At 65.5% G+C, this 55,956-nt stretch carries 58 protein-coding genes, 2 tRNA genes and 2 pseudogenes (1 of these 62 only partly in view); 13 read left to right on the top strand and 49 right to left on the bottom strand.

Going from position 1 to position 55,956, the window contains the following annotated elements; translation table 11 throughout:
- Positions 1-342: the final stretch of a helix-turn-helix domain-containing protein gene (locus tag ACFV6V_RS08875; protein ID WP_385561211.1), read on the top strand. The gene continues 513 nt to the left of window position 1, outside the view; the window shows 342 of its 855 coding nt (coding positions 514-855); its start codon lies beyond the left edge, outside the window; it ends in the stop codon at positions 340-342.
- Positions 332-544, top strand: a complete 213-nt coding sequence (locus tag ACFV6V_RS08870; RefSeq protein ID WP_385561208.1) for a DUF397 domain-containing protein — start codon at positions 332-334, stop codon at positions 542-544. The genes ACFV6V_RS08875 and ACFV6V_RS08870 overlap by 11 nt, the downstream gene beginning before the upstream one ends.
- Positions 545-951: 407 nt before the next feature.
- On the opposite strand, the gene ACFV6V_RS08865 is transcribed toward ACFV6V_RS08870, so the two are convergent.
- The 33 genes from ACFV6V_RS08865 to ACFV6V_RS08705 all read right to left on the bottom strand — a co-directional run bounded on the left by ACFV6V_RS08865 (position 952) and on the right by ACFV6V_RS08705 (position 32,237).
- Positions 952-1,134 carry a hypothetical protein gene (locus ACFV6V_RS08865; RefSeq protein WP_385561205.1) on the bottom strand — a complete coding sequence of 61 codons (183 nt, stop codon included), beginning with the start codon at positions 1,132-1,134 and terminating at the stop codon, positions 952-954.
- A 470-nt stretch (positions 1,135-1,604) separates the two neighbouring features.
- Positions 1,605-1,859, bottom strand: coding sequence for a hypothetical protein (locus tag ACFV6V_RS08860; protein WP_385561202.1), 255 nt, complete (start codon positions 1,857-1,859; stop codon positions 1,605-1,607).
- Positions 1,860-1,875: 16 nt separating this feature from the next.
- On the bottom strand, positions 1,876-2,040 hold the full coding sequence (locus tag ACFV6V_RS08855) for a hypothetical protein (RefSeq protein ID WP_385561199.1): 165 nt from the start codon (positions 2,038-2,040) through the stop codon (positions 1,876-1,878).
- The gene (locus ACFV6V_RS08850; protein ID WP_385561197.1) at positions 2,037-2,840 is read right to left on the bottom strand and encodes a sigma factor; all 804 of its coding nucleotides are present in this window, start codon (positions 2,838-2,840) and stop codon (positions 2,037-2,039) included. The genes ACFV6V_RS08855 and ACFV6V_RS08850 overlap by 4 nt, the downstream gene beginning before the upstream one ends.
- A 396-nt stretch (positions 2,841-3,236) precedes the next feature.
- On the bottom strand, positions 3,237-5,093 hold the full coding sequence (locus tag ACFV6V_RS08845) for a DNA polymerase (protein WP_385561194.1): 1,857 nt from the start codon (positions 5,091-5,093) through the stop codon (positions 3,237-3,239).
- A 65-nt stretch (positions 5,094-5,158) separates the two neighbouring features.
- Complete coding sequence (locus ACFV6V_RS08840) at positions 5,159-7,306, bottom strand: phage/plasmid primase, P4 family (protein ID WP_385561191.1); 2,148 nt, start codon at positions 7,304-7,306, stop codon at positions 5,159-5,161.
- Positions 7,307-7,726: 420 nt separating this feature from the next.
- Complete coding sequence (locus tag ACFV6V_RS08835; protein WP_385561189.1) at positions 7,727-8,239, bottom strand: hypothetical protein; 513 nt, start codon at positions 8,237-8,239, stop codon at positions 7,727-7,729.
- 99 nt (positions 8,240-8,338) lie between these two features.
- Positions 8,339-8,602: a hypothetical protein gene (locus tag ACFV6V_RS08830; RefSeq protein ID WP_385561187.1), complete on the bottom strand. Its 264-nt coding sequence runs from the start codon at positions 8,600-8,602 to the stop codon at positions 8,339-8,341.
- Positions 8,603-8,790: 188 nt separating this feature from the next.
- A complete protein-coding gene (locus ACFV6V_RS08825; RefSeq protein WP_385561184.1) occupies positions 8,791-9,504 on the bottom strand; it encodes a hypothetical protein in 714 nt (237 codons plus the stop codon).
- 135 nt (positions 9,505-9,639) lie between these two features.
- Positions 9,640-10,485: a hypothetical protein gene (locus tag ACFV6V_RS08820; protein ID WP_385561182.1), complete on the bottom strand. Its 846-nt coding sequence runs from the start codon at positions 10,483-10,485 to the stop codon at positions 9,640-9,642.
- A 249-nt stretch (positions 10,486-10,734) separates the two neighbouring features.
- Positions 10,735-12,414 carry a hypothetical protein gene (locus tag ACFV6V_RS08815; RefSeq protein ID WP_385561179.1) on the bottom strand — a complete coding sequence of 560 codons (1,680 nt, stop codon included), beginning with the start codon at positions 12,412-12,414 and terminating at the stop codon, positions 10,735-10,737.
- A 169-nt stretch (positions 12,415-12,583) separates the two neighbouring features.
- On the bottom strand, positions 12,584-13,147 hold the full coding sequence (locus ACFV6V_RS08810) for a hypothetical protein (protein WP_385561176.1): 564 nt from the start codon (positions 13,145-13,147) through the stop codon (positions 12,584-12,586).
- A 64-nt stretch (positions 13,148-13,211) separates the two neighbouring features.
- Positions 13,212-13,430: a hypothetical protein gene (locus ACFV6V_RS08805; RefSeq protein WP_385561173.1), complete on the bottom strand. Its 219-nt coding sequence runs from the start codon at positions 13,428-13,430 to the stop codon at positions 13,212-13,214.
- 105 nt (positions 13,431-13,535) lie between these two features.
- Positions 13,536-14,303: a peptidoglycan-binding protein gene (locus ACFV6V_RS08800; protein WP_385561170.1), complete on the bottom strand. Its 768-nt coding sequence runs from the start codon at positions 14,301-14,303 to the stop codon at positions 13,536-13,538.
- A gap of 78 nt (positions 14,304-14,381) precedes the next feature.
- Positions 14,382-16,130, bottom strand: a complete 1,749-nt coding sequence (locus tag ACFV6V_RS08795; protein ID WP_385561168.1) for a collagen-like protein — start codon at positions 16,128-16,130, stop codon at positions 14,382-14,384.
- 84 nt (positions 16,131-16,214) lie between these two features.
- A complete protein-coding gene (locus tag ACFV6V_RS08790) occupies positions 16,215-16,457 on the bottom strand; it encodes a hypothetical protein (RefSeq protein ID WP_385561165.1) in 243 nt (80 codons plus the stop codon).
- A 4-nt stretch (positions 16,458-16,461) separates the two neighbouring features.
- The gene (locus ACFV6V_RS08785) at positions 16,462-17,070 is read right to left on the bottom strand and encodes a hypothetical protein (protein ID WP_385561162.1); all 609 of its coding nucleotides are present in this window, start codon (positions 17,068-17,070) and stop codon (positions 16,462-16,464) included.
- Positions 17,054-18,070, bottom strand: a complete 1,017-nt coding sequence (locus ACFV6V_RS08780; protein ID WP_385561160.1) for a hypothetical protein — start codon at positions 18,068-18,070, stop codon at positions 17,054-17,056. Before ACFV6V_RS08780 ends, ACFV6V_RS08785 begins: the two co-directional genes overlap by 17 nt.
- Positions 18,071-18,126: 56 nt before the next feature.
- On the bottom strand, positions 18,127-18,930 hold the full coding sequence (locus ACFV6V_RS08775) for a hypothetical protein (RefSeq protein ID WP_385561157.1): 804 nt from the start codon (positions 18,928-18,930) through the stop codon (positions 18,127-18,129).
- Positions 18,931-18,975: 45 nt separating this feature from the next.
- Positions 18,976-21,303 carry a phage tail tape measure protein gene (locus ACFV6V_RS08770; protein WP_385561154.1) on the bottom strand — a complete coding sequence of 776 codons (2,328 nt, stop codon included), beginning with the start codon at positions 21,301-21,303 and terminating at the stop codon, positions 18,976-18,978.
- Positions 21,304-21,579: 276 nt separating this feature from the next.
- The gene (locus ACFV6V_RS08765) at positions 21,580-21,840 is read right to left on the bottom strand and encodes a hypothetical protein (protein ID WP_385561151.1); all 261 of its coding nucleotides are present in this window, start codon (positions 21,838-21,840) and stop codon (positions 21,580-21,582) included.
- Positions 21,841-21,842: 2 nt separating this feature from the next.
- Positions 21,843-22,271, bottom strand: coding sequence for an HK97-gp10 family putative phage morphogenesis protein (locus ACFV6V_RS08760; RefSeq protein ID WP_385561148.1), 429 nt, complete (start codon positions 22,269-22,271; stop codon positions 21,843-21,845).
- 36 nt (positions 22,272-22,307) lie between these two features.
- Positions 22,308-23,312, bottom strand: coding sequence for a phage tail tube protein (locus tag ACFV6V_RS08755; RefSeq protein WP_385561145.1), 1,005 nt, complete (start codon positions 23,310-23,312; stop codon positions 22,308-22,310).
- A 9-nt stretch (positions 23,313-23,321) separates the two neighbouring features.
- Positions 23,322-23,753, bottom strand: a complete 432-nt coding sequence (locus ACFV6V_RS08750; protein ID WP_385561142.1) for a hypothetical protein — start codon at positions 23,751-23,753, stop codon at positions 23,322-23,324.
- Positions 23,754-23,763: 10 nt separating this feature from the next.
- On the bottom strand, positions 23,764-24,129 hold the full coding sequence (locus tag ACFV6V_RS08745) for a hypothetical protein (RefSeq protein WP_385561139.1): 366 nt from the start codon (positions 24,127-24,129) through the stop codon (positions 23,764-23,766).
- A gap of 74 nt (positions 24,130-24,203) precedes the next feature.
- Positions 24,204-25,379 (bottom strand): phage major capsid protein, encoded by a 1,176-nt coding sequence (locus tag ACFV6V_RS08740; protein ID WP_385561136.1) that lies wholly within the window; start codon positions 25,377-25,379, stop codon positions 24,204-24,206.
- On the bottom strand, positions 25,379-25,996 hold the full coding sequence (locus ACFV6V_RS08735; RefSeq protein WP_385561133.1) for an HK97 family phage prohead protease: 618 nt from the start codon (positions 25,994-25,996) through the stop codon (positions 25,379-25,381). The genes ACFV6V_RS08740 and ACFV6V_RS08735 overlap by 1 nt, the downstream gene beginning before the upstream one ends.
- Complete coding sequence (locus ACFV6V_RS08730) at positions 25,959-27,212, bottom strand: phage portal protein (RefSeq protein ID WP_385561131.1); 1,254 nt, start codon at positions 27,210-27,212, stop codon at positions 25,959-25,961. The genes ACFV6V_RS08735 and ACFV6V_RS08730 overlap by 38 nt, the downstream gene beginning before the upstream one ends.
- Positions 27,213-27,359: 147 nt before the next feature.
- Positions 27,360-28,922, bottom strand: coding sequence for a terminase large subunit domain-containing protein (locus tag ACFV6V_RS08725; protein WP_385561128.1), 1,563 nt, complete (start codon positions 28,920-28,922; stop codon positions 27,360-27,362).
- 41 nt (positions 28,923-28,963) lie between these two features.
- Entirely contained in the window at positions 28,964-29,308 is a 345-nt protein-coding gene (locus ACFV6V_RS08720; protein ID WP_385561436.1) for a phage terminase small subunit P27 family, read from the bottom strand.
- A 296-nt stretch (positions 29,309-29,604) separates the two neighbouring features.
- On the bottom strand, positions 29,605-29,952 hold the full coding sequence (locus tag ACFV6V_RS08715; protein ID WP_385561125.1) for an HNH endonuclease: 348 nt from the start codon (positions 29,950-29,952) through the stop codon (positions 29,605-29,607).
- A gap of 44 nt (positions 29,953-29,996) precedes the next feature.
- Positions 29,997-30,072, bottom strand: a tRNA-Leu gene (locus ACFV6V_RS08710).
- A gap of 449 nt (positions 30,073-30,521) precedes the next feature.
- On the bottom strand, positions 30,522-32,237 hold the full coding sequence (locus tag ACFV6V_RS08705) for a recombinase family protein (RefSeq protein WP_385561122.1): 1,716 nt from the start codon (positions 32,235-32,237) through the stop codon (positions 30,522-30,524).
- 110 nt (positions 32,238-32,347) lie between these two features.
- Here ACFV6V_RS08705 and ACFV6V_RS08700 point away from each other — a divergent pair.
- From ACFV6V_RS08700 to ACFV6V_RS08690, 3 genes and pseudogenes are all read left to right on the top strand, one after another.
- Positions 32,348-33,352 (top strand): annotated as a pseudogene (locus tag ACFV6V_RS08700) (low temperature requirement protein A); the annotation flags it as partial.
- Positions 33,353-33,468: 116 nt separating this feature from the next.
- The gene (locus ACFV6V_RS08695; RefSeq protein ID WP_385561119.1) at positions 33,469-34,497 is read left to right on the top strand and encodes a P1 family peptidase; all 1,029 of its coding nucleotides are present in this window, start codon (positions 33,469-33,471) and stop codon (positions 34,495-34,497) included.
- A 157-nt stretch (positions 34,498-34,654) separates the two neighbouring features.
- Entirely contained in the window at positions 34,655-35,539 is an 885-nt protein-coding gene (locus tag ACFV6V_RS08690; RefSeq protein WP_385561116.1) for a DUF6227 family protein, read from the top strand.
- 114 nt (positions 35,540-35,653) lie between these two features.
- Here the strand turns inward: ACFV6V_RS08690 and ACFV6V_RS08685 are convergent, their stop codons facing one another.
- Positions 35,654-37,243: an MFS transporter gene (locus ACFV6V_RS08685; RefSeq protein ID WP_385561113.1), complete on the bottom strand. Its 1,590-nt coding sequence runs from the start codon at positions 37,241-37,243 to the stop codon at positions 35,654-35,656.
- 63 nt (positions 37,244-37,306) lie between these two features.
- On the opposite strand from ACFV6V_RS08685, the gene ACFV6V_RS08680 reads away from it, so the two are divergent.
- A complete protein-coding gene (locus ACFV6V_RS08680) occupies positions 37,307-38,293 on the top strand; it encodes a helix-turn-helix transcriptional regulator (protein ID WP_385561110.1) in 987 nt (328 codons plus the stop codon).
- A 164-nt stretch (positions 38,294-38,457) separates the two neighbouring features.
- Here ACFV6V_RS08680 and ACFV6V_RS08675 read toward each other — a convergent pair whose 3' ends face one another.
- A complete protein-coding gene (locus ACFV6V_RS08675; protein WP_385561107.1) occupies positions 38,458-39,462 on the bottom strand; it encodes an RNA polymerase sigma factor RpoD/SigA in 1,005 nt (334 codons plus the stop codon).
- Positions 39,463-39,650: 188 nt separating this feature from the next.
- On the opposite strand from ACFV6V_RS08675, the gene ACFV6V_RS08670 reads away from it, so the two are divergent.
- Both ACFV6V_RS08670 and ACFV6V_RS08665 read left to right on the top strand, forming a co-directional pair.
- Positions 39,651-40,166: a GNAT family N-acetyltransferase gene (locus tag ACFV6V_RS08670; RefSeq protein WP_385561104.1), complete on the top strand. Its 516-nt coding sequence runs from the start codon at positions 39,651-39,653 to the stop codon at positions 40,164-40,166.
- 69 nt (positions 40,167-40,235) lie between these two features.
- Positions 40,236-40,742, top strand: coding sequence for a MarR family winged helix-turn-helix transcriptional regulator (locus ACFV6V_RS08665; RefSeq protein WP_385561101.1), 507 nt, complete (start codon positions 40,236-40,238; stop codon positions 40,740-40,742).
- 192 nt (positions 40,743-40,934) lie between these two features.
- Here the strand turns inward: ACFV6V_RS08665 and ACFV6V_RS08660 are convergent.
- A pseudogene (locus ACFV6V_RS08660) lies at positions 40,935-42,307 on the bottom strand (MFS transporter).
- Here ACFV6V_RS08660 and ACFV6V_RS08655 point away from each other — a divergent pair.
- Positions 42,274-42,351 (top strand): hypothetical protein, encoded by a 78-nt coding sequence (locus tag ACFV6V_RS08655; RefSeq protein WP_385561433.1) that lies wholly within the window; start codon positions 42,274-42,276, stop codon positions 42,349-42,351. The pseudogene ACFV6V_RS08660 and the gene ACFV6V_RS08655 overlap by 34 nt on opposite strands.
- A gap of 218 nt (positions 42,352-42,569) precedes the next feature.
- Here the strand turns inward: ACFV6V_RS08655 and ACFV6V_RS08650 are convergent, their stop codons facing one another.
- Positions 42,570-43,214, bottom strand: a complete 645-nt coding sequence (locus ACFV6V_RS08650) for a TetR/AcrR family transcriptional regulator (protein ID WP_385561099.1) — start codon at positions 43,212-43,214, stop codon at positions 42,570-42,572.
- Between the two features lie 313 nt (positions 43,215-43,527).
- Between ACFV6V_RS08650 and ACFV6V_RS08645 the strand changes: the two genes are divergently transcribed.
- Positions 43,528-44,799, top strand: coding sequence for a M6 family metalloprotease domain-containing protein (locus ACFV6V_RS08645; protein WP_385561096.1), 1,272 nt, complete (start codon positions 43,528-43,530; stop codon positions 44,797-44,799).
- Here the strand turns inward: ACFV6V_RS08645 and ACFV6V_RS08640 are convergent.
- Together ACFV6V_RS08640 and ACFV6V_RS08635 are read right to left on the bottom strand one after the other, a co-directional pair.
- Entirely contained in the window at positions 44,788-46,470 is a 1,683-nt protein-coding gene (locus ACFV6V_RS08640; RefSeq protein WP_385561093.1) for a class I adenylate-forming enzyme family protein, read from the bottom strand. The two genes, ACFV6V_RS08645 and ACFV6V_RS08640, sit on opposite strands and share 12 nt — an antisense overlap.
- Positions 46,471-46,567: 97 nt before the next feature.
- Positions 46,568-47,041: a redoxin domain-containing protein gene (locus ACFV6V_RS08635; RefSeq protein ID WP_385561090.1), complete on the bottom strand. Its 474-nt coding sequence runs from the start codon at positions 47,039-47,041 to the stop codon at positions 46,568-46,570.
- 470 nt (positions 47,042-47,511) lie between these two features.
- Here ACFV6V_RS08635 and ACFV6V_RS08630 point away from each other — a divergent pair.
- Positions 47,512-47,584: transfer RNA gene (locus ACFV6V_RS08630), tRNA-Arg, on the top strand.
- Positions 47,585-47,673: 89 nt separating this feature from the next.
- Here ACFV6V_RS08630 and ACFV6V_RS08625 read toward each other — a convergent pair.
- From ACFV6V_RS08625 to ACFV6V_RS08580, 10 genes are all read right to left on the bottom strand, one after another.
- On the bottom strand, positions 47,674-48,801 hold the full coding sequence (locus ACFV6V_RS08625; RefSeq protein ID WP_385561087.1) for a tyrosine-type recombinase/integrase: 1,128 nt from the start codon (positions 48,799-48,801) through the stop codon (positions 47,674-47,676).
- Positions 48,801-49,013: a helix-turn-helix domain-containing protein gene (locus ACFV6V_RS08620; RefSeq protein ID WP_385561084.1), complete on the bottom strand. Its 213-nt coding sequence runs from the start codon at positions 49,011-49,013 to the stop codon at positions 48,801-48,803. Before ACFV6V_RS08620 ends, ACFV6V_RS08625 begins: the two co-directional genes overlap by 1 nt.
- Complete coding sequence (locus tag ACFV6V_RS08615) at positions 49,010-50,311, bottom strand: replication initiator (protein ID WP_385561430.1); 1,302 nt, start codon at positions 50,309-50,311, stop codon at positions 49,010-49,012. The genes ACFV6V_RS08620 and ACFV6V_RS08615 overlap by 4 nt, the downstream gene beginning before the upstream one ends.
- Before the next feature lie 142 nt (positions 50,312-50,453).
- Positions 50,454-50,660, bottom strand: a complete 207-nt coding sequence (locus ACFV6V_RS08610; RefSeq protein ID WP_385561081.1) for a hypothetical protein — start codon at positions 50,658-50,660, stop codon at positions 50,454-50,456.
- A 93-nt stretch (positions 50,661-50,753) separates the two neighbouring features.
- The gene (locus tag ACFV6V_RS08605) at positions 50,754-51,104 is read right to left on the bottom strand and encodes a SpdD-like protein (protein ID WP_385561078.1); all 351 of its coding nucleotides are present in this window, start codon (positions 51,102-51,104) and stop codon (positions 50,754-50,756) included.
- Between the two features lie 23 nt (positions 51,105-51,127).
- Entirely contained in the window at positions 51,128-51,283 is a 156-nt protein-coding gene (locus ACFV6V_RS08600) for a hypothetical protein (protein WP_385561075.1), read from the bottom strand.
- Positions 51,284-51,302: 19 nt separating this feature from the next.
- Positions 51,303-51,980, bottom strand: a complete 678-nt coding sequence (locus ACFV6V_RS08595; protein ID WP_385561072.1) for a DUF2637 domain-containing protein — start codon at positions 51,978-51,980, stop codon at positions 51,303-51,305.
- Between the two features lie 73 nt (positions 51,981-52,053).
- Entirely contained in the window at positions 52,054-52,233 is a 180-nt protein-coding gene (locus tag ACFV6V_RS08590; protein WP_385561070.1) for a hypothetical protein, read from the bottom strand.
- A gap of 86 nt (positions 52,234-52,319) precedes the next feature.
- On the bottom strand, positions 52,320-53,624 hold the full coding sequence (locus ACFV6V_RS08585; protein WP_385561428.1) for an FtsK/SpoIIIE domain-containing protein: 1,305 nt from the start codon (positions 53,622-53,624) through the stop codon (positions 52,320-52,322).
- A gap of 56 nt (positions 53,625-53,680) precedes the next feature.
- Entirely contained in the window at positions 53,681-54,019 is a 339-nt protein-coding gene (locus ACFV6V_RS08580; RefSeq protein WP_385561068.1) for a hypothetical protein, read from the bottom strand.
- A gap of 167 nt (positions 54,020-54,186) precedes the next feature.
- Between ACFV6V_RS08580 and ACFV6V_RS08575 the strand changes: the two genes are divergently transcribed.
- Positions 54,187-55,023, top strand: a complete 837-nt coding sequence (locus ACFV6V_RS08575) for a sigma-70 family RNA polymerase sigma factor (RefSeq protein WP_385561065.1) — start codon at positions 54,187-54,189, stop codon at positions 55,021-55,023.
- Position 55,024: 1 nt separating this feature from the next.
- Positions 55,025-55,834, top strand: coding sequence for a protein phosphatase 2C domain-containing protein (locus ACFV6V_RS08570; RefSeq protein ID WP_385561062.1), 810 nt, complete (start codon positions 55,025-55,027; stop codon positions 55,832-55,834).
- The last annotated feature ends 122 nt before the right edge of the window (positions 55,835-55,956 follow it).

Raw genomic sequence — 55,956 nt, 5'->3', positions numbered from 1 at the left:
GCGGCCTTGCGGCGGCCGGTGGGCGGGGCAGCCGTGATGGCCGACCAGATCCGGCACATACTCAAGATGACCGAGACGAAGAGCAACGTGCAGGTTCAGGTGCTCCCGTTCTCCCGTGGAGTGCACCCACTCTTGGGCGGTAGCTTGAGCCTGCTCACCCTCCGGGATGGCGCGACCTTCGCGTATGTCGAATCGTTCGCATCCGGTGTGTCCGTCGAGTCCCCGGCCGATGTCTTGGAGTTGGCGACGCTCCTGGACATCGCCCGATCCAAGGCCCTTGACAGCGGGGAGAGCGTGTCCCTGTTCCGCGAGTACCTGAAAGAGTACGAAGATGCCGAATAACGATGAGACGCCCCGCCCGGACTGGACTAGCAGCAGCTACAGCAACGGGCAGGGAGGAGAGTGCGTCCAGTGGGCACCGCAGCACGCCCGCGCAACGGGTGACTTCCTGGTCCGTGACTCCAAGGACCCGAACGGCCCTCACCTGACCCTGTCCGCCGAAGGCTTCGCCGGGCTGGTGGCGTTCGCCAAGGCACACGGCTGACGCTTGCTTGCACCTCCGGCCCCGCCACTTCATCCTCATCGAAGCGGCGGGGCCATTCGCTACCCTGAGTGAAATTTCATGCCGAGCCGGCGATTTCCAGAGCGCTCAAATTGGACATCACACCCGTCCGGGCAACACGCGCCGTAGCTATCTCCCAGAGTCGAGAGCGATCCTTTCGAGCACACCGACCACGCCGACGGCTGGCGACCGACCCGTTTGCATACTCGGTTCCCTGGGCCCCTTGGACGTGCCATGTCCGGCGACGACAACCGTCAGCAGCAGTAACCAGAGAGTGCCCAGCACGAGCGCTGTAACGGCTCTGAGAGCGGGCTGAGTTAGGCGACAGGTCATCGGTGGTTCCCCCTTGGTGGTGCTGCCCGGGACCCGGGCGGTAGTGCGTTGTGCGATCAAGCGTGGGTCGTCTCCTGGTGGTGGTGGCTGCCGTAGTCACAGGCTGACCACACGCCGCCCGGGTAGGGCAGGTACGCCCCGGTCTCCGGGCTGACGTACCACTCGGTAGAACCGACCAGGGCGCGACTGCCGACGGTCCGCAGGAGCAGCCGGAAGCCGTCGAATTGGCATCTCAGCACTCGCGCGACAAGCGTGCCTTGCGCACGCAAGATGGCCGTCACGTCGTTGCACGTCGTGATGTGTTCCTCCCCCAGTGGTGATGGCAGATCAGGGCACGGATGCCAGCTCAGCCGGTTGTCCCCCAGCGTAGGCACCCACACTGACACCAGCACGTCACCAGCACTGTGCGTAGTCATTAGGTAACTGTAGAACACTTGTCCGATTTTCGGTAGCGATCTCTTACCGAGTTCTTGACGGTCCGTCACCCCGCGTCCGCGTGATCGCCAAGGATGACATACGTCACCTCTGGGCGCACTCGTCTAAATCTGTGAATTCTGGGCATATTCACAGGTTCTTCCGTACAACCTTTTGCCCCTTTCGTGCGTCCGCAGTCCGCGCGCGAGGAGCCCTTGAACGCAAAAATGCCCCCGCCATTTCTGACGGGGGCTCAACTGGAATCAAGTAGCCACCGAGTCACGTGACTCGGTGGTCACCAGCGCGACACTCGGTCTTCGCTGCGGGCTACGGTCGGGCGGATCGGGGGAGAGTTCGGCTCTTCGACCGCCTTTGCGGCCTCCATGAGCCATGCGGCAAGGTTGCGCGCCTCCACGGGTGACAGCTTCACCCGGTCGCCCGGCACGGCGACACTGACCGCCTCACGTTCTTTGTCGGTGTACCACGCCAGCACGCGTCCACCGTTTCGAGTGGTGAGGGTGGCTTTCGTTTCCTGAGTCACGTTCAGCATTCGGGCCTTCTTTCGCTCAGGGATTGAGGGTTTCAAGTTCCTGTATGAGCCAATAGGCGTCATCGGAGTTCATGCGCACGGTGGCCACGGTCCGCCCTGCGGCATCTCGCATGTGGAAATCGAATTCGAGACCAACGCGAATCACTTCTACGGTTCCGCCGTCGACAGTTGAGAACTTCATGCCGCTGCCGTCCAGACTTCCGCGAACCGGTCCTTGGCCTTGCTGCGGACGACCCTGACTTGATGAAGCGGTATTCCGTAATCGCGTGAGAGTTCGTCATCCCGCTCGGTGCCGTAGTAGTCGACGGGCACAATGCCGGTGAGTGCCATGAGTACGGTTCGCTGCTGCTCACCCAATCGGGAAAGGGTCCTGCGCACTTTGATGCCGGTCTGCTTGCTGCGCTCTCGCGCGTAGTCGTTTGGTTCAAGCAGATCTGCGGGAACTTCGGCCTCAACGGCAAGGCGGTCAGCAAGGGTGATGCTCTCCCCCGTGTCCGTCTCGCCGATGGGTGCATCAAGGTAGTGAACGCCCTGGTAGCTCAGGCGCGCGGCGTAGGCGGTATCCGCGCTGAGTCGCCGGTCCCCCATGGCTTCCTGAGTAGTGGCCAGCCATTCGGCCTGATACGGGTCACCATCGGCCATCGAGAGCGCCCGTTCAAAGGCGGCAGCCACAGAGCGGGAAACCCCTTGTCGGGTCTCCTCCTTGCGGCTGTCGCTCATGGCCCCCTTGAGAGTCCGGTCGATGAACGAGAAGAACTCAGCAACTGTGCGGCCGTTGAAGCGCTTGAGTCCTTCCCATACGGCTATACGGCCAACCTGGGCGAGGTCTTCCGCAAGGGTGTGATCCGTGCGCCCACCGCCCGTGGCATAGCGCCAGGCGAGTTGTGTAACGCGTTCTTCGGTGGCGTTGACGATTGCCGTGATGGCCTCAAGGTCGTTGTCCTTGGCAGCGGCAATCTGAGCTTCGGTGAGATTGATCAAGGGGAGTGCTCCGCGTGTTCCGTGGCGTGCTTGCACTCCGCTGGGGAGCGCAAGGGTTGCCCGGAACGGGGCAGAGCAAGCGCAAGACCGATGGCCCCAATTCGGGGCTGTGCGTCAGGACATGCGGGGGCATGGCAAAGCCCCGTCCGGGACGCTTCGGACGGGGCTTGCGCATTGCCGTCGTCGTGGCGTGACGGCTACTCAATGCGGGAAAGCGGACAGCTCCAATGGAGTTTGTGGAGGGTAAGACCGCTTGTCTTTTGTGAGGTTGTTTTTCGATGCGGAGGCGTTTTGGCACACCCTCCGGAGGGAGGACAGAGGCACCCCTGATCTCCTCCGATGGGACGATCCGGGTAACGGAGCGATAACGGAGCACCGAGTCACGTGACTCGGTGCCTAGTAGTCAGCCCCATACAGCGAGCCCCATGACCGTCCGCCTACGTCGGCCGTAGCCACGATGGGCACCCCGAACAGGTCGAAGGTCATAGCCTTTTCGAATTCCCGCGCATAGTCGGCCGCTTCGCCTGCCGGGACCGACGCGAGAATTTCGTCATGGATAGGCAGGCGCATGACGTCGAGAAGACCGGCACTCTCAGCATTCAGGAGCGCTTGTCCGAGCAAGTCCCTTGCTGCGCTTTGACACTGGTAATTCACGACGGCATACGCACGGTCCCGGTCGAGAGGCATCCTCCTTCCGGTGGCCGACACGGTGACCATGCCGGTTGCCCGCGCCTCACGCTGCCAGCGAGCAGACGCGCGGCGGATCTCCGGGAACGCGCGGTCATAGGCGGTGACTGCTCGCTTGATCTCGTCCTCGGATGCGCCGGTCTGTCTGGCCAGCGTCGCAATGCCTCCGCCGTAGACTTTGCCGAATCCCGCGCCCTTGAATAGCTTCCGGTCCTTGTCTGTGGCTTCCGCCCCCTTGATGAGCTGAGCCGTGAACATGTGGATATCGAACTCAGCGCCACCGGACTGGAATCCTTCTTTCATCCGACGTACGTCGGCCAGCGCTGCCAGTACCCGCATTTCTACGGCCTGAAAGTCGGTGCTCACCATGACGTGACCTTCGTCGGCAAGAAGGCAACGCCGGATCATCTGATCCGATGACGGCAGCGTTTGAAGCGCCGGACGAGTGACACTCATACGGCCCGTGCGCGCGGCAAGCGAGTTCACGAACGGGTGCACCCTGCCGGACGCGTCCACGGTCTCTAGGAACGTCGCCGCATACGCTGAACGCCACTTGCCCGCGCGCTTGCTCCTCAAGACGGCCTCGGCCAGCGGATTGGGTTTGCGGACGCCTAGCCGCTTCCACTGCAAGTCCATGTCGGCAAGCGCGAGCAATACGGCCTTGTCGACCTTGACGGCCCCGCTTGCCGTTCGTTCCGTCAGCGACTCACCCATACCGGCGAGAGCTTCCGCAATCTGCTTTGTCGAGTTGACCGACTCAACGCCGTACCGGGCAGCCACATCGGCGTTCTTTTGCGCGTCTTCGCTGAGCGTGGCATCAAGTTCGTGCGTGAACTCCTCATCGAGGATGAGCCCCTTACGCTGCATGTGCGCGCATATTCGGGCTATCTCATGCTCGTACTCAACCAGCCGTTCACGCACACCCAAGCGGAATAGCTCAGCCGCAAGGAGCGGTTCGAGCCGAGCCGTGAGAATCACGTCCAGCCCGGCGTACAAGTTGTACGTGGGGTGCTCTAGCGGAATGCGGGCAAAGCCGTTGGCCTTCGTGAGCCCAAGCCCCCGGAAGACCGCCGTAAGATCTCCTTGGGTGTCCGGGGCCGTCCGGTCGACGTAGTACGCCGACAAGGGCTTGAGACCGGATCCAATACCCCCCTCTTGGGGTTGGCGCGGGTCAACAAGGGCGGCCATCACGCGCGTGTCCCGTGTACGGGGCGCGAGGTCTTCTAGCGGGATGCCCGCGTGCCGGTCCAGCACAAGCCAGTCAAAGGCGGCGTTGTGAATGAGAAACCGCCGAGTCTTCGTCAGCGCCTCAACTGCCGCACGGCGGAAGGGGCCACCCCTTTCCCAGTGGATTACCCACGCGTCGCGCGCGTCCCCGAACTGGACCGTACGAAGTCGGTAGCCGTCCGAGAAGACATCAAGCCCGCTGGTTTCGGTGTCCAGCGCAACGGGTCCCCGCTCGTTGGCCAGACGCGCCCACTCAAGGAACGCGTCAAGCTCTTCCAGGGTGGCCGGTACGTGGACGTTCACCACGTCATCGGCCACGGTGTGCCGGTAGGTCAGCACTCTTCCCCTCCTTAGACGCAGACAGGCCACCGAGTCACGTGACTCGGTGGCCTGTACGGGTTGGGCTACTTGGCGAATATTCCGGGGCCGTCGGGGGTCGGCTCAGCCAACCGGATGCCAGCAAGGGCGACACCCGCGCGCTTCATGATTCGGGTGACGCCCCGCTCCTCAAGCGCGCCGTAGAAGGTGCGTCGGGTCCATCGCTCCTTCTCGGGCAGGTTCTCCGCTTCGCACCAATCCAAGTAGTGATTGAAGGTGTCGTTGCCGTTCATGACGTGGGAGTCGTCGCACTGCTCAAGAACGCCGGGGAAGAATCCGGCGAGCGCATCACTAGTCCGCCGGTATTCATCGCTGGCCTTCGCGATCACCTCGGGGTCCTGGAGTCCGCCCCGGTACCACTCGACTGCACCGCGCACCGCCCATGCGGCAATACCTTCGACTTCCTTCATGAGCTTTGCATCCAGGCTGTAGTCCCGCTCCCCGGGGGCGAACCAGCGTGTGAACGGCAGGAGTTTGACCCGTCGCCACAAACCTTCATCCTGGCCTTTGAATTTCGGCTTGTGATTCGTGGCGAGCAGCAACAGGAACGTCGGCTTGAAGGTGAAGAACTCTTGCCGCAAGAACCGGGCTGCGATCTCGTCCTTTCCGGTCACACGCTTGAGGACGCTTTCCGACATGGGTTTACCGGACTCACCTTCAGACGCCATGACGAGACGCGAACCCCTAAGTGCCGCAAGGTCGTTGGGGATACCTCCGGACGGTTTCTCTTCAAAGGTGGCGAAGGGCGTGGTTCGGCTGATCGAGCGGAAGACTGCCGTAAGGGTGTCGGTCGCCACGCTCTTTCCGTTGGCTCCCTTCCCCCACAGAACACAGAAGCACTGTTCGGAGTTGTCCCCGGTGATCCCGTATCCGATGAGCCGTTGAAAGTAGGCAGGCAGCTCAGGGCCGCCGGGGAAGATCTCGGCAACGAACTGTTCCCAGCGGTCGCACGGCGCTTCCGGGTCATAGTTGAGATCGAGCTGATACGTGAGCATGTCGCGCTTGTCGTGCGGGCGAAGTTGGCCGGTACGGAGATCTACCGTCCCGTTTTTGAAGGAGAGCAAGTCCGGCCGGTTGTCGAACTCTGAAGCGTCGACGTGCACCAGGGGCACACTGCGCAGCTCCGTCATGAGGGCGTCAATGCGTGTGGTCATGGTGAATCCGCGCGCCTTCTGGGTCTCGCCGACGAGAACGAGTGCGGCTCCCATGCGGTGAATCTCTTGGCGCACGCGGACTTCTGAGCGCTCCCACGTTCGGCCGTTCCATACGTAGTAGCCGAGTCCGGGCGCGTAGCGAATGCAGCCGTCCGACCAGGCGACCAGCGCATGAGCGTTCATGGTGTCGCTCTCGCCGTACCGGTTGATGAGTCCGGCGAGAATGCGCGCCGCTTCGCTGCCGTCGTCGCGTGTCACAACGTCCGTGCCGGTCCGGTCGGTCAGCTCGTCCGAGACGGCTTGCGCTTCGTCTTCCGGCGAACTCAGCACCGCACGTGCCGACTTGACCGCGCGATGAAGCGCGAGCGGGAAAGCGTGGGGATCACGTCCCCGCCAATCGGTGAGGTCGTCGCCAGCATGGGGAATGGCAAGGCCGTACACGTCGATGCCATGGGGCTTCAGTCCCTCAGCCAAGGCCCGGTTGAAGCGTCGTCCAGCGTCGTCGTGATCCCCCGCAGCGATCACCTGAGTGCCCTTGAGGCCGTCGGCCAGTTCCGCCAGTAGCTCAGGGCTTCCGGCGAGTGCGGCACCCCGGATGATCACCGCGTCATACCCCACGGCAACGACTGTGAGGCCGTCTCCCGGCCCCTCAGAGACGATGGTGACCCCATAGCCGCCCTGCCCCCTTAGAACGCCGTACGACGCCCACCGCTCCCCCGTCGGGTTGCGTAGGGATACCCACCGCCCCGGACACGCACCGCTGAGATCACGCCCCTGCAAGCCGCGAGCGACCCCGTTGAAGTCAAAGAGGGGCACAGTCAATCGGGGAAAGCGCGTGAAAGCCCTTGACCGGTAAGGGAAATGGGGAACGCCGAAACCATCATCAGCGCCTAGATACAGCTCATGGGCCGTATCTTCGTCCACCCCGAAACGGTCCGCCGCATATGCGAGCGCATCGGCCCCCACTTGAGAAGTGCTGTCATGGAGCCAATCAACGGTGCGGTCAATGTAGGCGGCCAATGCGGCAGTGTGGCCAGGGCCAACGGGCGACGGCCGTTCACTGGGCACGGTGGCTCCCGGCCCTGTGGCGTCAAAGAGGTCACCCCACACCAGTCGAACGGCATTGATCACGTTCTCAGTTGGGCACCCTGCCCGGCAGTTGATGCGAACCTTTCCGTCGTCTCCCCGCCAAATGCGGAGCGACGGGCGGGAGTCATTGTGTGCCGGGCAAAGCGCGAGGTATCCACCATCGTTCTGTTCGGTTACGTCTGCGAACCGGGCGAGTATCTGAGTGAACTGCATTTCCGTGCCCCCTCCTTCGTTCACTCGCTCCTTGAGCGTGAGCGTTGCCCGGTGCAGCGCACTACTCTGTGTGCGCCCCGCGGAGCCTGGCATGTCCGTTTTCACCCGCTAGGCCAGTGCCGGCGCCGGGGCAAAATTTCACTGAGCGTCACGCATGGCGCGCACGTCGGCCAGAAGTCGCGTGAAGGGTTCAAGCTCCGTGGCCATGTACCAACGGGAGGTGTCGAGCCCTCGCAGGGAGGGTGTGAACCCGTAGCGTTCTGCAAACTCTTGCGCGCCCAGCTTCAGCGCCAGGCGCACGCGGGTCCATGTCCGAATGCCCACATAGACCTTGCCGCGCCGGACGCTCATCCGGGGCACCTTGACCACGGCGACCCCGTAAGGAAAGCCCGCATGCCGGGCCTCAATCTCCGCTTGTCGCAGGAAGGTTGGGACACTCGCCCTCTTCACGTTCTTGCACTCAAGGACGAACGGGACCGCATGCACGTCGCCCACGTCGGCGGCACCTTCCTGCGCCGGTCGCCGTACGTTGTATGCATTGAACGGATCCAAGAACTTGCCGTACTCGTCCACTAGCCCTAGTGCGGCGTTCAGGTGGTCACGTACGTCGGACTCCCACTGTGTCCCCTTCACCTTGTTCGGATTGGCCACTTCGTTTCCCCCATTCACCGAGTCACGTGACTCGGTGGTCGCATGCCAAAGGACCGGACAATCCCCCGAGTTGGGAACTGTCCGGCCCTTGTTGTGTGCTTAGTTGCCGCGCCTCACGTCGGGCATGATCAGCCGTGCGTGTTCCGCGCTGATCCATTCAGCGCGCATGGTCCGGCGCTTCGCAAAGCCGCTCTCTGTGCCGGTCGGCTGCACCTTGAGCATGGGCCGAAGCCTGCCATCCACCAGAACGGCCGTGACGCGCTCAATGATTGCGTCGGATGCCCGGACCCGATTGCCCTGCCGGGCGCTGTAGTTGATCAGGTCACCGGGGTACAGCTCTTCCCCCGCGTAGTCCGTGACCACGCCTCTCTTAGCCAATGTCATTCCCCTCGTCGTCATTCACGCCGAACCGTCGTCGTCTCTCACGTATGACCGCCCTGCGCGCCTCCGGGGGGAACTCCCACAGGGGCGACCGGACGGTATCGTCAGCCGCCTCAGCAAGCGCTGACGGCCAGTCGTGGGCGGGGCTCTGATCGAGCGTCGCCACGGGCTTACTGCTCGTCCGCGATGGCGTCGTTGTAGCTCTTGAGAACCTCGATCACGGGCTTGTAGTAACTGACGTTCAGACCCTTGTTCTTGCCCTTCTTGATGGTGAACTCAACAAGCTCAAGGGTGAGTTCAGCGAGCGCCGGTCCATCAATGGCGGATAGGGCGTTCTCGTACTCGTGAAGCACGCTGGCCATTACCCAACTGCCGCTCTGGAACTTGAAGCGGCCAAGTTCCGGATCGTCCGCCAGCCTGAACGTCACCGTGATGGAAGGGGACGGGCCAATGAAGTCCTTCGCCGCCTGCTTGCGCTCAGCGAAAAGCTCCGGGCAGTTGCACGGCTTACCCTTCTTTTCGTCCGGGCTCAGAAAACGCGTGCCGTCGCAGTGATGAACCAACTTGCTCCGGTTCCACAGCTTCAGATCCGCATAGATGGACTTCGGGCCGTCGAGAACGATCGGAACGGAATCCCGGTCGGTGAAGACATCGATGAAGTTCTCACCGCGCGAATCCGTCTCAATGGGCTCTCCGCCGAAAAGCTGAGCAACGGCCTGGGCAACCACGGGATCACCCGTGGAAATACGCCACTCCGAAAGCACCTCGGGAACATCGTCCACCTGGCGGCCGGAATGGAATCGACCCACCGTGTCATCACTGAACGTCTTCTTGGGCTCAGGCTTGGCGTTGGGGTCGGTTTCGAAAATGGTCAGTAGCGACATGCGTTCGCTCCTCATGAATGCAGAGATGGAAGAGGGGCGAACGGGAGGGACCGCCTGTCACCGAGTCACGTGACTCGGTGGGGTCTACCTCTCGTCCACCCCTTCTGGTTGACCTAGAGCGCGGGGGTTTCCCGCCTACTTGGCGCGGCGCTGAGTGCCGGTCACGAGACCACCAGCACTCTTGGCGATAGCGCGCCCAAGGACTGTCTTCGAGACGTCCCGGTCCCACGTGAAGACCCGTCGCAGCGCGAGGAAGAACGAGAAGACCTCTTCGTCAATGCGTACGGGCTTGAACTCCCAGAGTTCCGGCGTGATGTGGAGTACGGCCGCACCGTCAAACTCGGGCATCGGCTCACTCTGGCCGTCCGGGGAAATGATCCGGTCGGCGTTCACGTAGGCGCTCATCTGAAGCGCCACATCCGGGTACGTGCTCTTACTGGTCTTCCAGTCGGCCATGAGCAGATGCGGAGTCCCCGACCGGTCCGGCGTTGGGTTCCCCTTGTCGTCCAGCCACACCGTAAGAACGGCATCGAACGATCCGGCATAGCCGTGCTCATCGCTCCAAGCGACGTCTTCAGCCCGCTCAAGGCGGGGGTTCACAGCCTCAAGGAAGGCCACGAAGTTCCTGCGGTACGGCTCAAGGTCCGGATGGACGCTGCCGACGTACTCACCCCGGATCAGCCGTTCGAAGAGGTCGTGTGCGTCACTGCCCACGTCGGCCCGCAGCTTGGTGTATCTGCGAGCAGCGCCCTTGAGGTAGTCGACAGCGCCTTGCCGGTCGCGTTCGGCCATCTGCGCCACGAACGGTAGTGAGTCAACGGCGAGTTCGGCCGTCATCTTCGCGGCCCAGAACATCAGAAATGGCTTGGGCAGCATTCCCACAACGGACGTGACGCCGGGCACCTTGATTTCCGGGCGCTCCGGATGAATGTAGAAGCGGCTCCCGCCGCGCTGAATTGTGCGTACGCGTCCCACGCGCATCCCCCTTGGGTAGGTGTTCTGTCACCTACGGGAGAGCGCGAGGGTTGCCGAACCCCCGAGAGGCCCCGTGCGGCCATCTGCGGGCACAAGAGAGCCCCACCGGGCTTGGGGGGCCGGGCGGGGCTAGAAGGCGCTCAGGTGGACGCTCAGCCGCTCCTAGGCACCGAGTCACGTGACTCGGTGGCCTGAACGGGAAAGCCCCCGGCCCTTGCTGATGAAGAGTCCGGGGGCTTTTGCGCTCGCTGGGTATTACGCCTTGAGTTCCTTGCGCAGTGCGGACAGCAGCGCGGTCAGTTCGTCCAACGCCTCTTCCTGCTCGTCGGCGTCCTCGATACCCCGGATCTCCTTCACCTGCTTCTTCCAGGAGTTCGCCACGCGCTTGACGTACGCGGCGCGCAGTTCCTTGGGGGTCTTCTCCGTGCCGTCCACGTTCAGCGCTTCGGCTGCCTCTTCTTCGGAGAGTTCGCCAGCCTTGACGGCATCCTCAACCTTCTTCCGCTCAAGCGCCTTGCGCTCTCGGTCCGCCTTCGCAATCTCGGCACGGGTGCGGAGTTCGTAGCTGTGGAACTCCGCCACTGCCTCGGACGGCTTCTTGTCCGGGTGTGCCTCAAGAGCGTAGGCGTACTTCTTGGCCTCTTCCGGCGAGTTGTCGAGCGACTTGAGGTAGCGGACCCGAGCGTCCCGGATGGAGTTCTTGTAACTCTTCTTGATGCTGTCGACTTCGGCGCGAATGGCGTCCGCCGCTTCGTCCTCGCCCTCTTCGGGAAGTCCCTCAAGGAGTCCGTCAAAGACCTGGTTTGCGCTCTTCTTCGCCGCATCACTGTCGGCGTTCAGGTCGGGGTGACCGTTCTTGTTCAGAATGCGGGTACGAATGTCGAGAATGGTTTCAGCGACTTCGTGGCCGCCCTTGAACTTGCTGATCGCAAGTGCCTTGACCTGTTCCTGCCCCTTGGCGACAAGACCTTGAATGCCCTTGTCGGCAAGCGCGGTTTCCAGGCTGGTTTCCTTACTGACCGCAACTTCCTTGCTGGCAGCCTTGTCGGCCTTCTCCTTGTCGGCCTTCGCCTTCTTGGCGTCCTTCTCGGCCTTCGTCAGCTCAGCGCGAAGCTTGGCCTTGATGGCAGCCGCGCCGGTGCCGGTGATCTTCGGGATTGCGGCGCTAATGGCTTCCGACAGTTCCTGTGCGGAATCGTCCTTGCCCTCAGCGATGAGAGACGGCAGGCGTTCAATGTCGGCCCGGATTTCCTCGGCGGCCTTTTCCTGAGCGGCCTTGGTCATCGGCTTCGCTGCCATGGTTTTTGTCTCCGTCTTCTCTTCGGTGGTGTCGGCGTTAACCGGCGTGATCACAGTAGCGGGAACCGACCGCCCGAGTCCCGGGATTTCAACTTTTGCTTCCGTGACCTCAACGGGTCCGGTGGGAACCAACGGGCTGCACTTAACGCAGAGTTGAAGGTCTGCCTTCTGCTCGTGCGCCGGTCCCCAGGAACGGATGGGATCCTTGGTCCGGGTCGGGCAGTAGGGAATGTTGCGCCCGCGCTCGTCCACTTCCTTGAGAGCGTGGATGGTCGAACTTCCTGCGGCCGTCGCACCAACCCTGATGTCGCCCCGAACTTCACTCAGCTTGAGTCGTCGTGCAGCCACCTTGGCCCCCTCTTCCTTCGTCTCAGCCTCGGCGGCAATCTGCGCCTCAGCAGCCTTCTCGCAGGTCTTGCAGAGCTTGCGCCCACTCTTGCGGGCGGCTTCAAGCGCCTCGGCCAGCGTGGCGTAGGTCGCACCCTGGGCGAATCGGTACCGGGTCAGTGACCCGCATGCGTTCTCGGCGTAGTAGGAAACGTGGTCGCCCATGTCCTTGCCGCCGCCAGTGCTGCGGACAGTGAGCCCGTCAATGTGGTTCGTGGTGCGGTTGTACTTGATGGTGTAGCCGCTCACTGTCCGATCCCCCCTCGATCCCGCCCCGGTGTCTTGCGGGGCCAACAATGGCACACGCGCGCGTGCGCGCACAAGGCACCGAGTCACGTGACTCGGTGGCCCAAACGCACGAAAGCCCCTCACCTGCACAGGCGCAGATGAGGGGCAACTATTTTCGAGTGACGTGCACTCAAATCAGAGTGTCAGCAAGGTTGTTGAGGTCAGCGACTGTTCCTACATTGGCAATGGTCACGTCGACCGGATGGTTGTCTAGCGCCGTCTCGCTCACGTGATCCGGCGCGGCGCTGCCAACGTCGGGGCGTAGGACTCGAACCAGCCGGAAACCGCGCGCCTTGAGCGCTTCAGCCTCGTTCGGATATCGGCAGTCGGTGACGACCACCGGCAGGTTCCATGCGTCCGCTACGGCCACCTTGTCCAGCGCGAGACTGAGCCAGTGGCCCGACTCCTGATCACGTACCGCCTGCCCGGTCCGCTGTAGCGTGCGCCGGACTTCCGGGAATCGGTCCTTCGCCTTTTCCCATCCATATCGCTGCACTACGGCGCTCAGCCGGGTTGGCAGTGGCCCGTATCCGGACGGCTCATAGGCAACGATCGGGTCGACGCTCAGAGCAAGTTCCTTGAGAGGGTCGGCGAATGCGATTCTGGTGTACGCGTATCGGCTTATCAGCCGTGCCGCGATCGTGTCCTTTCCGGATCGAGCACGGCCGACAAGCGCGATGTGTGAATGTCCCATTCGGATGAACTCCCGCGATTAGGTGGTGACTTCCCTAATCCCGGGAGCGCATCGGTTGCCCGCTTTACGGCTTGCGGTGCCGGGCGACGATTCCGGCAGTCTCCAGTGCGTCCAGGGTCTTGCCGTCCTCGATGCGCTGAACGGCTTCACCGGTACCGAGAACGGCCGCAGCAACGCCCAGGATGAGCGCGGACGGCAGCGACGGCACGTAGTGCGCGACCAGGGCGAGAACGGCCACCAGGGCGGCGTAGAAGCGGGTTGCATGGGTCTTGACGAAGGTCATTCAGACTCCTCTTTCGTGACTGTGTGTAGAGATTTTTGGGCGCCGCCGGCTGCGGCTTATCCGGCCAACATCGGACATAGCGACGCCCGCGGAATGCACGGAGTGTTACGAGACGCGGGGCACCTTGAGGGCATCCCACGTGGTCTTGCCGGGCCAGCCGTCAGCGTCGGCCCCGGTGAATCCGTTCTTGCGCTGCCACTTCGCGTAGGAAGACCGGTCAACGTCGGTCCACTGGGGACCAGGGCCGGACTTGTATGCGGAGCAGCCGACGGCCACCAGGCGCTTGCCCATGGCCGTGACGATGGGGCTGTTGGGGCTCTTCTTGAACCAGTCCGTTCCGGGGAACGGCTGATAACCGATCGGTGCGGGCTTCTCGCCAGCAAGAGCCTTGGCGCGCTTCACGATCTCGGGAAGCTGGGCAATGACCTTGCTGCCGGGGCACGACGTGTGACCGCCCCATGCAGCGCCGCCCATGCCGTGATAGCCAAGGCCACGGCCCGTGGTGCTCGTGGTGAGCTGAAGCGGCACACCGTAGGTCTTGTGAGCCCACGCCAGCACTTCGGCACATCGGTCGATCTGAGCGGACGTCAGCGAGTCACCCCCGCGCCCCTCGTTCTCGATGGACAGCCACGTACGGTTTCCGCCAGCCTGAGCCCACGCCCGGTCTGCGGTGTCAACCCACTGGTAGAGCTGACCGCTTCGGCCGGTACCGAAGTGACTGGACGCCTCAGCCTCCGGGTTGCGGAACCAAGAGTCGGTGCCGCCAAGGCTGCCGTCCATGATGTGAATGACGACGCCGTAAACGGCATCCTGTCCGCCGTCCGTGAAGTTGCGCGGAATCGGTCGCCAGGTAGCGCCGTTGAATCGGGCCATTCTGTTTCCCCCTCATAAAGAGGCCCCGCCCGGAGGGTTCCGAACGGGGCACTGACCACCGAGTCACGTGACTCGGTGCTAGGTCATGGCGAGCGCCATGACTGCCGGATCGATGCCGACTTCCCCTGCCAGTTGATTGACCGTGGTCGGCAATGCCGTGTAGTTGTCACCTTCCGCTGCCCATGCGCGATGAAAGACGCTTCCCAAATGGAAGTTCGCGGGGGCCGAAGGCGATTCGTTCTGTACGTGCATGTAATAGAAATCCGTCGATGACCCTGCGGTCATCAGGAATGCCGCCCAGTACCTTCCAGGTTGGAGCGTGACGGTTGCCGACAATTTCAGCGGCACCGCGCCAATGTGGTTGTTCTTCGCTCCGGGGGCACTGTCGGCACCAGGGGCGGGAACGCTGGAAAGGGTTGTAGAGGCGGCTACGCGGGTCCCCGCTTCGCTGTAGATGCCTGACAGAAAGCGCGCTGCCGGTACGGCCGTTGAGCCTGCCCACCCTCGGGCGAACATGACGACGGTATTGACCTGCGTCGCCTCTGTGATGTTGATTCCGGACATGTACAGGCGCTTGATCACGGCTGCTTTGGTCGCGGGGTTGGCAACCCCGGCAGGGTCGACCGACCATGCGGCAAACCCCAGCGCTTGAGGCGTCCACGTGTTCCGGGCGACGTTGGGAATCTGTGCAATGGGCACGTCTCCCGAGGCGTCCAGCGACGCAACACCGTTGACCGCTCCGCGTGTTGAGGCTGCCAGCGCTGAGACGTCGGCAGCCGCAAGGGTTACGGTCGGTCCGCTCTTGCCGTTGACCGTGGTCACCACGCCGGACGGGATGGAGAGCTGTGACGACGGGACCAGTCCCGAGGCGTCGAGGGTGGCCACGCCACCGGCAACGCCCTTGGCTGCTGCGGGGATTGCGCCAACGTCGGCAGCGTCTAGAACGATTGCCGGGCCTAGGTCGCCGTTCACGCTGTTGACGGATCCTGTACCGGGGTCACCCTTGTCGCCCTTCGGGCCTTGGCTGCCCGTGGCACCGGTCGTGCCTGTCGCCCCAGGGTCGCCCTTGTCGCCCTTCGGGCCGGGAACGGTGCTGGCCGCTCCCGTGTCACCCTTCGGCCCCTGAGCGCCGGTATCACCCTTGTCGCCTTTGGGGCCCTTGAGGTTCGCAACAGGATTTCCCCAACTGGACGCGCCGCGCTGCCATACATCGCCCGTGTCCGCCCTGAGAAGGAAGTCACCGGGCTTTGTGTCAGCACTCGGCGTAGAACCCGTGCTCACATACCAGGCGGATCCGCGTACCGCGTCACCCACTCTGACCCATGAACCCGCCGCGCGGGTCCACATCGTGACCGTGGTGGACGTGACCCCCAACAGAGTTCGGGTGTCGTACTGCGTATAGAAGTCCCCGTCACGGCCCAGCGCCGACGTGGGCGGAGCGGAGCCCGTGAATATCTGCGATCCGGCAACCGGCACAAAATTGGGAGTGGCCGGATCGGCTGGCGCAATGTCCGCTAGGTCGACGTCTGCCGTCGCCTTCGGCAGCAGCGCGCTATAGGTGCGCCCACCGATGACCCCGGAAAGGTTCTCCTTGATGGTGTACGACCAGCCAGACGGCTGCATGTTGGGCGCATCTGTCGCCGGTAGACGCACCGAGAATCGGCCGGTCTCATCCAGTGCAGCCACCACGGGACCGGCGACGAATATGTCACTGTCCGGGAACGTCAGCAGCGAGGGCGCGTTGAACGTCACCGTTCCGGACAGCGCCCGCCCGTCCGGACCCAGGTAAGTACCGTGCACAACGACGGTTGGAATGCTGTTGGGCAATGCCGCCAATGGATCCCCCTAGATACGAGCAAGGCCACCGAGTCACGTGACTCGGTGGCCTGGTTGGGTGTGTGGCCGTGCGGACTAGCGCCGCAGCAATTCCGCTATCTGCGCACGGAGTTCGGCGTTCTCGCTTCGCAGGGCACGTACTTCGGCGTGCAGTGCGGCAAGCTCCTCCGACTGCCTTTCGACTTTCGCTCGATAGGCTTCCGCCTCTTCCTTCCATGACGCCTCCATTCCCAGACGGAATCTGCGGAGTGACATGACGAGAAAGGCGAGCAGGGGTGCAATGATTTCGACGGATCCGTATAGGCGCGTTAGGTCCATGTCGTCAGTCCTGTACGGGGGTTAGGGCACCATCGATGCGCGGGTTTCCGTCTGTCGACTCTTCCTTGTAGGTGCCCAGCGGGATCCCGACCACGATGGAGGGGAGGCCGACACCGACTGTCAGAGACTCGCCGTCCGATGCGGTGACGCGCTTGTTGACCCGGTACGCAATCTTGATGTGCTTGTACACCAGGTCATCGTCAAAGCCGATCGGCTGAGGGTGGATCCAGGAGAACGTCAGTGTTCGCGTCCATCCCCCCTGGTCCAAAGCCTTGTTCAGCGTGACTTCCTTGGTCTTGCCTCCCGTGACTCCGTCCTCAAGCCATACGGTCACGGACACGTCCATTGCCGCGCCCCTGTCCCACGGAATGTGGAAGGGAAGCGCAGCGATGATGACCGGCTGATTCAGTCCAGTGGTGTTGATGATTCCTAGGCCGTGAGTGAACTCGGCACCCTGTGTGCCCTCAAGTGACGGACTCTGGATCATGCCGACGGGCAGCCGCTCGTTCACGCTTCCTGGTCTCGGCTTGCGTTCAAGTGCGTTGATCCGGCGCTTGAGTTCGTTGATCTCGGCCACCAGCGAAGGCGGTAGGGCGTTAGCCTGAATTGCCATTGTCGAATACCTCCTTGCTTGCGAGAGCGAGCGATACGGTTTCGGTTCCATTGACGTCCACACCGACCCGCCGTTCCGTAATGACGTACTGCTCCATGAGCGCGACGTATCCGGAATCAGCGATAGCGGTACCGACGGCACCGGGCTGAAATTGCACGGGGCTGAACTGCTGTGGATAGAGCGTGAGGGTTGGCACGGCGATCGGCTGACTGCCCACCGTTGCAAGCGCGGCGGCCTTGGGGATGAGTTGGCCGGAGGCTTTCAGGTCTGAATAGGTCGCCACCGTGACCATGCGTGGCGTTGTCAGCGCCGGATTGCTGGACGTGGCAAAGGGCTTCATCCATGTGCCTAGGTCCGCACCGAATGCGTAAGCCTGCGTGGCGAGCTGGGTGCCGTCGTAGGTCACGCCGGTCACGTTGCAGCTCACGCGGTGTTCGAGCTGGGGGTAGGCTTCCGCTCCCCGTTTCACGACCCTGAAGCGGTTCCCGATGCGGGTACCGGTGGTCACCCAATAGGGTTCGTACCGGAAGTTGAATCCGTCGAGATCGTCGGCAAGTTCCTCGATGGCTTCCGAGATCTTCTTGAATTCGGAGAACGACCATTCACGCGTGGCGGTGCGTCCTCGTGTCGCAATCGCCGATGTGTCGGTTCCGATTCCCCCGTTGGCGTTGGCGTAGGAAATCCAGTCCTTGAGTAGGGTCGACTGGTCTGCGTTCTTTCGGCTGTAGCCCTTGGTGCTGTCTAGGTACCGGTGGGCGTAGTACGAGTGATAGCCGGATGCGGACAGCGCCAGCGTTCCCGCGCTCAGGTCAGCCGTCGCGCCCCACAGAATCCCACCCCATACGGGGGTGTCGTCCCGCAGGATGGCAAGCCCGCTGGCACCGGGGAGGAGAGTGGACGGGTCGGCTTCCGGCGCATGCAGCGGCATGCCCACGCTTGCCGTGCCTGCCCCGTTGAGTGTGTCGACGTATTCGATTCCCGTGACCGGCAGCCGGGCCACGACGTTCCCGGACTTCACGTTGGTCTGTACGACTGAGTATCTGGCCGACGACGTCATCACACCCACCGGTCCCGCCACGTGATCTCAGCCGTTGTCGGACTGTTCACGGCAAGCGTCGTCATGGAAAGGCGATGCTCGCCGAATGCGAATTCGGGCCACGTGGAGCCCGCCGTAATACGGTCGTTGAAACCGGTTCCGCTGGCCGTTGCCGTAAGCGCCTGAGTCTCGGAATTGATGGTGAGCCCGCCAGCGAGGTTGGCCATGCCGAACCACTTGCCTGATATCTCGTCCTTGATCACGCAGTCTTTCGCGTTGGTCAGCTTGATGACCGGCAGCGCGGGCACGGACCCCACCTGGGAGAACCGAAGTTTGGGATCAGAACCCTGCCAGGGAGCGGAGAGCGCGAGCGAAACCGGCGCGTCCGCGTAGATGTACGGATCGGTGGCGAAGAGTTCGACCACCACGTTGCACACGGAGTACGCGAAGTTCAGGTCAAGCGGTGCGCTTCGCTTGCGCGGGCGGACATTGACGTAAGCCGTCCGTCCGCCCGCTACGCCGGGGAATCGGAACCGTAGGGGGATTTCCCTCTCGGCTGGCCCGAAGGCCGCGTACACGGCGTTCAGCGCCTCCGTGAACACCTCCCCGGTGCTGCCGTAGACCTCAAGCGTCAGCGTGACCGTTCGGCCGCTCATGTAGTCATCCCCGGGGTAGAGCCCGTGGCGCTGCACTAGGACGAGATCCGCCGTGCGCATGTCCGGCAGCGAGAGAAGACCGTCAACGGCCACGAGGGACGCGGCGGAATCGGACGACCCGACGACCAGGCCGTTGTACTCACATGTCCAGTCGTCCAACTCTGCCATGAATTCCCCCTCTTGAGATGTGGCACCGAGTCACGTGACTCGGTGCTAGCGCGCGACCCGAAGCGCCCAAGCGACTTCGCGCCCGATTGCGAACGGGTCGGCGGCACTGGTCACGTTGACCGTCACGCCAGCCGTCGCGGGTCCCGCATGGTTCGGGATCACATGGGAGCCTCCCGGCAGATTCACCCACTCCGGGCCACGCTCACCCACGCGAGTAAGCCCCGATGCGGGACCACCCATGGCCCGGATCTTCGGAATGGGGTTGTCGGGAATGTCGATGGACAACGCCCCCCATCCCAGCTTGTTGGGGATGGCCCAGTTCAACAGGTCGATGACGCTATTGATTGCCCCCTTGGCGGCCGACGCCACGGCGGATCCCAAGGACGCTGCGAAGCCACCCAGTTTGGACAAGCCGTTCTTGATTCCGTCGATCACGTATCCACCGATGGACTTTCCGGCGTTCAGCAGCGCCACACCTGCCGCAAGGATGCGCCCGGGAAGTGATCGGACGAAGCCGACCACGGCATTGAGCGCATCCGATGCGAAGGTCTTCACGGCGTTGAACGTGTTCTTCGTTGCCGTCCAAATGGTGTCCCAGTGCTTGATCAGCAGCCCGGGGCCGGTGAAGTTCAGGAACAAGTTCTTGATGAACTCGAAAACGCCCTTGATCTTGTCCCACACCCAGTTAAAGGCGAGCAACGTGTATTGCTTGATGGTGTCCCAGTTTTGCCAGATGAGTACGGCCAGCCCGACAACGGCCGCGATGATCAGCGGAATGGGACCCATGGCGATGAGCCACGCGGCGGCCATGCGTGCGGCTTGAATCATGGACTGTGTGCCCATGAGGAGCCACTGAGCGACCATGATTCCGCCGTTGAGGATGGCGGCAGCAGCACCGGCTACCCACTGGCCCACGACGATGGCACCGGATATGACGGCCTGAGCGCCTGCCTTGAGCCAACCGCCCACCACCGACCATGAGGCCGTGACCTGCGTCAGTGCGGACGTGGTGGCCGTCGCTGCCGACGTGACCCACGCGCCTACCGCCTGAGCCCCGGAGACAACCGACTGAACGCCCCACTGAATGAGGGCAGGCAGCATGACAGCCGTCAGGACTCCCGCCACGGTAAGGATCGGGGTCCTGTTCGCCTCCACCCACTGACCCAGCGTGGCGAACTTGCCCGCTAGCCCCTCGATGGCCGGAAGCACTGTCCCGCCGATCACGTCGACCGCAAGCGTCTGGAGTCCCCGCCAAAATGCTGTGATCTTCTGTGACGCGTTGTCGTGCATCGTGTCGCCAGCAGCCTTCGCAGCACCGTCGACCTTGCCCAGACCGCTAACGGCCGTGCTCACATCGAGCTTGTACAAGGCGGAACCCATATCCTCTGCCTGGGTTCCGAAGAGGTTGACGGCCGCCGCGCTTCGCTCCGCTGGGTCCTTGATGGCCCGTAGCTTGTCCAGCGTGAGCCCTAGCGCCTTCTCGGCGGACGGCCCACCGGCCGCAATCTTGGCGGCCATGTCCTTAGCGTCAAGGCCGATCGCCTTGAAACCCGCCGCCGTGGTTGCGCTGCCGTCAATGGCTCTGATGGAGAACTCCTTAATGGAGTCCGCCACCAGGTCGGCATCACGCGCACCGCCTTGCAGTCCCTGAGATATCAGGCCCATTGCGGTCTTGCCGTCAAGACCGACTTTCTTGAACTGGACCGAATACTCATTGAACGTATCCAACAAGTCTTCAGCTTTATTTCCGCCGACTTGAGCGCCGCGAACGAGAATGTCAAAGGCTTCGTCGGCGTTCTTCGCCATTCCCGTTTTGAGCATCTGACCGACACTGTTGGCAGTCGGTCCGACTTCATCCCCAAGGACGTTGGCAACGTCCATTGCCTTCTTGGAGATGTTGGCCATTTCCCCTGCTGTGGCACCGGCAGGCACAAGGCCCTGTTGCCAAAGCGACTTCAACGCCTCATTGGCGTCAGCGATGGATTCGCCGTAACCGGCCGAGTAGACCGCCCCAGCTGCCTCACCCAACCGCTTCGCTTCATCCGGATTGGCACCGAGCTGCGCAGCGAGAAGGCCGTTTCCCTTCTCTCGGTCCATGGCCTCATTGATCCCGGCGAACAATGAAGCGCCGACGGCAACGCCAGCGGCGGCAGCGAGCCCGCCGAACTTGTCGGCAAGGCCGCTGATTCCGTCGCTGGCGTCGTCGGCACCGTGGGCGACTTCCTCCCCGAGGCGTCCCGCCTCTTCGGTAGCCGCCCGTAGAGCGTCCTCGACCTGGTCGGCGAAGTTCGTTACATCCGCCGCCCCGTCGCTGAGTGAGCGGCTGAGATCGTCTAGATCACCCAGCAAGGTAATCGTGATCGGCTTGGCCACCAGAACCCCCCATAGTTACGCTGCGTATATCCCGCGGTGCGCCGGCATGGGGGCTTTGGTATACGCAGAGTGAGAATCAGGTCATGACAGGCGTCCGGCGCTCCCCCTGCACCGGCCCCCCGGAACGGCCACGTGACGCGCGCCCCTCCGCCTTCTGTTGCTCCTCAACGTCAGCCGTCATCTGATCGACCAGCGTGTTGAAATCCCTCAGCGAGAGCGCGCGTACGTCCGACCACGTGAGCCCCCGGAAGTGGCCGACCAGACGCGCGCACGCAATCACTCGCTGAGCGCGGAAGGGTCCTTTGCCGTCTTCTTGAACTCGATGCGGAGCTTGCCCGCATCCTCAGCCGAGAACGACGGATCCTCTCGCCGCTTGATCACAACGGCCATAGCGCGCAGTAGCTTTGCCTTTCGCGCACCAGGCTTGGCAAGCTGATCGAGGGGACCGTCAATGATGTCTTCGATGATTTCGATCTCATCGATCGAAAGGCTGTCGATATCCAGAGAAAGAATCTCTGAAGCGTTCTTCTTACCCATAATCAGCTCTCCAATTTGTTGCGGAGTACGGCGGTGATCTCACGCTCGTACGTCTCGGAAACCTTTTCGCTGTTGCGGGCCATAGCCCGGTAGAGAAAGCGGTTAGGGCGGATGCCCCTCTTCGGGTAACCGAAGTGGATTGCCCCGGCATAGGGTGCGCGGGATGCGGTACCCGCCTTGATGGCAGCGGAGTTGGCCGACGCGACAACCTTGACCGATCGGGCGAGTTTGCCGGGCCGGTACTTCTTGTTGTCCTTCGGTGTCCGCACATGTTGCGGAACTCCGCGCTGAGCGTCGGGCTTGACTATCTCCGCCGCTTCCTTGTTGACCTCCCGGACCCGCTTCGAGAGGTCTTTGTCTTTGAGCTGACGAAGGGTCTTCTTCAGTTGGTTCAGGCCCTCAACCTGAACCGAGAACCGGGAGCCAGCCACCGCCACCCCCTGTCACTGGGTCACGTGACTCGGTGGTCACTGCGGAGCGGGTGGAGTAAAGCCCGGCGTGGGGTCGACATAGGTCAGCTTGAGTGCCGCACGGCCGTCCCCGGGGTCGAGTATGCGGAACGGGAGTTCAACCGTAGTGACGTCGTCAACGGATGCTTCGGGACTGTCGCCCGTGAACTGGACCGCCGGGGCTTCGATGCGCATGGACGTGCCGGGAGTGATGCCCGCGAAGTCCACAACGAGAGAGGCCACAGTGCCGCCTATGAAAGCCTCGTACGCCTTGAGAGCGTCAGCGGTGAACTCCCCTTCTAGCGTGCCCTCATACGTCGGCATGGCCGCACGTACGGGCGTCTTCTTGAGGGCGTTGCCGCGCAGGAAGCGCCGGTCAACCTTCATGCCACGGTCGGCGGACAGCTCCAGTTTGTTCGCGTCCATCGTGACGGCCTTGCCGCCGATGGTCAGCGCGATAGCCGTGCGGGTCCAGTCATAGACGTACGCCTCTTTCGGGTACGCGATCGGCAGCGCGTCAGTCGGCTTGTCGGAATGCGTGACGTCCTGAAAGTCGAACGTCGCCTTGAGGGTGACAGCGTTCTCTACCTCTGCGGTCAGTTCCCACTCTGTGACCACGCATCCGACGTGCTTGTACGCGACCGACTTGCCGTCGGTGGTCGGCCTGGTCATCTGGGCCGTGAACGACGGGGAAGCCGTGTTGGCCGCGCTCTCGAAGACGTGCGTGGTCAGTCCGCTCGAAGCGTTGGCGGTGCCGCCGTTGTAGGCGTCGAATGCGGCGGAGAGAAGGGCAGCCGCACCGGCGTCGAGCACGTCGACTTCCAATTCCCCTTCGCCGCCCATGTTGATGACGTTTCGCCGGTCAGCACGGGCGGTCTGCATGCCCGCACGGAACCCCACACTTTCAATGAACTCTCGCGTGGTCTTCCATGAGTCGGACTTGCCCTCATAGCCCAGCATGGACGTTGCGGCCGTGCCGTATGCGGATTCCTTGCCAATGCCAATGGCAGCGTCGAGTGCCATGCTTCCCCCCTAGGTGGTCCGGCCGCGAATGCGTACGCGGACAGTCAGCGCGGCGTACGCGCCATCGGTTGATTCGGCCGTCTCCGTCTCGGAGGATTCCGGCCGCACGTCAAGTAGTCCCGGCACACTGGCCGGAGCCAGAGCACGGCAGGCGTCGGCAATGGCGTCACGAAGGCCGTAGACGGTCCTCTCAGCGCCTATCGGGTCCCCGGGAGAGATGACCAGCGCGTGAACGTCCACGTAGCTTGTGACGGCCGTGGGCTTGCGCGGCCCCTGCCGCATGGCAACGGCTGCAAGCTCTTCGTCCCCCGTGGCCCCTAGCCAGACCTGTTGCCGTCGGTCGTTCTTGCCGGTCTCGGCAAAGGTGCATTGCACCCCTGCCGGGACAGCTTCCTTGAGGCAGTCGAACAGGGCAACCTTTGCGTCGAATACCAGCGCCACAGTTGCCCCCTTACATGAAGATGAACGGCAGCCTGATGCGGTACCGGTTCAAGTGCGCGTTCACTTCCGGAAGGGAAGTCGGCCGCCACGTGCCGCCAGCCTGCGCCAACTGGACTGAGCCGAACTCGCTTTGAAGCTGTAGCGCCCTATCCGGTACACGGGACACAAGGTCAAGGCAGTACTGACGGGCGAGAGTTCGCACGCACCACCGGATCGTTTCCGGAGGCGCATCGGTCCCTTCCCATTTCCGGCCGCAGTAGGTTTCGACAATCTCAACCGCGTAGGCGATTGCGTCGGAAAGCGTGCCGTCCGGGAAAAGCGACGCGTCTTCCATGCCGTCCAGCGTGCGGACTTCTTCCACCGTTGCGTAAGACACGTTCACCCCCTCAAGGGAGGGGTGACCACCGAGTCACGTGACTGAGTGGCCACCCCTCAACTTCCCGCCATGCCTTACGGCTTGGGGGTAACAGTCAGAACCTTGGCGCTGAGCTGATCGGTGAGAAGACCGTCCGCCCGCTGAATGAACCGGTAGACGATCTGGTCGGACTGGAACTTTGCGTCCACCGAGCGCTCAACACGGAGCGGTCCGGCAAGGCGAACCTTGTACTTGCTCAGGTCACCGAAAAGCACCTTGTCTTCCGGCATGGCAACGTCCGTTGCGACCGGTCGGCCGTTGAAGGTATCCGGTGCGCCAGCCGTTAGCGCGCTCTGCCACATGTACTGACCGTTGGCATCCTTCAACTTCCGCATGAGCGCGGCAGTCTTGTCGGCCACGATGAACGTTGCATTCGTGCGGTAGGACGACGGCAGTTCGTAGAAGAGATCAATGAACGCGTCGGAAACCGTGGTGTCCTTCGCGGTCGCCACATACGTGGCAACAGCCGCCGAAGCAGAGCCAACGATTCCCTTCGGCTGGCCAGTACCGGTACCGACCAGGAAGTGAGTACCCATGCCGTGGCCCAGTGCGGGGCCAGCGTCGCCCACCAGGAAGCCGACAAGGTCTAGCGCCTGGTCCTCGATGAACTCCGTGGAAACCACCGAGGCGTACGCGTACTTGAAGGCACCGACCGACCGGACAGCCGTGGTCGGGGTGGACTCGGGAATGTTGGCGTTCTCCGCCACAATGCCCGCAGACGCACGACCGGTGACAACGGTGAAGTCGATGGACTCGCCCCCGGACGTGGTCAGGATCGAAGCACCGTTGCGCATGACGGTAGACCGCTGAACCGCCTCGGCGAGAAGCTGACCAAACAGGGTGCGCGGAATGACGTTCTTGCCCGTGACCGTGTCCACGGCGCGCTTCTCAGGGGCGAACGTGGCCGACTGATGAAGTCCCAGCGACCGAAGCTGAGTTGCCGCCTCGGATAGCTTGTCCTGAGCCTCACGCTTGCTGCCCTTGCCCTTGAGTCCGGCCATGAGCGCGTTGACGGAAGTCTCAGCGTTCAGGGCTTCAATGCCGCGCTTCACGCGGCCGTCATAGTCCGCAATGGCATCGAGTAGGCGCGTCTCCTTCTCGCGCGCCCCAGCGTCCATGTCCTTACCGGCGAACTCATCGGTGAGTGCACGGAGTTCGGAAGCGGCCTTTTCGCGCGCCTCAAAGTTCGCGCTCAGAGTCTGTGCGTCCATTACTGGACACCCCCCTTGTTTAGAAGTGCGCGGACCAGGTCACGCGCCGGATGGTCTGGCAGCGAGTCACGTGACTCGGTGGTCTGCCCGGTGATGCCGAGAGTCAGCGCAATGGAGCGCATGAGTGCGGCGTCAGTGGTCGGGTATGCCGGGGTGAGAACCGGTCCGAGTTCAGCGACGTCCATGCGCGTGATCTCGCGAATGGGCAATCCGGTCTCGTCGTCCAGTTCGTCATGAACGCGCTGGCCACCCTCCCGAACCCGGAAGGTCATCGAACTTCCGCGCACGTCTCCGCGCGCAATGAGTTCGGCAAGATCTCGACCAACCGTGGTGTTCGGTAGGTCGATCTCATACCAGCCGCCGTCACCGTCTTCACCGGTTCGCAGCGTGCCTGAACTCGACCGCCCAAGTACCTGGTTCATGTCGTGGTTGAAGGTGGCCAGCACGTCATTCGTGCGGAGCGATTCAGCACCGGCACCGGGGATGATCCGCTCCCGGAATCCGCCTAGGTCATGCGACAGTTCGTTGAATCGGTAGGCGTATCCGCGCATGGTGACGGTGTCGCCTTCGGAGCGAAGCTCAGCCGGTCGGGCTAGGTTCCGGCGTTCGGTCGTCAACGGTTGATTCCCCCTCCTGTGCGTCCCCGGTATCGGGGGTTGTGTCTGTAGTCGGGGACTCGACGGCCGCAGGCTCAGCCGGATCGTCGGCAACGTCGGCAAGGTTCATGGGCACGCGGTGCACTGCACCCAAGCCATCCGGCAGGGGCTCCAGGTCTTCCCATGCGCGCACTTCATCGATGCTGTAAATGCCCTGCTGCAAGCCGATTGAGTACATGTCCATGCGCTCTTTCGGAGCGCCGCGCTGAATGCCGTCAAGGTTGAACTTCACGAAGAGCTGACGGTTAGCCGTCTCCGCGTAGAGCAGCCGGGTAAACCCGGACTCGATGCGCTCAAGCCACGGACGCAGAGAGAACATGGCAAACGCCTGGTTCTGCTCAGCGAGCCCCGAACCCCAGCTAGTTGAATTCGTCGCGTCGGCAATCAGGTGAGGCGGAACGCCGAAAATCCTGGAGATCTCCGGAACCTGGAATTGGCGCGTCTGCAAGAACTGCGCCTCATCGGGGCTCAACGCCACCTTCGAGAATTTGGCACCCTCGGTCAGCAGCGCGACCCTATGCGCGTTCTCAGCCCCTGAGTTGGCCAGCCGCCACGCTTCACGAGCGCGGGCTAGCCCCTCCTCCGACATTGCCCCGGGCACTTCGATGAGCGCACCTGGCATAGCGCCGTTCGCAAAGAACTTCGCCCCATAGGTCTGTGCCGCCATGGCCAGACCGATGGACTCCCGAGCGAACGCGATGGGTGACACCCCGGTGAATTCGCCCGGCAGCATCATCCCGGGGATATGCAGAATGTCCCTGGTCGTGTACCACCCTAGAGCGACTTCGTTGCCGTCGTCGTCATAGTCGGCCACATAGAAGACCTTGCGGCGTTTACCGTCCACCACGACCGTATGCGTGTCGATGCGGTTCGGGTCCAGCACCTCAAGGCCAACAATGTTCGGCCCATTCCACAGAACGGCTAGATAGGCGTTGCCGTCCAGCAAGAGGGAAAGCACGACCTGAGACAGAAGGTCGATGCGGCCGAGCCCGCCCGGTTCAGCGGTTGGATAGTCCAGCCACGTGGGCGACTTGATCTCCTTGCGCACCCCTCCCCTTCGGGAGTAGGTAGCCACCGGCAGCGTGCATATCGTCTCGCTCAGAAGGCGGACGCAGGCAAATACGGCTGACACCGTAAGCGCGCTGTTCGCATCAACCTTCTGGCCTGCCGCCGACATGGCACCGGGTATCGGGAAGAGATCCGTGACCGGGTCCCACTGTGCCCGCTTCTCAGTCTCCCGGGACGGCCCCCGGAAGAGCGCACGCCAAAAACCCATGGAGCCCCCCTCATGGAAATGGACCACCGAGTCACGTGACTCGGTGACCTAGTGGTCTTCTAGGTACTGGTCGAACTCAGGGGAGCCGACGTTGATGACGCGACCGTCCTTGTCTTCCCACGTGGCGACGATTGCCGTCTCAATCAGGTGGGAGTTCTCGTCCCGAAACATGACCGCGCCATGAACGGCGAGGATCATGGCAACCGCTAGGTCAATCTTTCGGCGGGAAGACGCATGCTCCTTCGTGATGCGCGCCCCGTACTTGTCCTCTCGCAGCACCGCGTTACCGATGTGCCGGGCAAGGGCCGGATCCCCGTCATGCGACAAGCGACCATCACGGCACGCGTCGTAGACGGCTTGAGTCGCCGGAACCATGCGCTTGAGACTGTTGGTCGGGAAAGCCTCAACGGGCCATCCCTCAGCCTCAAGGTTCTCTAGGGTCTCTTCCCACCGGTACGGGTCGGCCACAAGGTTGCGGACGCTGTACGTTTCCAGCGCGGAGCGGAGAGCGTCACGCACGTCGGCCATGGGGACGCGCCAATGTGCGTCATCCGGCGGGGCCTCCCAATGACCCAGAACGAACACCCGGAGGTCATGCACGCGGGCGGCAACCAGGGCCGTACTGTCACCCTTCCAGGAGCCGTCAAAACCCAACACCACGGCGTCACCGGGGTTCAGGGTGTCGTCTGCCGCAAGGGAGTCCCACAGGCCGTGAGGCAGCCACGTCGACGCGCCACGCACGAACTGCGACAGACGGTAGATGCGGAAGCTAGCTTCCGAACTCCGCTGTGCAGCAGCCTCGAAGTCCGCAGCATTCAGAATCTCGAAGCTGGGATTGCAAGCCCGCCAGACTTCGGGGTCCAGGTAGTCAACCTGTTCCCCGATGCGGGGACCCCAACTCCGATAGAAGAGTGTCGGGTCCACGGCCTCACCGGAGTTGACCCGCTCGCCTTGTTCACAGAGCTTGGCAAACGGACCGTCCGGGTCGGGTCCCGCTGTCGAGACGACCCAGGTAATCGGCTGATGACGTGCCGCACCGCCCAGCGTCAAGGCATCAAACAAATCGGGCGACTTGCTGAACGCGTACTCATCCAAGGAGACAGCCGACGGGTTCAGGCCCTGTTGCCGTCCAGCGTCCGCCGACACCACGCGATAGGTGGAGTCCTTAAACTTGATCACGTCGCGCTGAACATCACAGACAGCCGACAGCTTCGGAGAAGCGTTCACCATCTGCTTTGCAGCGTCGAAAACCATTCGAGCCTGATTGCGGTCATTGGCCGCAGCGATGATCTGTCGCTGAGCGTCGGCACGGTCGGCTATCAGGTGGTAAAGCATGATGGCCGCCGCAATGGTCGACTTCCCGTTCTTGCGGGCAATGCAGACCACGCACATTCGGTGTTTGCGAATCCACCGGCCGAATGCATCTTGCCGAAGTTCGTACGCGTCAACGAGTAGTTCACGCTGCCAGCCAAGGAGCCGGAAAGGTTGACCGGCGAAAGAGCCGGTAAGGCGGCAGAACCTTTCAATCCAGTTGGCGACCCGATACCCCTCGGAAGGGAACGGCGCGTCGGCCGGAATGTGGCGCGCGATGACAGGGTCAAGACTGGTCACGCGCACCCCCCACCGTGGCACCGAGTCACGTGACCCGGTGGTCAGAAATCTTCAGGCCCCGCCGCCACGCGTCGAGCCTCTGCGGCCACGATCCCCAGACGCATGCGCGCCTCGGGAGTGAAGCCAATGACGGTTTCGATTGCGCGTAGCTCTTTCTCCGTGGACTCCACGTAGCGCATGGCAGGGTGAACGGCAGGCTGACCGGTAGAGCCCACGGTCATGAGTCCGTCACTGGAGACAGCCGCAAGCAGGGCCGCACGCCGGTCGTACAGTTCGCAGTACCGCAGAATGATGTTCCGATCGGTCTCAGGCGAGTACGCCCCGCTACCGGCCGACCAGACAGCGCGCCAGACCTCACGGCCAACACGCTTGAGTCCGGTAGGCACTCGCGGAGCGCGACCCTCGTGCACGACAGGCGCAACACTCTCGGCGGCGCTGTTCGCGTGCCCGGTGCGCTGCTCGGGGCTCTTGCTTCGGGACACACTGACACCCCCTTTACGGGCCTTACCGACCCCTTAAAGGGTGCCTTTCTCGCAGGTCCGAATCAGAGCTTGCCCAGTAGCCGCACGGATCGGCCACCCAAAAATGGCGTCACACCTAGCGCGTGTTTTTCGAGCTTGGGCCGGGATCGCCAGAGAGCATGCCTCGGGAACTTCCGAAGCGCCCTGCCCTCCCATCGGAATCAGAATGGACGCTTACCGAAGTCCATTGCGGTCTTGATGCGATGGCACCGCTTACAGAGCACCTGCACATTGCTCGCCACATCCTCACCGCCAAGGGCGAGAGGCTTGACGTGATCAATGTCCACCTGACTAGGCAGGAAGATGCCACCGCAGTGCGCACACGTTCCACCCACAGCCGCACGCACGGCCTTGCGCAGGGTCGCCGCAGCGTTACTGCCACGGGCGACAGCCTCACGCCGCTTGCGATGCGACTGCACCGTACGACCAGACTCGTACGCCTTGCGATGCTCAGTGCACCGACCCTTGAGGGTGGCCCACTCTCGACAGTCAAGGCACCGGACACGCATGGAACCACCCCTCCCCCTAGGCACCGAGTCACGTGACTCGGTGGTGGTACCTGCCCCCGGATTCGAACCGGGACCATCACGGGTCTAGGCCGTGCGCCTCTACCGTTGGGCTAGGCAGGTATGCGAGAGAGCAGGGGACTCGGTCCGCCGTGCCGCCGAGGGGTGCGCGGTAACCCCCACTCTCTCTGCCCTTACTAGAGCGCGAGGGTTACCCGATAGCGCGCCGGAAGACGACTTTGGGAAAACCCGTCGAGTGACGCCGGTCACAGTGCGGTGAAACGGTGATTTGAAGCCCGATTCTGTTTTCCTTGTGACTTTCTCAAGGGATACCGGAATCAAGGTATGAACCACCGTTCCACCGCACCCACCCTCGCTGAAAGAGGTGGATCCTCACGCCCCGTGCGCGACTGATCACACGGAGTCATGCTCATGCCAACCCGGCAGACGGATGATCCAGGCCCCTCGGGCTGGCAACGACACAGGTGGCTCCAAGGGGCCATTTACGTCCGTGTGCGGGCATGAGAAAGCCCCGGGAGGCGTGATGCCAACCGGGGCCGTCTCAGGGGCTCTCAGGCCATCAGGGCCGCTGACTGCTCGGCGGCCTCTCGGCGTTCCTTGCTTCGCTGTACAGCTGCTAGTGCGCTGTCGATGTTCCGGACATCCTCTGTGTCCTTCCAGGTGATCACTAGACGCTTTTCAATCGGCGTACGGTCACCCCTGCACTTCGGGGGAGTGATTGTTACGGTCTTCGCGGCTGCTGCAATCAGTGCCCGTCGTCCTTCGATTCCCGCCACTTCCCACAGCGCAATAAGCGCCTCAGCGTTCATGAGTGGCGTAAGGTCAGATCCCTTACCCAATTCCGCCAACTCTGCTTTGAGGCTGTCTATTTGGTTTCCGACGTCACGCCGTAGCGACTCGAACGTCTCTTCATCCATGCCAGATGAGACACCGAGAAAGTATTCCTTGTTCAGCTTGAGCTGACGCGCAAGGGCACTATCCAGAGCCGCCGCCACTTGCTGCTTTCTGGCTTCCTTACCCGGGTCCTCATACGCCAACCAGTCGCGTGCAATTGTTTGGATGGTTGTGGATTCTGGCGACAGACTCAAGATGTGGTTTCTCCACATCGTCTCCATGGCATCGTCCACACGGCCGCGAGTCGTAGCTATCCCTACACACACGGAGGGACCCTGATTTACGCGCGCAAGGCAACGGTAATTGGCACCCCCGTTCCCCATGAGCCCCTTGCAAAGGGGGCACTTGAAAACGCCGGTCATGATGGTTGCCGCTTTGCGCACTCCCCGTGTCTTGTCGCCAATTGTTGTTCCGGGTCGGGCGCGCCCAGCGATCAGTTTGTTGATTTTTTGCCACTCGGCAAATGTCACCACACCCTCACCCACTGAGATGGGATGCCCGGCTGAATCCATAAGGGGCTGTCCTCGCCGATACCACTTGTCGATAGGCACGCCGTTTGCGTCGACCGCCCTCTCTCGGTCCGGAATCAGCCCGGCCCAACTGGGCGAGTACGCGAGGTGAATGACTGTCTGCGCCCGCCACTTCTTCCCCTTGCGTGTCGGAATCTTCCGCCGGTTTAGATCGTCAGCGATGACGGCAGGGACAACGCCCTTGAGGAGTTTTTCAGCGATCAACGGGCGCGCGTACTGGTACTCGGACTGCTTGCGCCGCAGCTTTCCGTCTACGACTTCAAGGCCGTAAGGAGGAACGCCACCCGGCCATTTCCCCTCAGCTTTGTGGGCATCTCCGCCAATCTTTGTACGCATTGCAATGTCCTTCGCCTCTTGCCGCGCCCGGTCTGCAAGAATTCCGAAGATCATGCGCATGCCTGGAAGTGAGCTATCGAGTCCTTCGCTGGTAACAACGATCCTGGCACCCTTCGGCTCCATTTCGTCAATCAGCCGGTCAACGGCCCCCATGCCGCGCCGAGAAAGACGGTCCGTCTTCCAGACATAAAGCGTCTTTGACTTACCACCTTCGATAATGGCTGAGGTTGCGTTTTCGAACTCTTCCCGCCGAATGTGGGCTTTCGAGGCAGAGCGCTGCTCGAACCACACGTGACGAATCTTCTTCCCTTCGTCTCGCGCCTTCCGGCAGACTTCCCGCAAGTGCTCTCGCAGGGTGGCGAGCGTGTCTTTCTTCTTTGAGCGCCTGATGTACGCCTCTGCAAGGTCGTCGGGCTTGCCGGTTGCCACCTGCCAGAGCCCCAGCTCTCTCAGTTCGTCGTCCTTGAAGCCCATGCCGCGCAGTGTGGGCAGGTCGTCGCGTTCCATGTGGTCTCCCGTGTCGAGGTGCGGATACCTCCGACCCGGGAGCGCAAGGGTTGCCTAGTACAGGCACGAAATCCGCGTTTCCCCAGGTCAGTGGTGGTGTTGCACCGTTAGGCCACGGGTGGGCCTGGATGAACTTCACCTGGTTCGCGTCCGCCTACGACTGCGACGACGTGCCCTACCGGATCGCCACTCTGGTGCAGATCTGCGGAGTGCTGATCTATGCGGCGGGCGTGCCCCGGGCGTTCAACGAGAACGACTGGACGATCGCCGTCATCGGCTATGTCGTGATGCGGATCGCGCTGACCGCGCAGTGGCTGCGGGCGGCCGCGTCCGAGTCCCCGGGCCCCGCCCGCCGCACCGCCCTCGTGTACGCCGTCGGCGTGGTCGTCTGCCAGGCGGCCTGGATCGCTCTGCTGAGCGCGCCGGACGGCGCCAGGCGCTGGCTGTTCCTGGTCGTCGCTGCGGCCGAACTGCTGGTGCCGGTGTTCGCCGAGCGCGGCCACCAGACACCCTGGCATCCGCACCACATCGCGGAGCGTTATGGCCTGTTCACCATCATCGTGCTGGGCGAGACGATGTTCGCGGCCACCATCGGCGTCCAGTCCGTGCTGGGGGAGGTCGAGGAGTTCGGTGAGCTGGTACCCATCGCGGCAGGCGGCATCCTCATCATCTTCTCGGCCTGGTGGATCTACTTCTCGGTCCCCGTGCACGAGCGGTTGAGAGGCAACCGCGAGTCCATACCCTGGGGTTACGGGCACTTCCTGATCTTCGCTTCGGCCGCAGCGATCGGTGCGGGCCTGGAGGTGGCCGTGGAGCAGTCCGTGGGCAAGGTGCACATCCCGCTGCTCGGAGCCTCGGCGGCGGTGACGATACCCACGGCGCTCTTCCTGCTCACCGTCTGGTATCTGCACGCCCGGCACTTCAAGAGGACCACCGCACAGCAACTGCTGCTGCCGGTCTCGGTACCGCTCGTCCTCGCCTGCACCTTCGCCGGGCACTGGGCGGTGCTCACCACCGGGCTCGTGACGGCGGCCACCGTGGCGCTCGGGGTGACCCTGGCGAGCAGGCACCCGGAGACAGCGGAGTCCCCTGCCCTACCGGAAATGGAGGTATGAGCGATGACGACCGTGTGACGCGGGGGCGCCCGCCCGTTCCGGTCCAGGTGGCCGAGGACCGGCAAGGCAGGAAGAGAGCCCGGCAGTTGGGGCGACTCCCGTGATACGCAGAAGCCATGGCACTCAACGACGCACTGACCGATGTGCACGGCCTCCGGGTCGGACATGCCCGTCTTCCCGGGCCCTGCGCGCTCAGCGGCACCACGGTCGTCCTGGCCCCCGAAGGCGGGGCGGTCGCCGCCGTCGACGTACGCGGTGGAGGGCCGGGCACACGCGAGACCGACGCGCTCGACCCCCGCAACCTCGTACAGCGCGTCGACGCGGTCGTGCTGACCGGTGGCAGCGCATTCGGGCTGGACTCCGCGTCCGGGGTGATGGCGTGGCTGGAGGAGCAGGGTCGGGGTGTCCCCGCCGGGCGTGAGCCGGGACAGGTCGTCCCGGTGGTCCCCTCCGCCTGTGTCTACGACCTGGGACGAGGAGGTGACTGGCGAGCCAGGCCCGGTGCGGAGACCGGTCGGGCAGCAGTGGAGGCGGCAGCGCGCACGGAGCCGGGCGCCCCCGTCGAGGAGGGCTGCGTCGGCGCCGGGACCGGCGCGGTGGTGGGGCGGGTCAAGGGTGGTGTCGGCACGGCGAGCACGCGGCTGCCCGACGGGACCGTTGTCGCCGCGCTCGTCGTGGTCAACGCAGCGGGCTCCGCCGTCGATCCGGATACCGGTGTGCTCTACGGGCGGTACTTCACGGGGGAACGGCCCGTGTTCCCTTCCGCGGAGGTGCACGCGGGGGCGTTGCACCGTCTCGCCGAGGCGGCGGACGCCCAAGGGGCGCCTCCGCTGAACACCACCCTCGCCGTCGTCGCCACCGACGCAGAACTCACGCGCGCCCAGGCGCAGAAGCTCGCAGGGACGGCGCACGATGGAATCGCGCGCGCCGTCCGCCCGGTCCATCTGCTCAACGACGGGGACACGGTGTTCACCCTCGCAACCGGGGCGCGCCCGCTGGATGCCGCCCCGCTCGCGCTCAACCCCGTGCTCGCGGCGGGCGCGGACGTGGTGACGCGGGCAATTGTGCGCGCCATGCTGGCCGCTACGACGACAACCGGCCGAGGGGGCGACTTCCCGTCGTACCGCGAGCTGTACGCATGTTGAGCGGAACAAACGAGGAGGAGCAAACAAGGACACGCGGAAACTTTGCGTCATGTCCCGTTCGTTTTCCCGAACCCGGGACGCGATGTCCGACCCAGGGACTACGTTAAGCAGTCACCAAGTGACGTGTGGCAACGGCCTGGAGATCCGGAGAACCACCTTGAACGATCCGTACGAGACAACCGAGACGCACCTCGAGCGGCTCCTGGGTCGGGCACTCAACTCCTTCGACCTTCCCGACACCGCGGTCGATCGGCTCGAATCCGCGCTGGCGCACGCCAGTTCGCTCCACTCCTCGCTCCACAGCGCGGGGCTGCACCGGTCGACCTACCGACATACGTATCTGCTGGCCGACGGCTCTTCCCTCACCCTCTGGGAGCTCGTGCACAACAACGGGCGGGACGGTGTCGAGCAGCACGAGGTGTACGCGGAGGAGGTGGAGGCGCGCGTCGCCGCGTCCCGGCTCAGGGCCATGCGTCCGGACCGGCGGGACGATGCGGACAGCGCAGACAGCGCAGACGGCGCTCACCCCGCAGACGGCACGGGCCGCGAAGCGCGGACGGGCAGCCCGAACAGCGTCGAAGGGGTCGGCGGCGCCGGTGACGGTGGCGACACGGACGGCGCTGCGGACGAGACGGTGGACGATCTGGACGCCGATCTGGAGCTGCTCGGCAAACTGCTCGCAGGGCCAGGGGCCGCACCTCCGCGCACCTACGAACCGGACAACTCGCCCGACCACGCACGCCGATTACTGCGCCGGGCCGAGAACCCGGACCGGCCGGGCGAGGACACGGCACGACTGCTGCGTGCCGCCTTCGCTCACCACATCAGCCAGGCGTTCGGCCGCCAGTGCTTCATGGGCGGCCGAGGATCGGGCTTCACGCTCTACGAGCACGCGTTCCTGCTGCTCGACGGCACCGAGCTGAGTTTGTGGGAAGTGGAGCACACGGCGACCCCGGACGGCCGTCATATGTGCGAGGTGTACACGGACGAACGCACGGCACGCGGCGCGATCGAGCTCCGTGCTCGCGCCCGGGTGCGCTGATCCGGTACCGAGCGGATGCGTTCGGCTAACAACCACGGGAGGAGCCCGGCGCCCGGAGCGGTGCTCCGGCGCCGGGCTCCGTACCCGCCCTGACGACCTGCCCTCACATGCCCCCTACTTGGCCGGCACCGGCTCCTCCTGCCGCTGCTCGGGAAGCCCGGTGCCTGTCGCGGCCTCGGCCGCGTCCTCGACCGCACCGGCTTCCAGGTGCTGCTTCGGCCGAGCCGGCAGTGCGAACATCACCAGGAAGATCACTCCGAGGACTCCGGCGACCCACCACAGGGAGTGCTCGAAGGCGTCGGAGAACGCCGTCCCCACGGCGGCCGGCGATGTCGGCCGCGCATCGTCGATCACCCCGAAGAAGACCACCGCGACCAGGCCGAGGCCCAGTGCGTTGCCCGTCTGGGTGGTGGTGTTGATCAACCCGGACGCCGAACCGGCGTGCTCGCGCGGCACATCGGACAGCACCGCATCGGTCAGCGGAGCCACGATGAGCCCCATGCCGAGGCCCATGACCACCAGCGGGGCGATCATCTGCCAGGAGTGGATCCCCGTGCCGTAGCGGTCGGCTTCCCAGATGTAGAGCAGCAGCCCCGCCATCATGGTCAGCGCGCCCGCCTGGAGCACCTTGCGTCCGAAACGCGGCACCAGCTGCTGCACCGACAGGCCGGCCGCCAGCGACACCGCGATGGAGAACGGCACCCCGGTCAGTCCGGACCTCAGCGGGCTCCAGCCCAGACCGATCTGCATGTACAGCGTCCAGACCAGGAAGAAGATCCCCATGACCACACCGAAGGTCAGCTGCACCGCGATACCCGCGGCGAAGCTCTTCACCCGGAACAGAGACAGCTCGACCAGCGGCGAACCGTCCTTGCGCGTCTTGTACCGCTCGTAGGCCACGAACACCGCGAACATGACCGGGCTCGCCGCCATGCACAGATGCCCCCACAGCGGCCAGTCCAGCTCGCGGCCGCGCGTCAGCGGATAGATCAGCATCAGCAGTGCTGCCGTGGCGAGCACGACACCGATCAGGTCGAGCCGAAGGGCCTTCTCGGCGCGCGACTCGGTGATGAACTTCCGGCCCAGGATGACGCCCGCGATACCGACCGGGAGATTGATCAGGAAGATCGGCCGCCACTCGAGACCGAAGAGGTTCCACTGGGTCAGCAGCGCTCCCAGCAGCGGTCCGGACACCGCGCCGAGCCCGACGACCGCGCCGAACATCCCGAAGACCTTGCCGCGTTCATGTGCCGGGAAGGTCACATGGATGATCGCGAGCACCTGCGGCACCATCATCGCCGCCATCGCACCCTGGAGCAGGCGAGCCCCGACCAGCATCTCCGTGCCCACCGCGAAGCCGCACAGCGCGGAGGCGAGCGTGAAGCCCGAGATGCCTATGAGGAACATCCGCCTGCGGCCGAAGATATCGCCGAGCCGGCCGCCCGTGATCAGACCGGCGGCGAACGCCAGTGCGTATCCGGCGGTGATCCACTGGATGGCCCCGAACGACGCCTCAAGGCTGCGCTCGATACTCGGGATCGCGATGTTGACGATGGTGACGTCGACCAGGTCCATGAATGCCGCGGTCATCACGATGGCCAGGGCGATCCAGCGGCGCCGGTCCGCCGCCTGATCCGGGGCTCGTTCAGGGTCGGGCAAGGGGTTGGGCGTGGCCGTAGCGGGCACGGCGGCTTGGGAGCTCATGGCGAGAAACCTATGCGGGATATAGGTCAGGTGATGTCCTAGAAGACTGGCAATGTGGCGCATATGACAGACACCCCGGCACGACTGCTGAATCTGCTGTCCCTCCTCCAGACGCCGCGCGAATGGCCGGGCAGTGAGCTCGCCGACCGGCTCCAGGTGAGTCCGCGCACCATTCGGCGGGACATCGACCGGCTGCGTGACCTCGGCTATCCGGTCGAGTCGTCCAAGGGGGCCGCGGGCGGATACCGGCTGGTCGCGGGGGCGGCCATGCCTCCGCTGCTGCTGGACGACGAGGAGGCGGTCGCCATCGCGGTGGGTCTGCGTGCCGGTGCCGGGCATGCCATCGAGGGCGTCGACGAAGCGTCCGTACGGGCCCTGGCGAAGCTCGAGCAGGTGCTCCCGTCCCGCCTGCGCCACCGGGTCTCGACACTCCAGAACGCGATGATCCCGCTCACCCGCGGCGACGGCGCCACCGTCGACCCGCACACCCTCACCGCCATCGCCTCGACGGTCACCGGCCGCGAGCGGCTGCGCTTCGGCTACCGCGCCGGGGACGGCACGGAGACGAGGCGTCTGGTGGAGCCGTACCGGCTGGTCTCGACGGGGCGGCGCTGGTACCTGGTCGCGTACGACACCGGACGCGAGGACTGGCGGACGTTCCGGGTCGACCGGGTCAGCGAGCCCTTCGCGACGGGCGCCCGCTTCACACCGCGCACGGTGCCCGAGGGCTGGGACGCCAAGACGTTCGTGACGCACTCGATGTTCCGCAATCAGCCCGAGCACGCGCTGGACGTGAGCTTCGACGCCTCGGCGGAGTATGTCGCGGCCCAGCTCCCCGACTACCTCGGCACGCCCGAGGCGACCGGGCCGGAGAGCTGCCGCCTCCGCACCCGCGCGCAGGACTCGCTGGAGTGGCTGGCGCTACGACTCGCCCTGATGGACTGCGAGTTCACCGTGCACGGTCCGGCAGAGCTGTCCGGCTACCTCACCAGACTCGGCGCACGGCTGACCCGCGCCGCGGAGCGCGGTTCGCAAGGTACGGGGACCTGAAGGACGCAAGATGCAGCAGGGCCCAGAAGAAACAGAAAGACAAAGACCGAGCAAGGCCCGGCAAGAAACAGAAGACCCGGCAAGAAACAGAAGGACCCCGGCACCGGGGGGAGGGTGCCGGGGTCCGCTCATGAGGGGGTGCGCCGCCGCCTCGCAGCGCTGCGCTACGCCGCCGCGTCGAAACCGGTGTCCCGGGCCATCCGCTTCAGCTCCAGCAGCGCGTGCTTCTCGATCTGGCGTATGCGCTCGCGCGTCAGACCGTGCTCCTTGCCCACCTCGGTCAGTGTGCGCTCACGGCCGTCCTCGATGCCGTAGCGCATGCGGATGATCGAGGCCGTGCGGTGGTCGAGCCGGGCGATCAGGTCCTCGAGCTCCTCACTGCGCAGCAGCGTCAGCACGGACTGCTCCGGTGAGATGGCCGAGGTGTCCTCGAGCAGGTCACCGAACTGGGTCTCGCCCTCGTCGTCCACCGCCATGTTCAGCGAGACCGGATCACGCGCCCAGTCGAGCACATCCGTGACCCGCTCCGGCGTCGAGCCCAGCTCCTCCGCCACCTCGGCCGGCTCCGGATCGCGTCCGTGCTCGCGGTTGAACTCGCGCTGCACACGGCGGATCCGGCCCAGCTCCTCCACCAGGTGGACGGGCAGCCGGATCGTGCGGGACTGGTCGGCTATGGAACGGGTGATGGCCTGACGGATCCACCACGTGGCGTACGTGGAGAACTTGAAGCCCTTGGTGTAGTCGAACTTCTCGACCGCGCGCACCAGACCGGCGTTGCCCTCCTGGATCAGATCCAGCAGCGGCAGCCCACTGCGCGGATAGCGTCGCGCCACGGCTACCACCAGGCGCAGGTTCGACCTGATGAACACGTCCTTGGCGCGCTCACCCTCGTCGACGAGCGCCTCCAGCTCCTCGCGTGCGGCACCGCCCGCGTCGCTCTCTGCCTCACCGTCGAGGATCTGCCTGGCGTACACACCCGCCTCGATGGTCTGGGAGAGCTCGACCTCCCTGGCGGCGTCGAGCAGCGGCGTGCGCGCGATCTCGTCGAGATACATGCCGACCAGGTCGCGGTCGGCGATCTCCCCGCCCACGGCGCGAACGCTGCGTGCCCCATCAGCCCTGGCGCCACTGCTGGCGGACTGACGACGGGCGACGGCACGGGTTGCCATGCGTGCTCCCTTACTGAGTCGGTACTGAGTAGGTCGCGACACCCATTTGAGTCTTTCGGGTGCCCTGCATCCGAGGGAAACAACGACTGGAAACCGGACAGAATTCCCAGGCGTCTCAGGGATTTTTGTGATCTTGCAGTATCCTGCGCCGCTCAAAGGGGGAACAGATACCACAACAGCACACGGACGTGCAGGTCAGAGCGGGTTCGGAGGGTGACCTCCCGGCCCTCACCGAGCTCTACAACCACTACGTGCGCGAAACGGCCATCACCTTCGACACCGCCGTGTTCACCCCCGAGCAGCGCCGCCCCTGGCTGCACTCCCACCCCGAAGACGGCCCTCACCGTCTTCTGGTTGCCTCGGACGACCACCTTGGCCGCCTGCTCGGATACGCGTCCAGCAACCCCTTCCGCCCGAAACCCGCCTACGGCACCTCCGTCGAGGTGTCCGTCTATCTGGCGCCCAAGGCCGCGGGGCAGGGCATCGGCACGCTCCTCTACGACGCGCTCTTCCACGCCCTCGCGAGCGAGGACCTGCATCGCGCCTACGCGGCTATCGCTCTGCCGAACGAGCCGTCGGTCAGGCTCCACGAGCGCTTCGGCTTCCGCCACGTCGGTACGTTCGGGCAGGTCGGCCGGAAGTTCGGCAGGTACTGGGACGTGGCCTGGTACGAGAAGGAGCTGCGCCGTTCCGAGCGGGCGTAAGGGCGCGCGAACCCGTCACACACGCCAGATCTAGTTCAACATTCAATGATGGGCTCGTAGAGTGGATACATGACCACGGCATCCAATGCGGGCGACCCCCGCTGGCTCAGCCCCGATGAGCAGCGGATGTGGCGTTCCTACCTGCACGCCACACGCCTCCTCGAGGACAGTCTCGACCGCCAGCTCCAGCGGGACGCGGGCATGCCGCACATCTATTACGGTCTGCTCGTCCAGCTCTCCGAGGCACCACGCCGCCGGATGCGGATGACGGAGCTCGCCAAGGACGCCAAGATCACCAGGTCCCGGCTCTCGCACGCGATCGCGCGTATGGAAGGGAACGGCTGGGTGCGCCGCGAGGACTGCGCGTCGGACCGGCGTGGCCAGCACGCCTGCCTCACCGACGAGGGGTACGAGGTCCTGAGGAAGGCGGCGCCCGGCCATGTGGCCGCCGTACGGCAGGCGATCTTCGACCGGCTCACCCCGGACCAGGTGCGCCAACTCGGCGAGATCACGCGCATCATGACGGACGGTCTCCAGCCCGACGGCACCGGAGCCGACCTGCCCTGGCTGCGCTGACGAAAGAACGCCCATGCCGGCGGCGCCCCGGCTGCGCCGACGAGAACCGGCGACGCCCTGCGCTGACGGAAGCTGACGAAGGCGGCGACACCCCGGCTGGGCCGGTGAATGCCGACCCGACCGGCCCTTGCAGCCGGTCGGGTCGTACACCGCTCGGCACCCGCCGTGCCGTACCGCCTCAGTCGTACCGCCTCAGTGCGCGACGACCGGGATCTTCACCTCGTCCTCGACGCCACCGCCGGCAGCGACGTCCACCTGCGCCGCACCGTCCGGTCGCCCCGCGTTGATGAACGTGACGGCGACGGCCGAGGCGGCGGCCAGGATGCCGACGGCCCACCAGATGGCGCTGGAGTAGCCGTGCACCATGCCCTGGAGCTGGAGGTGGTCGCGGAGGCGGCGATGGTGTTCAGCAGGGCCGTCCCGATCGCGCCGCCGACCTGCTGCGAGGTGTTCACCATCGCGGAGGCGACACCCGCGTCACGGGCCTCGACGCCGATCGTCGACAGCGACATGGCGGGCATGAACGCCGTACCCATACCGAGTCCGAGCAGCAGCTGCGCGGGCAGGATCAGCGTCGTGTACGAGGAGTCGATCTCCAGCTGGGTCAGCAACAGCATGCCCGTCGCCGCGAGCAGGAAGCCAGGGCCCATGAGGAGCCGCGCAGGCACCCGGGTCATCAGCCGGGCACCGATCTGCGTGGAGCCCGTGATCATGCCCGCGATCATCGGGAGGAAGGCGAAGCCCGTCTTGACCGGGGAGTACCCCTTCACGACCTGGAGGTAGTACGTGAGGAAGAGGAACAGGCCGAACATCGCGATGACGGCGAGTCCGAGCGAGAGGTAGACACCGCCGCGGTTGCGGTCCATCAGCACGCGCAGCGGCAGCAGCGGCGAACGCACCCGGGACTCGGTGAACACGAACGCCGCGAGCAGCACCGCCGAGGCGACGAACAGGCCGATCGTGATCGAGTCGGACCAGCCGTCCGACTCGGCGCGGGTGAAGGCGTAGACGAGTGCCACAAGCCCGAGGGTCGACAGCACGACGCCGGGGATGTCCAGCGGCGAGCGGTTGCGGCCACCGGCCGGCTCGCGGATCACGAAGTACGCGCCCGCGGCGGCGACGATCGCGAAGGGGATGTTGACGTAGAACGTCCAGCGCCAGTCGAGGTACTCGGTGAGGAAGCCGCCGAGGATCAGCCCGACCGCGCCACCGCCACCGGCGATCGCGCCGTAGATCCCGAAGGCCTTGGCCCGCTCCTTGGCGTCGGTGAACATCACCGCGAGCAGCGAGAGCGCGGCGGGCGCGAGCAGCGCGCCGAAGGCACCCTGGAGGGCGCGCGAACCGAGCAGCATCGCCTGGCCGGTGGCGGCGCCACCGATGGCGGACGCGGCGGCGAAGCCGAGCAGCCCGACGACGAAGGTGCGCTTACGGCCCCACAGGTCGGCGATACGCCCGCCGAAGAGCAGGAGTCCGCCGAAGGCGAGGGCGTAGGCCGTGATGACCCACTGCCGGTTGCCGTCGGATATTCCGAGTGCCGTCTGGGCCGACGGCAGTGCGATGTTCACGATGGTCGCGTCGAGCACGACCATCAGCTGGGCGAGGGCAATGAAGACCAGCGCTTTCCAGCGACTGGGGTCGGGAAGCCGGGTATCGGTCGTTTTTGACATGCGTGGAGCCACCTAGGAGTGCGCGAGCGTACAAAAGTCGAGTAGTCAGAGCAGTCGGTCAGAAGGCAGGCAGGGGGTCGAAAGGAAGGCCGGGGCGACCGGAAGAAAGACCGGGAGGGCGACCGGGGGGAAGGCGGGGAGGAAGCTCAGCAGCCGCGCCTCACGGCGCCGTCCTCAGGTCCTCCAACGTCGCCGGTGCACCCGGCAGTTCGGAGCGCGCCGGTGCTTCGAGTCCGTCCAGCAGCAGCTGGAGATGACGGTGGACGAAGCGGTCCATGTCCAGGCACCCCGTCCCGGGCAGCGGCCGGGTGAGCTGGGAGAGCGCCACCATCAGATCCCCGACGGCGACGTCCGGCCGCAGCCTGCCCGCCGTCTGGGCCCGCTCGACGAGCCCCTGTACGGACGCTTCGAGCCGGTGGCCTTCGGCGAGCAGTTCGGGGTGGTCCTTGTCGAACGCGCCGGAGAGGACCGGGCACAGCGCGCCGATCCGTTCGTCGGCCGCCGCGTGGGCGAAGCGCACCAGCGCGGCGAAGGGGTCCGCCTCGGCCGCGGCCGCCTCCTCCACCCGGGCGGTGGTGCGCCGCATGACGCTGAGCACGACCTCGTGGACCAGGGCGGCCCGGTCGGGGAAGTTCCGGTAGAGGGTGGCGTTGCCGACGCCGGCTCGCCGGGCGACCTCGTCGAGCGGCACGTCCGGCCCGAGCTCGACGAACATCTCGCGGGCCGCCGTCACGATCCGCTCCCGGTTGCGCAGGGCGTCGGCCCTGGGCCGGGTGGCGCGACCCTCTGTCGTGGCGGTGCTCATGGCCCGCTCCCCTCCCTCTCTGGTGTCACTTCGTCATTTCGTCACCGCAATCGGGGACTGAATCCCCGTTTCGCGAGGACACCGATGCAAACGGGGATTCAGTCCCCGGTTATTTCGCACCGGCGGGGATTCTTCCAGTGATTCAGATCACGTGTTCGAGCATCGGCCCCCACCGGCGCCCTCCACCTCCCCCTCCTCGGCGTGTCCCACGATCGGCCCACCCGGCGCGCGCCCACCCCGCACCCGACCCAGGCTGATCGAACGGAGAGCAGTCGAGGACCGGCCGGCTGCCGCGTACCCGGAAGGCGATCGCATGCAGCATCCCCGCCGCCGGATACGCAGGCCCAGCACCCTCGGCGCCCTCGCGGCGCTGACCCTGGGCGCCCTGGCCACGGCGAGCTCGCACCTTCCCGGCTCCCACCGCACATCCGCCGGCAGCCCGGTGACGACGGCCGAGGAAGCGGCGCTGGGCCCCTGCCGCATCAGCGCCACCATGGGCGTGCAGATGTCGGAGGGCATGCCGACACCCTCGGGATACGTTCGCTCGACGGGCGAGGTTCGCGCCCTCAACATCATGGTCGACTTCCCGGACGCGGAGGGGCAGGGCTCGGCGCTGGACCGGTTCGCGGAGTTCTTCCCCGCGACCCAGAAGTGGTTCGCGACCAGCTCGTACGGCCGCCTCAGCTATCGCCCGGAGACCCCGCTGCCGAGCTGGCTGCGGATGCCCATGCCGTTCGCCGCGTACGGGATAGACCGCGGTTCACCGTACGAACCGGGCTACAGGCAGCTGGTGCAGGACATCATCACCATGGCCGACCCGCACGTGGACTTCAGCGCATACGACCTGGTCAACGTGCTGGTCACCCCGAATGCCGGGCCTTCGGCGCTGGACACCGTGCTGTCCGTGACCTTCTCCGGCAACCATGAGGCGCCGTACGCGGACGGTGTGCCGCTGTCCAACACCTCGTTCGTCTACAGCCGCCAGGACGACGGCTCCGGGTCCTACGACGCGAACGGCTTCCGGGTGCTCCCCCACGAGAACGGCCATGTCTTCGGCCTGCCCGACCTCTACACCTCGGAGGGCGGCGGCGCGGTCGGCCACTGGGACATCATGTCCGAGGACTGGGGTGCCAACAACGACCTGCTGGGCTGGCACAAGTGGAAACTGGGCTGGCTCGACAACAACCAGGTGAGCTGCGCGTCCGCGAGCGGGATCAAGGACTACGCGCTCACGCCGCTCGCCACCACCGGGGGCCGCAAGCTGGTCTTCGTACCGCTCGGCGCCGAAGCCGGGTACGCGGTCGAGGTCCGCACGCGGGACGGCAACGACGAGGCGGTCTGCGAGCCGGGAGTCCTCATCTACCGCGTGGAGTCGGACGTGGACACGGGACAGGGACCGGTGCAGGTCGCGGACAGTGATCAGGACAGCGGCGGCTGCACCAGACGTCCCAACGTGCACGCGGAGCTGTCGGACGCGCCGTACCGCCCGGGCGAGTCGTTCGAGGACAACCGGAACGGGATCCGCATCACGGTCATGTCCGAGAACGCGAAGGGCATCTACAGGGTGCGGGTCTCACGCCCCTGATGCGGGAATGATCTGAGCTCGCAGCTCCCGCTTGAGGATCTTCCCGGTGGCGTTTCGGGGCAGCGGCGCATCCCGTACGACGATGTGCACCGGCACCTTGAACGCGGCAAGGCACCCACCCACATGCGCACGCAGCTCGTCAGCTGTGACGGCCGCCCCGTCCCGCAGCCGCACCACCGCGGCCACCTCTTCGCCGAGTACGGGGTGCGGCACACCGAGCACGGCCGCGTCGGCGACATCCGGGTGATCGTGCAGTACGGCCTCGACCTCGACGCAGTACACGTTCTCCCCGCCACGGATGATCATGTCCTTGATGCGGTCCACGATCGTGATCAGACCGCCGTCCCGCACGGTCGCGAGGTCACCCGTCCTGAACCAGCCGTCCTCGGTGAACGCGGCGGCCGTGGCCTCGGCATCCCGCCAGTACCCGCGCACCAGTGACTGTCCGCGCAGCCACAGCTCGCCGACCTCGCCCTCCGTCAGCGCCTGCCCGTCCGGCCCGGCGATCCGCACTTCCGTGGCGGGGGTGGCCCGCCCGACGCTTCCGGGGTGCGCGCGGTACTCGGCGCCGAAATTCGCCGTCACCCCACCGCAGGTCTCGGTGAGCCCGTAGCCGTTGCGCGGCTCGATGCCCTGCCCGTAGCGGGCCATGAGCCGCGCGACGATGCCGGGCGGAGCGGCGGCGCCACCCGTGTTGAGGTGCGTGAGGCTCTCCAGTGCCGCGCCCCGCCGCTCGGCGGCGTCGAGCAACTGGAGCGCGGTGGTGGGCACGCCGGAGTAGTGGGTGACGCGGTGCCTCTCGATCAGGGCCAGCGCCTGCTCCGCGTCCCACTTGCGCATGAGCACGACCGTCCCGCCGACGGACATCAGCGAGTACAGGGTGGTGAAGGCCGCCGCATGGAAGAACGGGAAGGTCATGAGGTTCACGGGCGTGGGCCCCTGCCCGGGGACCATGCCCTTCGCGAGCGCGGACAGGGCGGCGGTGTAGCGAGGGTTCATCACGGCCCCGGCCTGAGCGAGCTGGGTGGCCACGGCCCCCTTGGGGCGGCCCGTCGTGCCGGACGTGTAGCTGATCGTGGCATCGTCCTCCGGCCGTATGTCCACGTCCGGGGGCGCGGGCGCCGCGGCGGGGTCGGGCAGCGCGGGCAGGTCCTCGTACCGCTCGACGCCCTCGCCGAGGTCCGCTGCGGGCCCCTCGTGGTGGAACACGACGATTCGGGCCCGGCCCCGCGCCCACTTCCCGACACGCGGCAGCCGCTCCCCGTCGACCAGCAACACCTCGGGGGTGCAGTCGTCGAGGGCATACGTGAACTCGTCCTCGGTCCACCAGGCGTTCAGCGGCACCGCCACCAGCCCAGCGAGCTGCGTCGCCCAGAAGGCGACCTGCCACTCGGGGTGGTTGCGCATCGCGACTGCGGCCCGGTCGCCGGGCCGCAGTCCGTATCCGTCGATGAGGCGGTTGGCCAGAGCGGACGCGGCGGCGAAGAACTCCCCGTATGTATACGTACGGCTCTCGGCGACCATGAACGGCCGCTCGCCGAATGCCCAGGTGGTCTCTACGAACTCGCGCAGGGTGCGCGGCCCCGAAGCGTAGGCACCGTCCACGACGGCGAAGGGCGCACCGGGCGCGGTGAGAAAACTGAAGTCAGCACCGGAATCGGAGTGCGCCACGCCCGCCCCCTCAGTCGTGTCGTCCAAGCGCTCGCTTGGCCCGGCGCTCGACCCTAGGCTCCGGTCAGCCCCCGGTCAAGGTCCATGCATGGCGCACCTATCTGGCGGGCCGTCCGGCCTCCACGAGCTCACGCAGCCGCTCCAGGACAAGCCCGGCGTGCCGCTCGGGCTCCGGCACCGGATGGACCAACGACCGCACCCGCCCCTCGCGGTCCAGCACGACCCCGGCCCGAGCGAACAGCCGCCGCTCCCCCACCCGCACCTCCGGCACACCCAGCGCCCGCCCGAGCGCCAGATCGCCGTCACCCACCAGGGGGTAGCCGAGCTCCCTGACCGCGGCGAACTCCGCCAGATGCCCGGGCGCATGCGCACTCACCCCGAGCACTCTGGCCCCCGCACGGGCAAAGGCGGTGGCTTCGTCCCGCACGGAGCACAGCCCTGTGGTGCACCCCGCGAGCTCCGGAAGCACCTCCCCGATCCCCGGTTCGGTGATGAAGAACAGCACCGTCCACGGGTGCTCGGTCGAGGGAACGCTGACAGGTCCCTCGGTGGTTTCAACGGTGCGTCGCACAAAAGCCCCCTCATCCATGCCCGGCTCGGGCGGAAACCAGCATCGGACAGCTGCCCCCTTTCGTCCAAAATCTCGTACGCGGCCTCCGCCGCACTCTCAGCTTCGACATCGCCCCCACCTCCACCGACCGCCACGTCGCTCCAACCACCCCGCAACCCCCGGGACCTGATACCGGGAGAGACCACCGACCCGCTCCCCGGCCTCCGCGACCGGCCACCCCGCGCACACCTCCCGAGTCTGGCGCCTGGGCCGACGAGGCGAAGCGACCTGGCACACCCCGGCAAACGGCGGCCGTCCACACCTCTCGACGGCAAACATGCTGGTAAGGGCGCCCCTGCCAGCCGGCCAAGGAAACCAGGGCCTCCTAGGGGATGGTCATCCGCTACCCTGTTCCCTGGTCAGCCGTTGGCGGGGTTCTTCTCGGGCAGCAGTGCTGACCAGTGGACTCGGCCTCATGGCTGAAGATCCACGCCTCCGTAGCTCAGGGGATAGAGCACCGCTCTCCTAAAGCGGGTGTCGCAGGTTCGAATCCTGCCGGGGGCACAGCAGTAAGGGCCAGTTCAGAGGCTTGATCCTCTCGAACTGGCCCTTTCGCATGATCGCGGCCGTGCCACACACGTGCCAGATGCCCGCTAGGACTCCGCTCCCCCGTTGCTCTGGCGGATCATCGCTCCCAGCCGGTCAGCAATGGCGCGGTCCCGGTCAGCCGTCATGTGCTGATAGATCAGCGCAGCCCGCGCGGTGCTGTGGCCCATGCGGGTCATCAGCTCCCGGGTGCTCGCCCCGGCGGCGACCAAGGTATTCCCCGTGTGCCGCAGATCATGGAAGTGGACGTCAGCCGTGATGCCCGCCTTCGTGCGTGCCTTGATCCAGTCGTCCCGGAAGTTGCTGCGACGGAGTCGGCCTCCCTGGGGCCCGAGGAAGACGTGACCGTCCCGGCCAGCACCCGCGCAGTGCTCCAGGTGCTCGGTCACGTCGGCCAGGATCTCGTCCGGGAAGGCGACGGGACGGACACCAGCCGCCGACTTGGGAGCCTTGTCGAAGAGCTTGCCGTCCTGCATTTCTGCCTGAGCCCGCTGGACCAGGACCACGCGCCCAGTCACGTCGATGTCGCGGCGGCGCAGGGACGCCAGCTCACCGAACCGCAGGGTGGTGAAGGCCGCGAGCAGCACGAGCAGGCGGTAGCGAGGGGTGATGGCATCGGCCACGGCGTAGACCTCGTCCACGGTCAACACCGGACGCTCAGGCACGTCGTAACGGTCGGCTCCCTTGACCCGACACGGATTGCGACGGATCAGTTCGTCGTCAACGGCCGTGTTCATCATGGCCCGGAGGATCTGATACGCCTTGACGACGGTCGGCTCCCCCACGCCCGCAGCAAGCAGATTCCCGCGCCAGGCTCGGACGCGCGATGTGGTGACATCGGCCAGCGTCCCGGCACCGAATGTCGGCTTGATGTGCAGCCTGATCACCGCCTCGTTCCGCTCCCTGCTCCGGTCGGCCAGCTTGCGGTCCCGCAGCCAGGCATCCGCGAACTGAGCGAACGGCACAGCCCCCTTGTCCGGGTCATCCCACTGCCCACGGGAGATGTCGGCCTCGATGTGCGTCAGCGCCACCTCAGCGTCGGTCTTGGACGCGTAGGTCTTTTCTGCGCTGCGGAGTTGTCCCGTGGCCGGGTCGCGGTAGCGCACCTGCCATCGACCCGACTTCAGCTGACGCACCGCGCCGAAGCGTCGACGGTTGCCCTTCTTGTTGGCCATCAGGCAGCCCTCCGAAGAGCGGCGCGCCGGACCGTCACCGGCTCGACAGTGTGTGCCGTGACGAAGTCGGCAACGGCGCTCTCGGGGATGCGGACATGTCGGCCGACCTTCACGAACGTGATCCGACGCTCCTCGATCAGGCGCCGGGGGAACCGGACGGTGGTACCGAGGAGTTCGGCCACTTGGTCCACGCTGAGCAGTCGGTCGGTCATACGGCGGTGTCTCCTTCGATCTCGTCGGGTGTGAATGCGGCGGCGAGCCATTCCTCACCGCGGGTGAGGCCGACACCGGCGTAGACCCAGTGGGCGAGGACGAGTGTGGTGTCGTCACTGTCCGCATCGGCCGGCACAGGCGTTTGGTCACCGAGGGCGATGGCGGCTTGCAGGCGTCGCCATTCGGCGCGGGCGGCCCGGAGGGCGCCGAGGGTGGTGGAGTAGCGGCGGGTCTTGGTGGAGAAGTGGCCGCGGAAGCCGAGCATGTGGGCCCAGGCACGCAGGCGCAGGTCTTCCAGGTCTTTGCGTGCCCCGAGGGCCCAGGCGGTGCGGATCAGCCGCTCAGCATGCTGGGAGAGGTTCATACGGGCGAGTTCGGCGATGAACCGGACGGGGCGGTCGAGAGTGCCGGTCGCGGTCTCGGCTCCCTTGGTGGCGTACTTGGCGATGTAGGCGGCAACCGCCTTGTCGGTCAGCTGGGTCGGACCGCCAAAGTCGGCGGTGCGAATGGTGCGGATGTCGAGCTGGCGGCCGAAGGCGAAGGCGTGGGCGCGGCCATCGACGACCGGGCCAGGCACCTCGGCAGCAGACGCGGCGGCGCGGATGGCGTCGGTGAGGAGTTCCGCGGTGGCCCAGGGCGGTGGTGGGTCGTCGCTGCCGGTGGGTCCGTCGAGGCGGATGACCGCGTGGAAGTGGATGGCACCCCTGCGCTGGTATTCGGCGACCTTGGCGAACGAGATGCGGGCGTGATCGGCGAAGTCGCGTTGGGTGAGTCCAGCGCGCTTGGCGACTTCGCGGCGCAGGTAGATGGAGAAGCGGGCCCAGATCTTGGAGGCGTGCGCGTTCCAGAGAACTGCGGCTTCGTAGTCGTAGGTGTCGGGATCAAGGGGTGTGCCTAACTCGGGTGCGTCGTCGGGGTGCTGGGTGCCGCAGCGGCATTGACCGCGGGTGGGACGGTTGTGGACGGGGCCGAAGCTGGGGGCGGTGAACGTGGCGAACACGCGCGGGTGGGTGGCGACTGCTTCGGGGGTGCCTTTGCCGCCGCGGAGTCCGGCGGTGATCAGTTGGTAGGTGTCGCGGCGGTAGGTCTCCGCGCAGGCCGGGCACCGGGTGGCGCGGCGGTTGTTGCATCGGACCAGCAGGTTCCCGGCGGGCATGTCGGCGGCGTTCAGGTGGTGCAGGACGGGGCCGATCTCGCCGGTGGCGGTGTTGAGGGCGTGTTCGGTGCGGTGGCCGTCGAGGCGGATCGGGGTGGTGCAGCCGCCCAGGCTGCGGAGCTGGCGGACGAGTTCGGGCATGGTGCCCAGGCCCGCGAGGAAGGCGAGATCACTTACCGGCGGTGCAGTCGTGGCCGTGGTCAACGAGGGTTCCTCCTCTGCAATGGGGAGGGCCGGGGCACCGGCCGCCGTGGGTGGCGGGCAGTGCCCCGGCCAGTGCGTGTCAGCGGCGGTTGAAAGCTGCGGTCGCGGCGGTGCGGAGCAGGGCGCGGGCGGAGGGGAGGGTGCCGGTGCCGTCGCAGGGCTTGCAGTGGGCGGTGATGGTGTTGAGGTGTCCGGCGCGGTTGCGGCCGCCGAGGGTGATGGCGACGGAGGCGAAGCCGTCGCAGGCCGGGCACACTCGGGTCTGGGCAGGGCGGTGCTGGGGCATGATGTGGATTCCTTCCGGATCAGTGGTTCGGGCAGGGGCATGGCCGTCCGGGTGGCGGAGACTTGGCGGTTTCAGGGCCGCCCGGAGGGCCGGTCAGCGCATCTGGCGCCGGGAGTCGTTCAGGAGCGAGCGCAGGACTACTGCGCAGATCGCGACGGAGACGCCGGTGACGGCGAGGGCCAGGAGCAGCGAGACCAGGACCGCGCCGACGACCAGGACCACGGCAGCCCCACCGCCGACCACGGCCGCGAACTGGGCCGGGGACAGCCGTACCGACGGACCAGCCGAAGGCGCGACAGACGCCGGTGCCGAGGTGTGGTGCTGGCAGGCGCACGGGGCCGTGTCGAGGTGGGGCTCGATGGCACCGGGCGTGACGCTGGTCGGGGTGAGCGGGATCGTGGTGCCGGTGGGCAGCGGATTGACCGGGATGCGGGGCTGGAACACGGGGGTTCTCCCTTCCGGGCGGGCTACTTGATGACGGGGCTGATTGCGGGGGCAAGCAGGCTGTCGGCGAGGAGGTAGCCGCCGAGCAGGAGCACGGCGACGAGCCACCAGGGCGGGCGGATGAGCTTGAGGCCGAGCCAGCCGACGACGATCAGCGCGAGCCAGAGCGGCACGTCCACGACGGGTCTCCTTCCGGATTCAGGCGAGTTGGGCGGCGAGCTGGTCAGCCATCGGGGCGGGCAGGCCGAGGCGATCGCGCAAGGTGTCCGCATCGATCGGGGTGCCGGTCTGGGCGCGGTGGGCATCGGCGACCTTGCGGGCGTGGTCGACGAGCGCGGGCGGCACGTTCACCGGCTCCGGCTCCCGTTCCGGCTCGATGACGGGTGCGGGCAGGGCAGGGACGGGTTCGGCGGGCTCGACCGCATCCGCCACCGGCTCGAACGCAGGCGTGGGGTTGGCTGGCGGTTCGGCCGGCATGGCAACCGGCCCGGGCTCAGCGGTGGCGGGGGGTGTGTGGACGAGGAGGGTGCCGCCGAGGAAGGCCAGGGCAGGCCATCCGGCGACGAGGATGCGCAGCCAGTCGGGTACGTCGTTCAGGTCGAGGAGTCCTGCGGTGGCGACGTTGGCTCCGAGGGATGCGGTCAGCGCGACGGTGAACCAGGTCCATGCCGCACAGGTGTGGGCACCGCTTGTGCGTAGGGTGCGAAGGCGGTGCCAGGCGGCGACGAGGAGCAGGTCGACTGAGACGGGGTAGGCCCAGGCCTTCCAGCCGTCCTGTCCGGCAGCGGCAGCCAGGTCGTGCAGGTGGGCGAAGGAGAGCGCACCGGCAATCACGGCCTGTACCAGCACGGCATCCGGACGGATCGATCGGATCATGGTCTTCACCTCCTTCAATGGGGTTGAAGCCGGGGTCGGGCGATGCTGTCGTCCAGCCCCGGGCGGGGAGCGGCTAGTTGGTGGCGTGGCCGGTGCCGAGGCAGGTCAGGCAGAGGGCGGCCTGGCGGTCGGTGGTCTCGTGGGAATTGCGGACGGAGCCGACGCGGACCGTTTCGGTGGTCTCGCCGGTGCCCTTGCAGTCCGGGCATTTCTTCGCCCGTGTGGTGCGGGCGGTGGTCTTCCTGGCAGCCATGGCGGCGCCTCCTGTCGGGGTTCGGGCATGGCTCGGGTAGGGACCTGGCGCGAAGGTGATCGCGCCGACCAGGTGGGGCGGGGGTGTTACGAGGAAGCCGCAGCGGGCTCGGGGGCCAGGACCTCGACCGGGTCCGCGGGCTGCGGGCGCCAAGCGGCGAGCGTTGGCAGGAGCGGAGTCAGGTGGGCGAACTCGCGGCAGACGGCAGCGGCTTCACCCAGGCTCGTGCGAGGGGTGCGGATGCGGGACCAGCCACCGGAGGAGTCCCCGGCAATCGCCAGCCCAGGGCGTTCGGCCGGGATGCTCGTGGCTGCCACGACAGCGAGGTCGTTGATGTCGCCGAGACCCATTTCGGCGGTCTGGCGGTCGTTGCAGCGGTGCACCACACGGCCGGTCAGCTGAGCACGCAGAGCGGTAGCGCCCTTACCGAGTTCGGCGCCGAAGCGCTGCCCGCAGATCTCCAGGTGGATACCGACCGCGCGGGAGAGCTGGGCCAGGCGCACCAGCTGGGTGACCATGCGATCCCGCCGAGCTATGTCCGTCTTGGAGGCGGTCAGGAACAGTTCGGCGATCTCATCGACCAGGACCACGACCGGGACGGGCCGGATCTTCTTCGGCAGATCCCAGATGTCGGAGGTGATGTCCTCCAACGCCGTGCCGGGCGTGATGCCCTGGTGCAGGCACAGCAGGTCGAACCGGTCCTCCATCTCACCCACGAGCGCATCAAGCAGCCCGTCCGCATCATCCGGAGTGGTCGCCAGGGCCGACAGGCGCGGGGCGAACGGGGTCTGTTCCACACCGCGCTTGCAGTCGATCCCGACCAGCGCCACATGCAGCGGAGCAAGCCCCTTGATCAGGCAGCGCTGATACATCGACTTGCCCGACTTGTTGGCACCCAGCGTCAGACCGTGCGGGATCGCCGTGTAGTCACGGACGAACGGCAGACCGTCCTCCCGCAGCCCCACGACGGCAGCCAAGGGCCCCGGGGCGAGGCGGCGCGGCATCCGCACCCGGGCGAGAATGTCGAAGCCGGTCATCCGCAGGTCGACCACACCCGGTTTGATCTCGGCCACGTGCACCGAGTAGACGCCCCAGGCGTGCCGCAGCCGGACCGCGGACTTCACCACATCATCCGGCTCCAGCCCCGCAGCCAGCCGCAGCCGCAACCGAAGCCCCGTACGCGTGGGGCTGATTCCGCGAATCCTCGGAATGCCCGGGCGAGGCTCCTCGGCGCCGGTGGCCCGCTTGGCGAACACCCGCCACCACGGCGGGGCCACAGTCAGCTCACAGGCCTCCATGGTCTGCCGGTAGGACGACAGGACCCGGTACAGCGCGGCCGGAAGACCCACCAGAGTCCAGTACAGGGCCGGGGCCTTGACCCGGGCCACCATCAACAGCGCGACGGCTATGACCGCCAGCGCTAACAGCACGCCCCCGGACACCGGGCTCAGCCCTTCGCAGAGGGGGCGACCAGCGCGACAGCACGGAACGCGATCCCGAACCGCTTCTCACCGTTGAACGTGTTCTCCCAGTCCCGGGCCTTGAGGCCGACGACCTTCACCGGCATACCGAGCGTGATTCCCGCCGGGACGCCGGTCTCCGGAACCGAGACGGTGAAGAGGTTCGCCTCACCCTCGTCCGCGATGGTCAGGCCGACCGTCATCATCTTGGCCTTGGTCTCCCGGTCAACGGCGATCTCGCCGGACTCCTTGTTGATGACCTTGTGCTTCGGCTCAACCGCAACGAACACCACAGCAGTCGAAGTGTCGATCTTGAAGCTAGGCATGAAGGGAACTCCTGCCGATAAGGGGGGGTTACCACCCAGGGCGCCCTCTCAGCGGTTGCTAAGGGGGGGTTAACACTAAGATGCACCCGCCTGGCGCGAGTGTCAAGCCCCCCTTATCATCGGGGTGTGAAGCCATCCGCCCTGCGTCAGATCGGAGGCGTCGGGCAATGATTGATGAAGTCCGACGTGTAGCAGCCATCAAGGATCACGGCCTTCGAGTGAAGGCCGCAGTTGAGCTGATGGAAGAGCTGCAAGCCGCTGTCGTAGAGACCTCTCGGATGCGTAAAGAGAGCATCGCCTGGCTGCGTCAGAGCGGCCTGTCCATGGCCGATGTCGCCAAGCTCATGGGAGTCAGCCGCGCTCGCGTTGCCCAGCTCAAGGACGCTGGCCCGCCGACCGAGCGCGCGTTCCTGGGCGTCGACCGTGTGCACGTCGCGGTCCCGCAGCGGCCGGGCGAACGTGACTACGTAGCCATCGAGGACAGCGCCACGGGTCAGCAACTGATCAATCTGGCGCACCGAATGCAGCTCGACGGAGAGCTCGAGTACATCCCCACCTCCGGAGCTATCGACCTCAACCGCGAGGGCATGGTCGTCGTCTGCGGCCCGAAAACGTCACCGGTCACCGCCGCGGCCTTGGGGGCCGACCCCCGACTGTCGTTCGAGACACTGGACGACGGCAGGTGGGCGCTGATCGACCGCGAAAGCCATCAGGTCTACACGTCACCGAGCGACGAGCCAAGCGATCCGGAGTGCGGGGACGTCGCCTATCTCGGGCGTCTGCCGAGGCCGGATAGTCAAGGTACTTTCCTGCTGATCGCCGGTGTGCACGCGGTTGGGTCGCTGGGTGTTGCCCACTACCTGTCCGGTCACCTCGCAGAGCTCTACGAACAGGTCGGTAGCGAGCCGTTCTCCATGGTCATCGGCTGTGACTACGAAGCCGGGAGCAAGCGAATCGCTGGCACGCGAGCCGTAACCGAGATCCTCCGGCACGAAGCCGCCTGACATGCGTGTCTCGTTCGCCAGCTCACCCAGGCCAGGCCGAGAGAACGAAGACTTCGTCATCGCCAGCCCGGACGTCGCAGTCGTACTCGACGGAGCGGGCATCCCAGATGGCTTGAGCACCGGATGTCTTCACGGGGTGCCGTGGTTCGTCCAGCAGCTCGGCACAGATCTGCACCGCCGGGCAGTCGAGCAACAGGCCGGCCTCATCGAGTGCCTGGCGGACTCCATTTACCATGTCCGCCAGCTGCACGCGTCGACCTGCGATCTCAGCAATCCCATGACGCCTACGGCCACCGTTGCCATGGTTCGAGTCCGCGGGGACTCGCTTGAATGGCTGGCGCTCAGCGACTCAACCATCGCGATCGACGGTCGGCATGGACTTCAAACCGTCGCGGATCACCGCGTCTCCCACGTGACGGAAAGCCAACGGATCAACATGAAAGCCTCATTGGAGGGCCTGACGGAGTCGGACAGGCGACACAAACTCGCGTACGCCCAACGCGACGTCATGAACCAGGCTGAGGGCTACTGGGTAGCAGCCCACGACCCCAAGGCAGCGGAGGAAGCCCTAAGAGGTTCGGTCCCACTCGCCGACGTCCGAACCGTCGCCCTACTAACAGATGGGGCCGCACGACCAGTGGACGACTTCCACGAGATGACGTGGACCGAGGCGATGCACCACCTCGAAGCCGAAGGCCCCGAAGGCCTGATCGACCGCACCCGCGCCATGGAGAACGCCGACCCCAACGCCAAGCGATGGCCACGACGCAAGCGCCACGACGACGCGACCGCAGCCCTGTTGCGCTTCTGACAACGTGACCCGGCAAGCCGGATAGCGTGTCGGATCCCAGCTGATGCCTGACGTTCTGGTCCCAGGTGATGCTTGACGGTGGGCCTAGACAACGTAGGGAGCCCCGTGGGGCTTGTTCGCTT

Origin of the sequence: Streptomyces sp. NPDC059828, assembly GCF_042731955.1 — a bacterium.
Taxonomy (GTDB): Bacteria; Actinomycetota; Actinomycetes; order Streptomycetales; family Streptomycetaceae; genus Streptomyces.
The sequence above is the reverse complement of the archived record's forward strand: the minus strand, read 5'-3'. Positions and strand labels throughout refer to the sequence as shown.

What these genes read in the sequence shown, in the direction of transcription:
- ACFV6V_RS08755 (WP_385561145.1), bottom strand. Translation starts at nt 23,312, where the DNA reads ATGGCACTCGACGCTGCCATTGGCATTGGCAAGGAATCCGCATACGGC.
- ACFV6V_RS08775 (WP_385561157.1), bottom strand. Translation starts at nt 18,930, where the DNA reads ATGGCAGAGTTGGACGACTGGACATGTGAGTACAACGGCCTGGTCGTC.
- ACFV6V_RS08860 (WP_385561202.1), bottom strand. Translation starts at nt 1,859, where the DNA reads ATGCTGAACGTGACTCAGGAAACGAAAGCCACCCTCACCACTCGAAAC.
- ACFV6V_RS08810 (WP_385561176.1), bottom strand. Translation starts at nt 13,147, where the DNA reads ATGGGACATTCACACATCGCGCTTGTCGGCCGTGCTCGATCCGGAAAG.
- ACFV6V_RS08790 (WP_385561165.1), bottom strand. Translation starts at nt 16,457, where the DNA reads ATGGACCTAACGCGCCTATACGGATCCGTCGAAATCATTGCACCCCTG.
- ACFV6V_RS08585 (WP_385561428.1), bottom strand. Translation starts at nt 53,624, where the DNA reads ATGGTGGCCCGGGTCAAGGCCCCGGCCCTGTACTGGACTCTGGTGGGT.
- ACFV6V_RS08650 (WP_385561099.1), bottom strand. Translation starts at nt 43,214, where the DNA reads ATGAGCACCGCCACGACAGAGGGTCGCGCCACCCGGCCCAGGGCCGAC.
- ACFV6V_RS08625 (WP_385561087.1), bottom strand. Translation starts at nt 48,801, where the DNA reads ATGGCCAACAAGAAGGGCAACCGTCGACGCTTCGGCGCGGTGCGTCAG.
- ACFV6V_RS08570 (WP_385561062.1), top strand. Translation starts at nt 55,025, where the DNA reads ATGCGTGTCTCGTTCGCCAGCTCACCCAGGCCAGGCCGAGAGAACGAA.
- ACFV6V_RS08825 (WP_385561184.1), bottom strand. Translation starts at nt 9,504, where the DNA reads ATGTCGCTACTGACCATTTTCGAAACCGACCCCAACGCCAAGCCTGAG.
- ACFV6V_RS08855 (WP_385561199.1), bottom strand. Translation starts at nt 2,040, where the DNA reads ATGAAGTTCTCAACTGTCGACGGCGGAACCGTAGAAGTGATTCGCGTT.
- ACFV6V_RS08785 (WP_385561162.1), bottom strand. Translation starts at nt 17,070, where the DNA reads ATGGCAATTCAGGCTAACGCCCTACCGCCTTCGCTGGTGGCCGAGATC.
- ACFV6V_RS08685 (WP_385561113.1), bottom strand. Translation starts at nt 37,243, where the DNA reads ATGAGCTCCCAAGCCGCCGTGCCCGCTACGGCCACGCCCAACCCCTTG.
- ACFV6V_RS08590 (WP_385561070.1), bottom strand. Translation starts at nt 52,233, where the DNA reads ATGGCTGCCAGGAAGACCACCGCCCGCACCACACGGGCGAAGAAATGC.
- ACFV6V_RS08705 (WP_385561122.1), bottom strand. Translation starts at nt 32,237, where the DNA reads ATGGAACGCGACGACCTGCCCACACTGCGCGGCATGGGCTTCAAGGAC.
- ACFV6V_RS08765 (WP_385561151.1), bottom strand. Translation starts at nt 21,840, where the DNA reads ATGGGTAAGAAGAACGCTTCAGAGATTCTTTCTCTGGATATCGACAGC.
- ACFV6V_RS08820 (WP_385561182.1), bottom strand. Translation starts at nt 10,485, where the DNA reads ATGCGCGTGGGACGCGTACGCACAATTCAGCGCGGCGGGAGCCGCTTC.
- ACFV6V_RS08870 (WP_385561208.1), top strand. Translation starts at nt 332, where the DNA reads ATGCCGAATAACGATGAGACGCCCCGCCCGGACTGGACTAGCAGCAGC.
- ACFV6V_RS08665 (WP_385561101.1), top strand. Translation starts at nt 40,236, where the DNA reads ATGACCACGGCATCCAATGCGGGCGACCCCCGCTGGCTCAGCCCCGAT.
- ACFV6V_RS08575 (WP_385561065.1), top strand. Translation starts at nt 54,187, where the DNA reads ATGATTGATGAAGTCCGACGTGTAGCAGCCATCAAGGATCACGGCCTT.
- ACFV6V_RS08800 (WP_385561170.1), bottom strand. Translation starts at nt 14,303, where the DNA reads ATGGCCCGATTCAACGGCGCTACCTGGCGACCGATTCCGCGCAACTTC.
- ACFV6V_RS08615 (WP_385561430.1), bottom strand. Translation starts at nt 50,311, where the DNA reads ATGCCCGAACTCGTCCGCCAGCTCCGCAGCCTGGGCGGCTGCACCACC.
- ACFV6V_RS08675 (WP_385561107.1), bottom strand. Translation starts at nt 39,462, where the DNA reads ATGGCAACCCGTGCCGTCGCCCGTCGTCAGTCCGCCAGCAGTGGCGCC.
- ACFV6V_RS08595 (WP_385561072.1), bottom strand. Translation starts at nt 51,980, where the DNA reads ATGATCCGATCGATCCGTCCGGATGCCGTGCTGGTACAGGCCGTGATT.
- ACFV6V_RS08730 (WP_385561131.1), bottom strand. Translation starts at nt 27,212, where the DNA reads ATGTCGGCGGCAGGCCAGAAGGTTGATGCGAACAGCGCGCTTACGGTG.
- ACFV6V_RS08695 (WP_385561119.1), top strand. Translation starts at nt 33,469, where the DNA reads ATGGCACTCAACGACGCACTGACCGATGTGCACGGCCTCCGGGTCGGA.
- ACFV6V_RS08620 (WP_385561084.1), bottom strand. Translation starts at nt 49,013, where the DNA reads ATGACCGACCGACTGCTCAGCGTGGACCAAGTGGCCGAACTCCTCGGT.
- ACFV6V_RS08610 (WP_385561081.1), bottom strand. Translation starts at nt 50,660, where the DNA reads ATGCCCCAGCACCGCCCTGCCCAGACCCGAGTGTGCCCGGCCTGCGAC.
- ACFV6V_RS08680 (WP_385561110.1), top strand. Translation starts at nt 37,307, where the DNA reads ATGACAGACACCCCGGCACGACTGCTGAATCTGCTGTCCCTCCTCCAG.
- ACFV6V_RS08805 (WP_385561173.1), bottom strand. Translation starts at nt 13,430, where the DNA reads ATGACCTTCGTCAAGACCCATGCAACCCGCTTCTACGCCGCCCTGGTG.
- ACFV6V_RS08580 (WP_385561068.1), bottom strand. Translation starts at nt 54,019, where the DNA reads ATGCCTAGCTTCAAGATCGACACTTCGACTGCTGTGGTGTTCGTTGCG.
- ACFV6V_RS08740 (WP_385561136.1), bottom strand. Translation starts at nt 25,379, where the DNA reads ATGGACGCACAGACTCTGAGCGCGAACTTTGAGGCGCGCGAAAAGGCC.
- ACFV6V_RS08645 (WP_385561096.1), top strand. Translation starts at nt 43,528, where the DNA reads ATGCAGCATCCCCGCCGCCGGATACGCAGGCCCAGCACCCTCGGCGCC.
- ACFV6V_RS08715 (WP_385561125.1), bottom strand. Translation starts at nt 29,952, where the DNA reads ATGCGTGTCCGGTGCCTTGACTGTCGAGAGTGGGCCACCCTCAAGGGT.